The organism is Delftia sp. GW456-R20, assembly GCF_001622915.1.
Lineage (GTDB): Bacteria > Pseudomonadota > Gammaproteobacteria > Burkholderiales > Burkholderiaceae_C > Comamonas > Comamonas acidovorans.
The window spans coordinates 1-57,164 of sequence record NZ_LWCN01000005.1; the positions used below are offsets into that span (position 1 = coordinate 1).

The following is a 57,164-nucleotide window of genomic DNA, read 5'->3' on the forward strand; positions in this document are numbered from 1 at the left end:
CTGGACCAGCTGCGCGAAGCGGGCCTGGTGATCTCGGCGCTGACGCAGCGCGAGCAGCTGACCGAGATCGTCGAGCTGCCCAAGGAAGTTCACCCCTGGTACATCGGCGTGCAGTTCCACCCCGAGTTCAAGTCCACGCCGTGGAGCGGCCACCCGCTGTTCAATGCCTTCGTGAAGGCTGCGATCGAACGCCAGAAGGCGCCGCGCAAGCCCTGACCCCCGCAACGCCGCCCACCATTTCCCAAGGAATCCCCACCATGAAACTCTGCGGCTTCGATGTCGGCCTCGACCGGCGCTTCTTTCTCATTGCAGGACCCTGCGTCGTCGAGTCCGAACAGCTGCAGATGGACGTGGCGGGGCATCTCAAGGAAATCACGGCGGCCCTGGGCATCCACTTCATCTTCAAGAGCAGCTACGACAAGGCCAACCGCAGCTCGGGCGCCAGCTTTCGCGGCCCGGGCATGGACAAGGGCCTGGAGATCCTCGCCAAGGTGAAGAAGGACCTGCAGGTCCCCATCCTGACCGACGTGCACACCGAGTCCGAAATCCCGGCCGTGTCCCAGGTCGTGGACGTGCTGCAGACGCCGGCCTTCCTGTGCCGCCAGACCGACTTCATCCGCGCCGTCGCCCAGTCGGGCCGGCCGGTGAACATCAAGAAGGGCCAGTTCCTGGCCCCGCATGACATGAAGAATGTCATTGACAAGGCCCGTGCGGCTGCAAGGGAAGCCGGCCTGCCCGAGGACAGCTTCATGGCCTGCGAGCGCGGCGCCAGCTTCGGCTACAACAACCTGGTCTCGGACATGCGCAGCCTGTCCATCATGCGCGAGACCGGCGCGCCCGTCGTCTTCGACGCCACGCACAGCGTGCAGCTGCCCGGCGGCAACGGCACCAGCAGCGGCGGCATGCGCGAGATGGTGCCCGTGCTCTCGCGCGCGGCCGTGGCGGTGGGCGTGGCGGGCCTGTTCATGGAAACCCATCCCAACCCTCCCTGCGCCCTCAGCGACGGCCCCAACGCCGTGCCGCTCAAGCACATGAAGGCCCTGCTCGAAACCCTGGTCGCGCTCGACGACGTGACCAAGAAGAACGGCTTCCTCGAAAACGACTTTGGAGTCTGACCCATGGCCAGCGGCTACATCATTGCGTCCGTCACCGTCACCAAGCCCGAGCAGTACGAGGAATACCGCAAGTGGAGCACCGAGGCCATGCGCGTGCATGGCGCCGAAGTCTGCGTGCGCGGCGGCAAGGTCGAAGTGCTCGAAGGCGACTGGAACCCCGGCCGCACAGTGATCCTCAAGTTCCCCAGCTTCGAGGCGGCCCGGGCGTTCTACGACACCCCCGAATACCTGCGTGCCCGCGAGGCGCGTGAAGGCGCATCCATCATGCGCATGGTCTGCGTGGAAGGCGTCTGACGGCCAGCCACCCCGGCTCGTCAAGAGCGCAGCGCATACAAAGCCATACAACCAATTTGTGCACAATAGCCGCCGCCCGATCGCAGATACTGCGCCGCGGAGCACGGCTGTGCCCGGCGGCACGGCAGCCTGCCACGCCACCGACCACCCATACCGCTTGCCCGGCAAGCACCAGGGCGCAACCTCACCGGAACCCGCCTGCACACCGATTTCAAAAACCGCAAAGGAAATGCCATGAGTGCAATCGTTGACATCGTAGGCCGCGAAGTGCTGGACAGCCGCGGCAACCCCACCGTCGAATGCGACGTGCTGCTGGAATCGGGCGTGATGGGCCGCGCCGCCGTGCCTTCGGGCGCGTCCACCGGCTCGCGCGAAGCCATCGAGCTGCGTGACGGCGACAAGAGCCGCTACCTGGGCAAGGGCGTGCTCAAGGCCGTCGAGCACATCAACACCGAGATCTCCGAAGCCGTTCTAGGCCTGGACGCCTCCGAGCAGGCCTTCCTGGACAAGACCCTGATCGACCTGGACGGCACGGACAACAAGGGCCGCCTGGGCGCCAACGCCATGCTGGCCGTCTCCATGGCCGTGGCCCGTGCCGCTGCCGAAGAGGCCGGCCTGCCCCTGTACCGCTACCTGGGCGGCATGGGCGGCATGCAGCTGCCCGTGCCGATGATGAACGTCATCAACGGCGGCGCGCACGCCAACAACAGCCTGGACCTGCAGGAATTCATGATCATCCCCGTGGGCGCGCCGTCGTTCCGCGAAGCCGTGCGCTGGGGTGCCGAAGTCTTCCACGCGCTCAAGAAGATCATCCACGACAAGGGCATGAGCACGGCCGTGGGCGACGAAGGCGGTTTTGCGCCTTCCGTGGAAAACCACGAAGCCGCCATCCAGCTGATCCTGCAGGCCATCGAAAACGCAGGCTACAAGGCCGGCGAACAGATCGCCCTGGGCCTGGACTGCGCCGCCAGCGAGTTCTACAAGGACGGCATGTACGTGCTGGCCGGTGAAGGCAACCTGACGCTGACCGCCACCCAGTGGACCGACATGCTGGCCGGCTGGTGCGACAAGTACCCCATCATCTCCATCGAGGACGGCATGGCCGAAGGCGACTGGGATGGCTGGAAGATCCTGACCGACCGCCTGGCCGCCAAGGTCCAGCTGGTGGGCGACGACCTGTTCGTTACCAACACCAAGATCCTGAAGGAAGGCATCGACAAGAAGATCGCCAACTCCATCCTGATCAAGATCAACCAGATCGGCACACTGACCGAAACCTTCGCCGCCATCGAAATGGCCAAGCGCGCAGGCTACACGGCCGTGATCTCGCACCGCTCGGGTGAAACCGAGGATTCGACGATTGCCGACATCTCGGTGGGCACCAATGCCGGCCAGATCAAGACCGGCTCGCTGAGCCGTTCGGACCGCATCGCCAAGTACAACCAGCTGCTGCGCATCGAGGAAGACCTGGGTGACATCGCCCACTACCCCGGCCGCGAGGCTTTCTACAACCTGCGCTGAAAAGCGTTAGGCTTGCAAGCCATCCGGCCTGCAAGCCTTTTTCCTTTCCGCAACATCTGCTGCCATGGTCAACCGCGTCGTCCCCCTTGTCCTGCTCGCCCTGCTCGCCGCCGTGCACGCGCAGTTGTGGCTGGGCCATGGCAGCGTGGCCTACGTCAAGGAACTGCAGCAGCAGATCCACGACCAGAACGTGGCCAATGCCCTGGAAAAGGCCGAGAACGACCGCCTGGCCTCCGAGGTCAACGACCTCAAGGACGGCCTGGCCATGGTCGAGGAAAAGGCCCGCAGCGAGCTGGGCATGGTCAAGCCCAACGAGATCTTCGTGCAGATCGTGCGGCGCTGAAGGTTGGGATTTTTTGCACCAAGGCCGGCTTCATGCCGGCCTTGTGCTTTTGCAACAAGGCGCCTGCGCCCGTTACCGGGCCCGCGCTCAAGCCGAGACAGGTACTTGGACACAGACCGCTTGCCCCCGGCCCCGGTGATTCTTCTGGGATCGCCGCCCGCGCTCGCGCTTTCCATGGCACATGCACTGCGCCAGGCCTGGCGGCACCACGGAGCATCTCCTGCTGACTGGCAATGCCTGGCGGCCGAGCCGGGGCAGTCTCTGCCGGAACATGGGACCGTCTACCTGCTGGGACTGGATTGGAGAGCCTCCGTCACCGAGCACGAAGGAGTGAGCAATGGCCCTGCCGCCCAGCTCCAGCATTGGCGCGACCAATTGCAAGGCCAGTCGCGCGACTACGTGGTGCTCTACGGCAATACCGCCCGGCAATGGCAACAGCTGGCCGAGTCGCTCAGGCTCAAGGCTCCGCAAATGGACTGGTCCTGGCTGCCCGCAAGCCCCGCGCAACGCAGCGCGCGCCTTCGCCCCTACGGCTGCGAGCAATGCAGCGACCCGGACTGCGAGCGGCGATTGTTCGACGCGCTGCGCAGCGGGCGAGACTGACTCCGAGCGTATTTACTGGACGTTCGTCGAGGTCGGCGGCTGCTTGCCGGCCTCGGTGAACAGCTGGGCGGCATCGATGGGATCAAATTCGTACTGCTTGCCGCAGAAGTCGCAGCCCACCTCGATATTGCCGCGCTCCTCCAGGATGCTGTCCACCTCTTCAATGCCCAGCGACACCAGCATGGCGCCCACGCGCTCACGGCTGCAGGTGCAGGCAAAGCGCGGGCGCTCTTCGTCCTGCTGGGGGACGAAGCGCATCAGCTTTTCTTCCCAGAACAGGCGCCGCAGGATGGTTTCCACATCCAGCGTGAGCAGTTCGTCGCGCGTCAGGCTGGCGGCCAGCGTGGCGATGCGGTTGTAGTCCTCGTTCAGGCCGATGGCGTCCTGGCCCGATTGCTCGCTTTCGGTGGCGGAGGCCAGGTTGGCCTCGCCCTTGACCGGCATGCGCTGGATCAGCAGGCCGGCAGCCAACTGGTCATTGGCGGCCAGCACCAGCACGGTGTCCAGCTGCTCGGACTGCAGCATGTAGTGCTGCAGTGCATCGGACACCTTGGAGAACCTGCGGCCTTGCGCATCCTGCAGCGGCACCACGCCCTGGTAGGGCTGCTGGCCCGGCTGGCGTCCCTTGGGGTCCAGCGTGATGGCGCAGCGGCCACCACCGTTCACATTGAGCAGTTGCTCCAGCGTGGCGCCTTCGGGCGCCTCCCCGATCAGGGTGGCGGTGGCGCGCAGGCCGAAGTCGGACTGCACCTCGGCCACGGCCAGCTTGACCGGGCCGTCGCCCATGACCTGGAAGACCAGGGCGCCGTTGAACTTGATGTTGGACTGCATGAGCACGCCGGCAGCCGCCATTTCGCCCAGCAGTTCGCGCACGGCAGCGGGGTAGGCACCGGTCTCGCCGTTGCCCGCGCGGCGTTGCAGGATTTCCTGCCAGGCGTCGGTGAGGCGGACGATGGAGCCGCGCACGGGCAGGCCTTCGAAGATGAATTTATGCAGTTCAGACACGCTGATGGATTCCGTAAAAAAGTGCCGGGCCTCGCTCAGCCCAGCTTGCGCAACCCGGTCTTGAACCGGCGCGCATTATCGACATAGTGTTGGGCGCTGCGGCGCAAGCCTTCGATCTGCTCGGGCGTCAATTGGCGCACGGCCTTGGCCGGGCTGCCGATGATCATCGAGCCATCGGGAAACTCCTTGCCCTCGGTGATGAGGGCACCTGCGCCGACCAGGCAGTTCCTGCCGATCTTCGCGCCGTTGAGCACCACGGCACCGATGCCGATCAGCGATTCGTCGCCGATGGTGCAGCCATGCAGCATGACCTGGTGGCCCACGGTCACATGGCGCCCCACGACCAGCGGCTTGCCCAGGTCGGCATGCAGCACGCTGGCGTCCTGGATGTTGCTTCCCTCGCCGATGGAAATGCTCTCGCAGTCGCCGCGCAGCACGGCGCCGAACCAGATGCTGGCGTCTTCGGCCAGCTGCACATTGCCCATCACCTCGGCGCTGTCGGCCACCCAGGCCGATGCTGCCACTTCAGGGGCCACTCCATCCAGTTCATAAATCGCCATGGGTCTTTGTCTCCGTCAATTATTGGTGATGGCAGGAAACCTAGAATTGTAGGGATGGAGTTACGTCACCGCGCCCTTGAGGTTTTGTGCCTCCCGGACCCCGAAGAAAAGGCCGCCGCCGCGTTGGACATGTATGCACGGCAGGCGCTTTATTCAATAGCAGCGCAGGCACCGGCCCTGTCCGATCCAGCACCGGACCTGCCCGGCCGCCCGCTGCGGCCCGAGCTGCGCCACCACACTGCCGTTGCAAGGCGCTCGCCGGCCACGCCCGAAGGCCGGGCCGTGCTGATCCACGCCATTGCCCACATCGAGTTCAACGCCATCAATCTGGCGCTGGATGCCGTCTGGCGCTTTGACGGCATGCCGCAGCAGTACTACCTGGACTGGCTGCAGGTGGCCGCCGAGGAGGCCAAGCACTTTCGCCTGCTGCGCGAGCATCTGCGCGCGCACCTGGGCCACGACTATGGCGATTTCCCGGCCCACCAGGGCCTGTGGACCATGTGCGAGAAGACCGCGCATGACGTGGTGGCCCGCATGGCCCTGGTGCCACGCACGCTGGAGGCACGGGGCCTGGACGCCACGCCCCAGATCCAGAACAAGCTGCGCAACACGCGCGCGCCCGATGCGCTGGCGGCCGTGGACATCCTCGACATCATCCTGCGCGAGGAAGTGGGCCACGTGGCCATAGGCAACCACTGGTACCGCTGGCTGTGCGAGCGTGAAGGCCTGGAGCCGGAGGCGCACTACCAGCACCTGACGCAGCGCTACGAGGCACCGCGCCTGCGCCCGCCCTTCAACGAGCGCGCGCGCCGCGCCGCTGGCTTCACCGATACCGAACTGGCCTGGCTGCAGCAGGTCTGAAGAAAGACTGCCGCAGCCGCGCGGACAGGCCCGTCCCGTCCGCATGGCCGCACAATGGTTTACAAACTAGGATGGGTCCGACTCCGCAATCGGACTTGTCCCAGCAGACACTGCCTGTCGGCATATTTATTCAGAACATTCCTACAATCAGATCTGCTGCTTACCGTGCCTCTTCGACCGAACACTCCATGACCGAATTGCCTGTCCATCTCTTCAACGATGCCCCTGCGGCCAGCCCCGCGTCCACAGACCGGGGAATGATCGCGCGCCAGGCCATCGTCAACGGGGTGCAGCAGATCATCGGCTATGAGCTTTTCAACCGTTCGCGCGCCTACCCGGACCATACGGCGGCCTCGGACGTGTCCCTGGTATTCACGGCCCTGTCGCATGCCGGCGAAGAGGACCTGGTCGGCACCAAGTTGATGTTCGTCAACTGCACGCATGAAAGCCTGGCCGGCGGGCATCTGGAGCTGCTCAACCCCGACAAGGTGGTGCTGGAGATCCCGCCGCTGGGCCTGGCCGCACAGCAAGAGGTGCAGGCCCGCCTGCCCATCCTCAGCAATCTGCGCGCGCGCGGCTTCAACCTGGCCTTCAATCACACGGTGCTGGAGTCCGCCTATGCGGCCTGGCTGCCCCTGGCCGACTACATCAAGTTCGACCTGTCCGTGCTGGCCCCTGACCAGTTGGCCGTGCTGGTCAACTTCGCTGGCCGCCACACGCGCGCCGAGCTGATCGCCGAGAAGGTGGAAAGCGCACAGCAGTACGAGCAGGTGGGCCGCCTGGGCATTCAGCTGTTCCAGGGCTTCTGGTTTGCGCGGCCCACGGTGGTGCGTACCAAGCTGCTGTCGCCCTCGCAGCAAAGCATCGTCCAGCTGCTGAATCTGGTGCGCCAGCAGGCCAGCACCGATGCCATCGAGGATGTGCTCAAGAAGGATGCGGGCCTGGCCTTCAACCTGATGCGCCTGATCAATTCCGTGGGTTTTGGCGTGCAACGCGAGATCACCTCCTTCCGCCAGGCCGTGATGCTCATGGGCCTCAAGAAGCTGTTCCGCTGGGCGGCCATGCTGCTGACCGCATCGCGCAACGGCGGCCCGCCGCCGGCCATCGGTCAGACCGCCGTGATCCGCGGGCGGCTGATGGAGCTGTTGGCCCAGGAATCGCTGAGCGAGGAAGACTCCGACCAGGCCTTCGTCGTCGGCATCTTCTCGCTGCTGGGCAGCATGCTGGACCTGCCCCAGGACGTGGCCATGAGCCTGATCCCCGTGCCCGATGCCGTCTCCGCCGCCGTGCTGCGCCACGAAGGCGTGCTGGGCGAGCTGCTGATCCTGGCCCAGGCCTGCGAAGCCAGCGACGACGCAGCCTTCAACCGCAGCGCAGACGCACTGCGCCTGAGCAGCCAACAGATCAACTGGGCCCATCTGCAGGCCCTGGCCTGGACCGATCAACTGGCAGACAGCTCGCTATAGTCATGAGCTATCGCACGCAACTCAACGCCGCCGCTCCTTCATCTTTCTCAGCTTCCAAATGACTACCAACGACAACTCCTCCGCTCCGCCACCACCCCTGCCAGAAGGAGTGGAGGACGGACAGGTGGCCGTCATTGCGCGCCAGGCCATCGTCAACGAGGCGCGCGATGTCTTCGGCTATGAACTCTTCGATCGCTCCACAGCCCAGCATGCGCACACGGCGGCCTCCGATGCCGCCCTGCTGTTCAACGCACTGTCGTATGCGGGAGCCGAGGCGCTGGTGGGCAAGAAGACGGTCTTCATCAACTGCACGCATGACAGCCTGGCCGGCGGCCACCTGGAACTGATCCACCCCGACAAGGTGGTACTGGAAGTGACCACGCTGGGCGAGAACGCCACCACAGCCGATATCGAAGAGCGCCTGCCCACCTTCCAGGCCCTGCGCCAGCGCGGCTTCCGCCTGGCCTTCAACCAGCACCTGCTGCGCCGCGCCTATGCCAGCTGGCTGCCTGCGGCCGCATTCATCAAGCTGGACATGCAGACCTTTGCACTGGCCGATGCCGAGACCCTGGTGAATTTCGCGCGCGCCCATACCAATGCCCAGATCGTGGCCGAAAAGGTCGAGACCTCCGAGCAGTTCGAGCGCATGCGCGACCTGGGCGTGCGGCTGTTCCAGGGCTTCTGGTTCGCCCAGCCGCAACTCGTGCAGGCACGCACCATCCGCCCCACGCAGGCCACCATCATCCAGCTGATCAACCTGGTGCGTCAGCAGGCCAGCACGGACGAGATCGAGGCCCTGCTCAAGAAGGACCCCACGCTGTCCTTCAACCTGCTGCGCTTCATCAACTCCTCGGGATTCGGCCTGTCCTGCGAGATCACCTCGTTCCGCCATGCGGTGATGATCCTGGGCCTCAAGAAGCTGTTCCGCTGGGCCGCGCTGCTGCTGACCACCTCGCGCGCGGGCGGCACGCCACCGGCCGTGGGCCAGACCGCCGTGGTGCGCGGACGCCTGATGGAGCTGCTGACGGCCGAGCTGCTCTCGCCCGAGGAATGCGACAACGCCTTCGTGGTGGGCGTGTTCTCGCTGCTGGACGTGATGCTGGGCCAGCCCATGGAAAAGGCGCTGGAATCCATCGCCCTGCCCCAGCCCGTGATCGATGCGCTGGTGCACAACAAGGGCGTGTTCGCGCCCTTCCTGGAGCTGACGCGCGCCTGCGAAAGCGGCGACGACGAAGGCTTTGCGCGCGCCGCCAACGCCTTGCAGCTGTCCAACCACCAGGTCAACTGGGCGCATTTGCAGGCCCTGGCCTGGGCCGACAACCTCACGGCGGACGACGCCACGGTCTGAACGGGTCAGCCACCATGGCAAAGGGCTTGCGGCCGGGAAGCCGCAAGCCCTTTTTGCATGCCGCGCGCCGCAGCGGTATCAGTTCAGCTTGATGCCTGCAGCCTGGATGATGCGCGCGTTGGACTGGGACTCGGCCTCGATCTGGCGCGCGAAATCCTCGGCCTTGCCGCCCGTGGCCACGTTGTCGGTGGCCTCCAGCTTGGCACGCATGTCGGGCTGGGTCAGCACCTGGTTGATCTCGGCATTGAGCCTTTGCAGCACGGGCGCGGGCGTTCCTGCGGGCGCGAAGATGCCGAACACCGAGGTCATGTTGGCGCTCTTGTAGCCCAGCTCGGCCAGCGTGGGCACGCCGGGCAGCGACTCCAGGCGCTGGGGAGCACCCACGGCCAGGGCCTTGAACTTGCCCGCCTTGATGTGCTGCAGCACGGCCGGCCCGGCGTTGGTGGAGAGCACCTCGAACTGGGCGCTCAGGCCATCATTGAGCTGCTGGCCGCCGCCCTTGTAGGGGATGTGCGTGATCTTGGCCTGCGAGGCATACATGATCTGCTCGAGCATGATGTGGCCCAGCGATGCCAGGCCTGCCGTGGCCCAACGGACTTCGCCGGGCTGGGCCTTTGCCTGCGCCACCAGTGCCTTGAAATCGGTCGCCGTGGAGCGGGCCGTGCCCAGCAGCAGCACGGGCGAATACATCACGCTGGTCACGGGCACGAGATCGCGCTGCGGATCGAACAGCGGCTTGCCCAGGTGCGGGCTCAGCGTCAGCGGGCTGATGGAGGAAAAGCCCAGCGTATAGCCATCAGGTGCGGCCTTGGCCACCAGGTCCAGGCCGATGGCGCCGCCGGCGCCGGCCTTGTTGTCCACCACCACGGGCTGGCCCAGGCGGGCGGCCAGCTTCTCGCCCAGGGCGCGCGCCACCACGTCGCTGACGCCACCGGCCGGATAGGAAACCACCACGCGGATGGGCCGGTTGGGCCAGGCGGCATCGGCGGCCGACGCGGACATCGGCAAGGCCGCAGCAGCGACCGTCGCCGCCAGCATGGAAGTCACCAGCACATGCCGGCGCAGGAAATCAGTCATCGAAAACTCCGCAGAAACACATCGAACACGGCGGTGATTGTTCTGCAAAGCGCATATCCCCGGGACAGGCTTTGCCACTTCGACGATTTCAACGGCAGAAACGCCCAAACCGGCGAACCCTCCACACCCAATCAACCACGCGGATGGTGCAAAGCGTGCAATGCCTTGAGCCGCTCGCGCGCCACATGGGTGTAGATGGTGGTGGTGGAGATGTCGGCATGGCCCAGCAGCATCTGCACCACGCGCAGGTCTGCGCCATGGTTGAGCAGGTGGGTGGCGAAGGCATGGCGCAGCGTGTGCGGCGACAGCGGTGCCGTCACGCCCGCAACCTGCGCGCAGCGCTTGACGATGACCCAGAACATCACGCGGCTCATGGCTGCTCCGCGCTGGGTCACGAAGACCGCATCGCTGCGCTGCCCGCCCAGGATGGCACCGCGCGCCGTGGCCAGGTAGCGCTCCAGCCACCAGTGCGCCTCCTGGCCGAAGGGCACCAGCCTTTCCTTTTGCCCCTTGCCCGTCACGCGCAACACGCCCGAGCGCAGATCGATGCCATGCAAGGGCAGATCCACCAGCTCGCTCACGCGCAGGCCGCTGGCATACATCAGCTCCAGCATGGCGCGGTCACGCAGGCCCAGTAGCGTATCGACATCGGGCGCCCTGAGCAGTGCCTCCACCTGCGCCTGCGTCAGCGTATGCGGCACGCGCGGCGGCTGCCGGGCCGCCAGCATGCGTGCCGTGGGATCGGCGGCAATGCGCTGCTCGCGCAGCGCCCAGTGGTAGTAGCGGCGCAGCACCGTCAGCCGCCGGTTGGAAGAACTGGCCTTGGTCTGCTCCACCCGCACCGCGAAATAGCCCTGCAGCTCCAGCTCGCCCGCCGCATCCAGCGCCAGCGGCGGCTGCTGGTGCGCCAGCCACCGCCCCCAGGCCGTCAGATCCCGGCGATAGGCCGCCAGCGTATTGCGCGACAGCCCGTCCTCCAGCAGCAGCGCATCCATGAACAGGTCCAGCGCATCCAGGCTGGCCGGCAGCGGCGCCGGCCAGGATGCAGGATCGGCAGCAGATTCGGCTTCGGCAGCCGATGGGGAAGCGATGGAAGCAACAGGAACTTGGGACATCCCATCAAGCCTACAACGAAAAAACCCGAGGTCCGCAAGGAGCCTCGGGTTCCGAGCCAACCGCTCAAGGCGGTGCTTACTCCAGCGTGAGTTTCTGCTGAGCAACCACCTTCTTGTACGTCTCGTACTCGTCCTTGATCTGCTTGGCGAACTCTTCAGGCGAGTTGCCGATGACCAGGGAGCCCGTGTCCTCGATGCGCTTGCGCACGGCCGGATCCTGCAGCACCTTGCGCACGGCGGCGTTGATCTTGTCCACCACGTCCTTGGGCATGTTCTTGGGGCCCAGGATGCCGTAGTAGGCCATCCGGTTCACCGGCTCCAGGCCCACTTCCTTGAAGGTGGGCACATTGGGCAGCACGGCCAGGCGCTGGGGCGCGGCCACCACGATGGGCACCAGGCGGTTGTCCTTGATGAAGGGCAGGGCCGAGGGCAGGTTGTCCAGCACCATGGGCACCTGGCCCGCCACCACGTCGTTGAGCGCCGGGCCCGCACCGCGGTAGGGGATGTGGGTGACGAAGGTGTTGGTCAGGCTCTTGTACAGCTCCATCAGCATGTGCTGGATGCCGCCCGTGCCCGAGGAGGCATAGGAGTACTTGCCCTGGGACTTCTTGAGTTCGGCCTCGAAGCTCTTGTAGTCCTTGGCGGGGAACTTGGGGTTCACCGCAATCACGTTGGGCGTGGCCGCCACGTTGATGATGGGCGTGAAGTCCGTCAGCGTGTTGTACGAGATCTTGGGGTTGATCGCGGGGTTGGTCGCCGTGGTCGAGACCGTGGCGATGCCCAGGCTGTAGCCATCGGGCTGCGAGCGCGCGGTTTCCATGGCGCCGATGACGCCGCCGCCACCGCCGCGGTTGTCCACCACCACGGGCTGGCCCAGTTCCTTGGTCAGGGGTTCGGCGATCACGCGGGCGATGATGTCGGTCGTGCCACCGGGGGCGAAGGGCACCACCAGCTTGATCGGCTTGGTGGGATAGGCCTGGGCCAGGGCTCCGGTGCTTGCGAGGACCAGGGTCAGGCCCATCCAGCTGCGACGATTCATACAAGATCTCCTTTTGGGGGTCGTGTTGACGAAGAAGGTTTCATGGACATCCGCAAGGCCGTGCCTGCGGATGGATGGTCTGCGAAATGAAGGCTCGCAAACGCTGCCACGGAACAGCCATGGTGGGGCCTGGAGCCCGCTGCGCGCTTGACGGTCGTCAGGACCTGCGCTTTCGGATCGGCTGTGTGGACCCCAGCGATGCTAAGGCCCGGGGCGCGGTTGTCACAGTTTGTCGCAGCACTGATTTCCCGGTGTTTACCCCTAGCCTCGCGCCATGGTTTCTCGGCAGACGCGGCGACTGCGGGGTTGCGCTTATGCTCTGCCCCCGTGAACTACGCCGTGCTGCTCTTCCCCGATTTTTCGCTCATCGTGCTTGGCTACGTGCTGTGCCGCTTCACACAGCTCAACCGCACGGTCTGGCAGGCAGTGGAGGCGCTGGTGTACTACCTGCTGTTCCCCGTGCTGCTGTTCCACTCCATCGTCAAGAGCCCGGTGGACTGGGGTGCCACCTCCCACTTGCTGGCCGCTGGCGTGTGCGCGGCCCTGGTCGGCATTGCCCTGGCCTACAGCCTGCCCTGGTGGCCGGGCCTGCGCGGCCGGATCGACACACGCGAGCATGCCGGCGCCGTGCAGGTGGCGTTTCGCTTCAACTCCTTCATCGGCCTGGCGCTGGCCAGCCGGCTGGCGGGGCCTGAGGGCCTGCTGTTCATCTCGGTGCTGATCGGCGTGAGCGTGCCGCTGTGCAATATCGCGGCCGTCTGGCCCATGGCTCGCGGCAGCAACCAGCACTTCCTGGGCCAGCTGGTGCGCAATCCGCTGATCGTGGGCACGCTGTCGGGCCTGGTGTTCAGCGCGCTGGGGCTGAAGCTGCCCACGCTGATCGAGCCGTCGATCTCCCGCATAGGCGCAGCCTCCATCGCGCTGGGCCTGATGTCGGCTGGCGCCGGCATGCAGTTCGGCGCGCTGGCCGTCGGCAAGCTGCTGGCCGTGTGCCTGCTGGCCGTGCGGCATCTGGTGCAGCCGCTGATCGCCTATGCCATGGTGCGGGCGTTTGGCCTGAGCGGTGCGCAGGCGCTGATCCTCATGGCCTTCTCGGCCCTGCCCACCGCATCGTCGTGCTATGTGCTGGCCGCGCGCATGGGCTACAACGGCTCGTATGTGGCGGGGCTGGTCACGCTGTCCACGCTGCTGGGCGTGCTCAGCCTGCCGTTTGCGCTGAGCCTGCTGCAGTACTGATGCCGCGGTGCCGCGGCGCCCCTACAGCACGGCACGCATGTCGTCCGTGAAGGCGGCCGTGATGTCGTCCTGGCGTGCGCGCTTCTTGGCCACCATGGTGATGTCCACGTCATAGCTGAAGAGGGATTCGTCCAGCGCATGCAGCAGGCCGGCAGCCACATAGGGCGCCGCGTAGTGCTCTGGCAGGTAGCCCAGGTGGGCGCCTGACAGGATGAGGATGGCGGCCGCCTCCATGTTGTCCGCCTCTGACGTGACATGGCGCGGGCGCCCCGTCAGCGGTGCCTGCGGCAGTGGATAGGTGCGCCAGGTCCAGTCGGCCTCGCCCGCCTCCTGCGCGCCGATGCGGCCCGCGCGTGCGGCAAAGGGATGGCTGGCACTGCAATAGGCCACCTGCCTTTCGCTGAACAGCAGCGTGTACTCCAGCGCCGGCGCACGGTGCAGGAAATAGCCCACCGCGACCTGCAGCTCGTCGCGCAGCAGCATCTCTTCCAGCTCGCGCGGCCCGCGCACCAGCACCGACAGGCGTACGGCCTCGTCGCGCTGGCGAAAGCGCTGTATGGCCCGCCCCATCAGCGCGTTGTATTCCATGGGTGCATTGCCGATCAGGCCGATGGCCAGGCTGCCCACCAGTTGCCGGTGCATGTTGCGCGCCTGCGCACTGAAGCCTTCCAGTCCCTGCAGGGCCGTGCGAGCCATATCGACGAAGCGCCGGCCCTTGGCCGTCAGGCGAAAGCCGCCGCGCCCGCGTTCGCACAAACTGAAACCCAGCCGCGTCTCCAGTGTGGACAGCTGACTGCTGAGCGTGGACTGCCCTACGCCAAGGCTGGCCTGCGCCGCCGACACGCCGCCCGCGTCAACGATGGCCAGAAACACGCGCAGCAGCCGCAGGTCCAGATCTGAAACGGTATGGAGCATGGGGTTTTCACTCGGAAAAGATCGATTCTTATCGATGTTTGTAAATGGAACTTGAAATGGATGCAATCCGGGCTGCTGTCTAGCATCCACGGCTGTTGCAGCACATCTGGATTGTCCAAAGAGGGACTGCAATACAGAACAAGAGGGGCGGGCCATGGAATTCACTTCCATGGATACCGCTGTTTCAAGAGGCCCCTGCCAACAGGGCCGCAACAAAAGGGAGACAAACCATGTTGCTCGATATCTCGGTCGTGGTGATCTACGCGGCGGCCATGCTGCTGCTGGGCTGGTACGGCATGCGCCGCGCGAAGACGCAGGAGGACTTTCTCGTGGCCGGCCGCAACCTCGGGCCGGGCCTGTACATGGGCACCATGGCCGCCACGGTGATAGGCGGCGCCAGCACCGTGGGCACGGTGCGCCTGGGCTATGTGTACGGCATCTCCGGATTCTGGCTGTGCGCGGCGCTGGGCGCGGGCCTGCTGGTGCTCAACCTGTTCCTGGCCAAGCCCCTTCTCAGGCTGCGCATCTGCACCGTGACCCAGGTGCTGGAGCGGCGCTACAGCGCCCGTACCAAGCAGGCCAGCGCCCTGGTGATGCTGGCCTACTCGCTGATGCTGGCGGCCACGTCGGTGATCGCCATCGGCACCGTGATGCAGGTGCTGTTCGACCTGCCGCTGTGGATCTCCATCCTGGTGGGCGGGGGCGTCGTGGTCATCTACTCGGCCGTGGGCGGCATGTGGTCGCTGACGCTGACGGACATCGTGCAGTTCGTGATCAAGACCGCGGGCCTGATGCTGATCCTGCTGCCCATCTGCCTGTACCGCGTGGGCGGCTGGGACCAGCTGGTTGCACGGCTGCCTGCGTCCAGCTTCGATGTCACACACATCGGCTGGGACACCATCGCCACCTACTTCGTCATCTATTTCTTCGGAATCATGATCGGCCAGGACGTGTGGCAGCGCGTGTTCACGGCCCGCAGCGAACGGGTGGCCGCCGTGGCCGGCAGCCTCGCCGGCGTGTACTGCGTGGTCTACGGACTGGTCGGCGCCCTGGTGGGCATGACAGCGCGCGTGCTGCTGCCGGACCTGGACAACGCCAACAATGCCTTTGCCGCCATCGTGCAGGCCAGCCTGCCGGACGGCATCCGCGGCCTGGTGATCGCTGCCGCACTGGCAGCCATGATGTCCACCGCCAGCGCCGCCATGCTGGCCGGCTCCACCGTGCTGGCCGAGGACCTCGTGCCCCTGCTGCGGGGCGGCCGGCCGCTGTTCGATGTGCGCTGGCACCGGCTGCTGACGCTGCTGGTGGGGCTGGCCGTGCTCGGCATCGCCCTGGTGGTTGACGATGTGCTCAATGCCCTGACCACCGCCTACAACCTGCTCGTGGGCGGCATGCTGGTGCCGCTGATCGGCGCCATCTACTGGCGCCGGGCCACCACGGCGGGCGCCATCGCCAGCATGCTGCTGGGCTGCACCACGGCCGTCGCCTTCATGGTCAGGGACGGCCTGGCCGCCAACACGCCCATCTATGCCAGCCTGGCCGTGAGCACGGCCAGCTTCATCCTCATCAGCCTGGCGCAGCGCACGCAGCAGCGTTCGCTGTCGGGCATTCAATCCTGAACCCGGCACTGAATCGGAGACGACATGACGCTTTTCACACCAGACAGGCTGCAGGCGCTGCGCGCACGCTTCGGCGGCGCCAACGAGTCCGTGATACACGACCCGCATTTCCGCGCCGTGGCCGCCCACATCATCGACGCCAGCGGCACGCGCAACGCACCCTACGCAGGCATGCCCACGCTGCTGGACGCGCCCATGCGCCCCATGGACTGGAGCCGCCCGGATTTCGGCGACCTCCAGGCCGCGCTGATCGGCGTGCCCATGGACCTGGGCATCAGCAACCGCAGCGGCTGCCGCTTCGGCCCCCGGGCCCTGCGTTCCATTGAACGCGTGGGCCCCTACAACCATGTGCTTCGATCCGCTCCCACACGCGAGCTGCGCGTGGCGGACATCGGCGACGTGCCGCTGTCCAGCCGCTACAGCCTGGAGCAGTCGCACCGCGACATAGAGTCGGCCTTCGCGAAGATCCATTCGGCCGGCGTGATTCCGCTGGCCGCTGGTGGAGACCATTCCATCACCCTGCCCATATTGCGCGCACTGGGCCGCGAGCGGCCACTGGCCCTGGTGCATTTCGACGCCCACTGCGACACCGGGGGCCCCTTCGACGGCAGCCGCTTTCACCACGGCGGCCCGTTTCGTCAGGCCGTGCTGGACGGCGTGCTCGACCCCACGCGGACCATTCAGATCGGCATACGCGGCGCGGCCGAATATCTCTGGGAGTTTTCCTATGAGTCGGGCATGACCGTGATCCACGCAGAGGACCTTCCCGCGCTGGGCGTGGACGGCGTCATTGCCCGCGCAAGCGAGGTGGTGGGCGATGCGCCCGTCTACGTCTCCTTCGACATCGACTGCCTGGACCCGGCCTTTGCGCCCGGCACGGGCACGCCCGAGGTCGGTGGACTCACCGTGCGCGAGGCACAGGCCATGGTGCGCGGCCTCGCCGGCATCCACATCGTGGGCGGCGATGTGGTGGAGGTGTCGCCAGCCTACGACGCCACCACCAACACCGCCCATGCGGGCGCGCAGATGATGTTCGAAATCCTCGGCCTGATCTGCGCACGCCACTCCGGGAGTGGCGCCACCCAGCCTGCCTAGGCCCCCTGCCCGCCCTCCGCATCCCGTAGCAGCCCCAGCGGCGTGCTGCCGTAGCGTGCCCTGAACCGCCGGGAAAAATGCGCGGGTGAGCTGAAACCGCAGTGCTGCGAGATCTCCGCGATGCCCAGCGTTCCCGGCTCCGTGCCACGCAGCAGCGCATGGGCGCGTTCCAGGCGATAGGCCATGAGCTCGGCGCTGAGGCTGGTGCCTTCGCGCGACAGCTGGGATTGCAGCGAGCGCACGGACAGCCCCAGCCTGGACGCCACGCGCTCGGGCCCCAGCGCCGGGTCCGGGTACTGGCGGGCAATGAGCTGGCGCACCCTGCGCAACAGCACGTGCATGGGCGCGCCGGGTCGGGCCGTCGCCATGTCGGCGCTGGCCTGCAGCACGGTCTTCACGGTGTTGATGACCAAGTCGGACAGCCTGGCGGATTCGGCCTCGGGCAAGGGGTCCTGCCACGCGGCCAGCAATTGCATCTGCTGGACCAGCAGTTGAAGCGATGCACAGTCGGGCAGGCTGCGTGCCAGCAGTTGCGAAGCCAGGCCGCCACGCGAATCGATCAGTGCCAGCGGCACGGCCAGCACCACCAGGTCCACGGCCTCTTTCTGCCAGATGCGGTAGCCGCGCCGCTCGTCCAGCAGGAACAGCTGGCCGGGTTGCGCCTGCAGCCTCCTGCCCGCAACCGCCATGCCCGGCTCCCCGGATGACGCCGAGGCATCCGGTACGTCCGGCACGTCCGACAGGTCAGGTACGTCAGGTGCATCCGGTGCGAATACCTGGGCTCCACCTTTGGCATAGAGCACGCACAGCAGGCAGGGCGGGCCTGCGCGCTGGCCATCGTCATGCAGGCGCTCCATGCCATGTTCGGCCGCCATCTGGATGCGGTTGAGCACCACCGCGCCCACGCCGCGCGATGTCAGCACGGCCTCGAAGCGCTCGGGCTGAGCGACCAAGGGCGTGTGCGGCATCTGCGCCTCGCGGCTGGCATCGCTCCAGAACTGCGCTCGCGAAAGCGGCGCGATATGCACCGTGGACCAGCGGTTGTACGTCATACATTCCTCGCCCTGCGCTCGGCGCGCAGCCTCCTTTTGTGATGGGTTGCACGGAGAGTCGGCCGCACCCGAGTGTTGGGGCCAGGCAAGAGGCGGCAGGTCCACGCGACAGCATGAACCCAGGATTTTCGGGATTGCGGCCCGATCAGGCCATTGGATGATTCTGAAAATTCACCGGGGTGAATTCCTAGGCCTGTGCGCCGCACCAGCCCGGATCAGCGCGTATCAGCGCGCGATGGCAGGCAGCCGCTCGCTCCACAGCGTGGACTGGTTGCGGCCGTTGCGCTTGGAGTAGTACAGCGCGGCGTCGGCACGCTCCAGGCAGCCCTGGGCCGAGGCATCGCTGCGCTGCAGCTCGTACACGCCCAGGCTGATGGTGATGCGCAGGTCGCCGGCCAGGCCCGCATCGATGGCGCGCGCGGCAACGGTTTCGCGCAGGCTTTCGGCGCGGCGCAGGCCCACCTCGGCATCGGTGTCGGACAGCAGCACGGCAAACTCCTCGCCGCCCAGCCGGCCCACCATGTCTTCCTTGCGCATTTCCTGCGCCACCGAGGCCAGCAGCTCCTTGAGCACGATATCGCCCACCGCATGGCCGTAGCCGTCGTTCACCTGCTTGAAGTGGTCTATGTCCAGCATGATCAGCGTGGAGTGCGCCACCAGTCCGCTGCGCAGATGGTCCAGCTCCATCGCCAGCCGCTCCATGAAGGCGCGGCGGTTGGGAATGCCGGTCAGCGCGTCGGTCAGCGCCAGGGTCTCCAGCTGGGATTCGCGCTGCTGCCGCTCCGTCGCATCGTGGAAGACCCAGCAGTGGCCGATGGAGCGGTCACCGTCGCGCAGCTGCATGCCCTCGATCTCCACATAGTGGTCGTCGGGCAGCGCATGCAGGGACCGGCCAGCCACGGCCCCCGCGCTGAGCACGCCAGCCACCGAAGGCGGCAGCAGCTGGATCAGCGCCGGCATGCCCAGCCCCACCAGGGCGGCAGGCGCCATGTCCAGCCGCAGCGCGGCCGCCAGCATGCGGTTGGCGGCCAGCACCTGGCGGCCCTGGGCGTCGGTGACCAGAATGCCTGCGGGAAAGCGGTCGATGATGGCCTCCAGCCGGTGCTGGGTCTCGGCCAACGCGGTCTCGGCGCGCCGGCGCGCGTCGGTATCGATCATGGTCCAGATGACGCGGCCGTCGTCCTCGTCGGGGTCCAGCAGCGAGCCCTGCATGTCGAACCAGTGGCCCGAGCCCGAAGGCATGCGCAAAATCCATTCCGTGCGCACCGTGCCGCGTGCGTTCAGCTGTGCGTAGAGCTGGCCGAAGCGCTCGAAGCTCTCGTCGCTGACATGCAGGGAGCGAAAGTTCACGCCGCCGGGCAGCCGGTCTGTCTCGATCTCGAAGGTCTGCACCGCGCGCTCGTTGGCATAGAGGATTTCGCGCTGGGGACCGGCCATGACGATCAGGGCGCTTCCCCGGTCCAGCAAGGCCTTGATGAGCCGGGACTGCTCCACGCGCTGCTGTATGTCGGTGTGCGTGCCCAGCATGCGCACGGGCTTGCCGTCGGCATCGCGCTGGGTGATTTCGCCGCGCGACTCCACCCACAGCCAGCTGTCGGCCGAGCTGCGCAGCCGCATCTCCACGCGGAAGTCGGCACCGGCCTCGGCATGGCGCTGCAGCCGCGCCAGCATCCGCGCCCTGTCCGAGGGATGGACCATGGCGCAGAAGGCGTCATAGTTCATGGGGAACTGCGCGGCCTCGAAGCCCAGCATCTGGTAGCAGCGGGCATCCCATTCCACATGGCCGCTGCGGCAGTCCCACTGCCACAGGCCGTCGCGCACGGCGCCCACGGTCAGGCGCAGGCGTTCCTCGCTGTGGCGTATGGATTCCTGCATGGCCTGGTCCTGCGTCACATCGTGCACATAGCCATGCCACAGCAGGGAGCCGTCTTCCTCCTGCTGCGGCCGGGCGTGACCATGCAGCCAGCGCAGCTCGCCTGCAGGGCCGTAGACGCGGTACTTGTGCTCCCAGACACCCTTGCTGCCCACGCTGGCCTGCACCGAGGCCGCCAGGGCCGGCAAATCCTCGGGGTGGACCCGCTTGAGCAGTTCATGGTCGGCAAACCTGGCGGCATCGGCCTTGGCGCCATGCAGTTCGAAGAATCCGGGGCTGGTGAAAGGGAACCGGAACTGTCCATCCGCGCCTATGCGGAACTGGAACAGCCCGCCCGGCACCTCCTGCGCCAGCCGCGCGAAGCGCCGCTCACCCTGCAGCCGCATGCGCTCGCTGAGCTGGCGCTGGCGCGCCAGCCACAGCGTCAGCAGCATGCCCAGCAGCAGCACGGCCGTGCCTATGCCGTTGCGCAGCAGGCCGCGCTCCAGCGATGCCTCCAGCGACTCGAAGATGGCTTTCTTGTCCAGCCCTGCACTGACGATCAGCGGATAGCCCTCCACCCGGCTCCAGGCATACATGCGCTGCACGCCATCGACGGACGATTCGGCCTCGTAGGTGCCGCGCTCCAGGGCCGGTGCGAACAGCGCCACGCGCACATCGGAGACCGAGCGGCCCATCACCTGCTCCTGCCCCTGCGAGCGCGCCAGGTAGGCGCCATCGGAGCGCAGCAGCAGGATGACGTCGTTGGCGCCATCGAAGATGGACTGGAAATAGCGCGAGATGTATTCGGGCGACAGCGACAGCACCAGCACGCCCGAGAACTGCCCCTGGCGGTACAGCGCGCGGCTCAGCTGTATGGTCCATTTGTGCGAGACACGCCCCTGCACGGGGCGGCCGATGAACATGCCCATGTTCTCGCGGTTGGCATGCACCTGGAAATGCTCGCGGTCCCGAATGGAGACCTTGGCAGCCCGCGTCTGCGCCTCCTGCTGGAGGTTGGAGTACACGATGTCCCCTTTCTCGTCGGCCACGGCGATCTGCAGGAAGGTGCCGGCCGGGTAGGCGTCGAACGTGGTCTGCACGGCACGCCGGAACCCGTCGACATCGCCATCGGCAAAGTCGGATTCCAGGCCGCGCATGGTGTAGTCCAGGCCGGACAGCAGGGTCTGCACCTGCACCGACACCGCATGCGACATTTGCCCCACCCGCAGCCAGGACTGGGACTCGGTAAAGCTGCGCTGCGTGCGGTGGCTGTCCACCAGCACCGTCCAGTACGCCACCGTGGCCAGCAGCACGCAGCACAGGCCCACCCAGACGGCCACAGTGGTCTGGGTCAGCGGTTCTGCGTTCAGCAGGCGGGACAGGCTGCGGGGAGGCTTTGCGCGCATATCAAACATCATGTTGAGTCACACAGGCCCCGCGCCTTCAAGGGCAGTGGCCCGCAACAGGCCGCCGGGGGGCACTCCGACAGAGCGCAACAATTGTTTCACACACAAGCGCCCTGGTCTTATCAGCTCAATCCGATCTTTGCGACAGCGCCCAGGCTACGTGCTCGCGCACCAGGGCGTCCGGATGTTCGGCGCGGCTGGCCAGCGCCTGCTGCAATGCCGCGTTGCCGGTTTCACGCCAGGCATTGCCCAGCGCCACGGCCACATTGCGCAGCCAGCGCGCATGGCCTATGCGCCGGATGGGACTGCCTTCGGTCAGGCGCAGAAAGGTCGGCTCGTCCCAGGCAAAGAAGTGCACCAGCTGCCCGCCGGACAGGGCCTCGCGCGCATCGAAGTCGGGCAGGCGGCTGGGCTGGGCGAACTTGTTCCAGGGGCAGGCCAGCTGGCAGTCGTCGCAGCCATAGATGCGGTTGGCCATCAGCGGCCGCAGCTCCTCGGGAATGGCGCCCGCGTGCTCGATGGTCAGATAGGAGATGCAGCGCCGCGCATCCACCCGGTGCGGCGCCACGATGGCACCCGTGGGGCAGGCCGTGATGCAGGCCGCGCAGCTGCCGCAGTGCGCGGTCACCGGCGCCGTGGGCTCCAGCGCAAGGTCCACATAGATCTCGCCCAGGAAGAACATGGAGCCCGCTTCGCGATTGAGCACCAGCGTGTGCTTGCCGCGCCAGCCCTGGCCGCTGCGCCGGGCCAGCTCCGCCTCCAGCACGGGAGCGGAATCGGTGAAGGCGCGGTGTCCGAAGGGGCCGACTTCCTGTGCAATGCGCTCGGCCAGCTTCTGCAGCCGGTTGCGCAGCACCTTGTGATAGTCGCGCCCCCGGGCATAGACGGAGACAATGCCCTCGTCGGGCCGCTGCAGCCGCGCCCACTCCACCGCTTGCCAGGCGCCCGGCGCATCGGCAGGCGTGTCGCGCGGCAGGTAGTCCATGCGCGCCGTGATCACGCTGACCGTGCCCGGCACCAGCTCGGCAGGCCGGGCGCGGCGCAGGCCGTGGGCCTGCATATAGTCCATCTCGCCATGGAACCCTTGGGCCAGCCACTGCATCAAACCCGGCTCCGCAGAAGACAAATCCACGCCGGCCACGCCAATTTGGGAAAATCCCAGCTCGCGGGCCCAGCCTTGCATCAAAGGAACCAATTGACTGCTGCACAACATACTCCCTCGATTGTAGAAAGCGCCCAGCCGCAGGATGCGGAAACTGCGGGCCGTCGCTGGATATGGGGCAGCGAGGAAGACACGCAGCGGTTTGCGCAGCAGCTTGCAGACCATCCCGCGCTGCGCAACGCCTACGTCACGCTGCACGGCGACCTGGGCGCAGGCAAGACCACGCTGGTGCGGCACTGGCTGCGCGCACTGGGCGTGCAGGGCCGCATCAAAAGCCCCACCTATGCCGTGGTGGAGCCGCATGAGGCGCCGGACCTGGCCATCTGGCACTTCGACTTCTACCGCTTCGATGATCCGCGCGAATGGGAGGACGCAGGATTTCGCGATATTTTCGCCAGCCCCGGTCTCAAGCTGGCAGAATGGCCCGAAAAGGCCGCAGCGCTTACGCCTGCGGCAGATATAGCTATTCATATCGAAGCAATCGACGAGACGCAGCGCCAGGTGACCTTGCTCGCCGGCACGCCCGTCGGACGCGCCGTGATCCAAGCACTCAAGGCATGAGCGACGCCAACTCCTCCTCCTATCCGTCCGGCCTGTCGCGCCGCAATCTTTTGCAGGCGGGCTCCATCGTGCTGCTGCTGGGCCGCCAGCACATCGCGCACGGCGCCACCATCGTGGCCGTGCGTGTCTGGCCCGCGCCCGAATACACGCGCGTGACCATAGAGTCCGACCGGCCGCTGGCTGCCAAGCAGTTCTTCGTGGACCAGCCCCCGCGGCTGGCCGTGGACATCGAGGGCATCGACCTCAATCCCGCGCTGCGTGAACTGGTGGCCAAGGTCCGCTCCGACGATCCCAACATCGCCTCCATCCGCGTGGGCCAGAACTCGCCCAGCGTGGTGCGCCTGGTCATCGATCTCAAGCAGCCCGCCAAGCCCCAGGTCTTCACGCTGCAGCCCGTGGCGGCCTACAAGCACAGGCTGGTGTTCGACCTGTACCCCGCCAAGGCCGTGGACCCGCTGGAGGCGCTGATCAGCGAGCGCCTGCGCGATGCCTCCGGCGACGATACCGCTGTCGCATCGGCACCGCCGCCGCCTCCACCACCGCTGCCCCGGCCCTCAGGCTCCACGGCGCCAGCCCCCGACCCGTTGGGCGACCTGATCGCCCAGCACAGCAGCGGCTCCGGCGGCAAGACGCCTGCACCGCCCGCCGTGGTGGCACAGGCACCTTCCCCTGCGGCTCCGGCCCCGGCGCCTCGCCCTCCCGCGCCTGCGCCCGTTCCGGCCCCTGCCCCGATCGCCGCGCCCAACATCGCCACCTCGCGCCAGACCGACCGCATCATCATCGTGGCGCTGGACCCCGGCCACGGCGGCGAGGACCCCGGCGCCACCGGCCCCAGCGGCACGCGCGAAAAGGACGTGGTGCTCAAGATCGCCCACCTGCTGCGCGACCGCATCAACGACACCCGCATCGGCGGCAGCCCCATGCGCGCCTTCATGACGCGCGACGCCGACTTCTTCGTGCCCCTGGCCACGCGCGTGGAAAAGGCCCGGCGCGTGCAGGCCGACCTGTTCATCAGCATCCACGCCGACGCCTTCACCACGCCGGCCGCGCGTGGTGCCAGCGTCTTTGCGCTCAGCGACAAGGGCGCCTCCAGCACGGCCGCGCGCTGGCTGGCCAACAAGGAAAACCAGTCCGACATCGTCGGTGGCCTGAACATGGGCTCGCAGGACCAGCATGTGCAGCGCATGCTGCTGGACATGAGCACCACGGCCCAGATCAAGGACAGCCTCAAGCTCGGCGGCGCCCTGCTCGGCGAGATCGGCAACATGGCCAAGCTGCACAAGCCGCGCGTGGAGCAGGCCGGATTTGCCGTGCTCAAGGCGCCCGACATTCCCAGCGTGCTGGTGGAAACCGCCTTCATCAGCAACCCCGAGGAAGAGGCCCGGCTGCGCAGCAGCGCCTACCAGGTGCAACTGGCCGACGCGCTGATGCGCGGCATCCGCAACTACTTCGCGCACAACCCGCCTCTGGCACGCAGCCGCTCCGTCTGACAGAGCCAAAAGGCACGAGCGCATGGCACGGGCGCAGGCCGCGGGCGATGCCGCCCGCAGCCGCTGTCGGACGCCAAAGACGCGACACTTCCGAGCCGCCCGGCGGCAGCTCGGGCAGATCTCCTACCGCCGCCGCAAGCTCTGAATGAGAGCATGCAAACATGTTCCACACAGTGCTTGCGCCACACGCCACTCACGGCGACAAGGCAGGCCATCACAGGAGATGAACATGAAGACACGCCTTTATTCCATTGCCGCCGCAGCAGCTATTGCCCTGTTCTCTGCCGGCTGTTCCACCAATCCCAGCAGTGCACAGATCGGTACCGGCGTAGGCGCCGTGGCCGGTGGTGTCGTGGGGGATGCCCTGTTCGGCAGCACGCTGGGCACCGTGGGCGGTGCAGCCGCCGGTGCACTGATCGGTAACGAGGTGGGCAAGCGCAACGACCGCCGCTGATCCCCACTCCCGCTCCATGAAAAAACCCCTTGCGCCATGAAGGTGCAAGGGGTTTTTTCTATGCGCTGAAAGCTCAGGCAGCCGTCTTGGGCGCGCGCCCCGCGCGCCAGGCGCCAAAGATGGCGATCAGGCCCGGCACCAGGATCAGGCCCCAGATGATCTTCTCCAGGTTCTCGCGCACCCAGGGCAGGTTGCCGAAGAAATAGCCGGCTGCGCTGATGCCGAACACCCAGACAATCGCCCCGCCCACATTGAAGGCAGTGAACTTGCCCCGGTTCATCGCGGCCACCCCGGCCACGAAGGGCGCAAAGGTGCGGATGAACGGCATGAAGCGGGCTAGCACGATGGTGATGCCGCCATAGCGCTCGTAGAACGCGTGGGCCTGGTCGAAGGCGCGGCGGTTGAACCAGCGCGAGTCCTCCCACTGGAACACCTTGGGCCCTATGTAGCGGCCGATGGTGTAGTTGCACTGGTCGCCCAGCACGGCCGCCACCAGCAGCACGGTGCAGGCGATCGAATAGTCCATGAGGCCCACGCCGCACAGCGCGCCGACGATGAACAACAGCGAGTCGCCAGGCAGAAAGGGCATGACCACCACGCCCGTCTCCACGAAGACGATGAGAAACAGCAGCGCATACACCCAGGGTCCATAGGCCACGACAAAGGCCTCCAGATGCTTGTCGATGTGCAGGATGAAGTCGATCAGGAACTGAATGATTTCCAAAAGAGAGTCCTCCGCGGCGGGCGCCGCACCGGCCCGTACTGTACTTCGCCGGCATGCCCCCACGGCCGAGCCGGAGCCGGTCAGGCCATCGCACACACCGGCGCTTGCAGGAATCTACAAATGCTTGAAATCAAGCTTGTTTTGTTACACAACTTGATAAAACTCTACGAAAAACTCATGAGTGCGTCAGCTTTTTGCAGGCAAAGTGCTTCCATGCCGTCGGCAATGCCGGCCCGGCCTCACCACCATCGCCAAGACACAAGGAAGCAAGCCATGAACAAGACCCTTCGCACTTTCGCGCACAAGTCCGAACGCCAGTCCGGCTCCACGATGGGCCGCACCCTGGCCATCGCCGCCCTGCTGACCGGCGCGCTCGCGATGGGCGGCTGCGCCCACCGCCCCAACAATGCGCAACTGGGCACGGGCGTGGGCGCCGTGGCCGGTGGCGTGCTGGGCAGCGCGCTGTTCGGCACCACGCTGGGCACCGTGGGCGGCGCCGCGGCCGGTGCGCTGGTCGGCAACCAGATGGGCAGCAACAGCGACCGCGCAGGCCGCCGCCGCTGACCCTGCAGCCACCCTCATTCAAAGAGTGCCCCCGGCTCCGGCCTTTGTTGCCGGGGACGCCTCTTGGAGCCGCTTTCGCGGCTCCTTTTTTTTGCGGGCGCCGGCGCCGCACACCCCATTCCCACAGCCCGCAAGCGGTGGATGCGAGCCCCTAGAATTGCCGCGTGAACGCATCCATCCCATCCTCCGACACCCTCCCCCGCCGCCCCATCCGCGACCTGCCCGACGAGCTGATCAGCCAGATCGCGGCCGGCGAAGTCGTCGAGCGCCCTGCCTCGGTGGTGCGCGAACTCGTGGACAACGCACTGGATGCGGGCGCCCGCCAGATCAACGTGCGGCTGCTGGCCGGCGGCGTGCGGCTGATCTCGGTGGAGGACGACGGCGGCGGCATCCCGCGCGACGAGTTGCCCGTGGCATTGCGCCGCCATGCCACCAGCAAGATCACCGACCTGCACGACCTGGAGACCGTGGCCACCATGGGCTTTCGCGGCGAGGCGCTGGCGGCCATCTGCTCGGTGTCCGAGGCATCCATCCTCTCGCGCCCTGCGGGCCAGGACTCGGCCTATCTGCTCGATGCGCGCAGCGGCGAGCTGCGCCCCGCCGCCCGCAACCAGGGCACGACGGTCGAGGTCAAGGAGCTGTTCTTCTCCACACCGGCCCGCCGCAAATTCCTCAAGAGCGACGCCACGGAGCTGGCCCACTGCATCGAGTCCGTGCGCCGCCATGCGCTGGCCCGGCCCGACGTGGGCTTTGCCATCTGGCACGAAGGCAAGCTGGTCGAGCAGTGGCGTGCCGCCGGCAGCATGTCGGATGAAGCCCTTGCGCGCCGCCTGGGCGATGTGCTGGGCGACGCCTTCGTGCAGAACTCCGTGACGGTGGAGCACTGGTCGGGCGCCGTCCACGTCACGGGCCGCGCGGGCATTCCCGATGCGGCGCGCTCCCGGCCCGACCACCAGTTCTGCTACGTCAATGGCCGCTTCGTGCGCGACAAGGTGCTGACCCACGCCTCGCGCAGCGCCTACGAGGATGTGCTGCACGGCCACAAGCAGCCCGTCTATGCGCTGTATGTGGAGATCGACCCTGCGCGCGTGGACGTGAACGTGCACCCCACCAAGATCGAGGTGCGCTTTCGCGACAGCCGCGAGGTGCACCAGGCCGTGCGCCACGCCATAGAGAACGCGCTGGCCGCCCCGCGCGCGGCCGCCGCCGCAGCCGCTGCCGCCGAGGAAGCCGCCCGCACCCCGGAGCTGGCCCCTGCCGCACCGGCCACCGCGCCCAAGGTGGCGGCTCCCGCCTGGCCCCAGGCGCGCATGAGCTTTGGCGATGAACAGGGCGGCCACAAGGTCAGCAACATAGCGGGCCTGTGGGCACCCATGCGCGAAGCCGCGCCGGCCCCCGTGGCGCTTCCCGCACAGACGGCCATGCAGACTGCCGGTGCTGCCGAAGACCCGGTGGACAGGCCCGGCGTGCAATGGCCTGCCGGCGATGTGCCCGCCAGCTATGCACCCGCTGCACAGCCCCAGCCAGTCACCGTCACCGAGCCTTCACCTGCGAACTTCACGCCCCCGGCAGCGGACACCCCTGCCGCTGCCGAAGAAACCATCTGGCCCCTGGGCCGCGCCGTCGCCCAGATCCACGGCGTGTACATCCTGGCCGAGAACGCCCAGGGCATGGTCGTGGTGGACATGCATGCGGCGCACGAGCGCATCGTCTACGAGCAGCTCAAGAATGCCGTCAACGCGGCAGAGCAGATCCCCAGCCAGCCGCTGCTGATTCCCGCCACCTTCGCCGCCACACCCGAGGAAGTGGCCACGGCCGAGGCCCATGGCGACACGCTGCAGGCGCTGGGCATGGAGGTTTCCCCCTTCTCGCCCAAGACGCTGGCCGTGCGTGCCGTGCCCGCCACCCTGGCTCAGGGCGATGCCGTGGAGCTGGCGCGCAGCGTGCTGGCCGAGCTGGCCCAGCACGACGCCAGCACCGTGGTGCAGCGCGCGCGCAATGAGATCCTGGCCACCATGGCCTGCCACGGCGCCGTGCGCGCCAACCGCCGCCTGACGCTGGACGAGATGAACGCCCTGCTGCGCCAGATGGAAGTCACCGAGCGCTCCGACCAATGCAACCACGGCCGCCCCACCTGGCGGCAGATGAGCATGAAGGAGCTGGACGCGCTGTTCCTGCGCGGTCGCTGAACCTGCGCGGCTGCCGCCAGCGCCGTCAGCACCGTCAACGCCGTCAGTCGCGCATGTTCGCGAAGGCCGCCAGCTGCTCGTATTTGCGGTCTTCCTCGGCGATCAGGCGCGCCAGGTCCTCGCGGCCGGAGGCGGGCACCATGCCTGCATCTTCCAGGCGCTTGCGCACGGCGGGCTCGGCCAGCGCCTCCTGCAGGGCCGCCGTGATGCGCTGCGCGGTGGCGGCGGGCAGTCCGCGCGGCGCCATCAGCGCAAACCAGCCCACCAATTCATAACCGCGCAGCGGCGCCATTTCGGCCATGGCTGGAACCTGGGGCAAGGCGGACAGGCGCTGCGCGCTGGTGACCGCCAGCGGCACGATGCGCCCGCTCTGCAAAAACGGTTGCGCCGCCGTGGGCGAGAGCATGGCCAGGTCCAGGCTGCCGCCCGCCAGGTCGCTGGTCAACGGCGCCACGCCGCGGTAGGGCACATGGGTGATGGAAACACCCGCGCGCTGCTTGAACAGCTCTCCCGCGAAATACAGGGTCGACCCCACGCCCGAGCTGCCGTAGCTGAGCTTGCCGGGCCGGCGCTTCGCCAGCTCCAGCAAGTCGGCCATGCTCTTCACGCCCAGGCCCGGGCGTGCGGCCAGGATCAGCGGGCCGGTGGCCACCAGGCCCAGCGGCGTGAAATCGCGGCGGCCGTCGTAGCGCTGCGCGGGGTTGACGATGCGCGTGGCCACCAGCTCGTTGCTGGCCCCCACCAGCAGCGTATAGCCATCGGCCGGTGCCGAGGCCACGCGCTGGGCCGCAATGGCGCCGGCCGCCCCACCCACGTTGTCCACCACCACCGTGCCGCGCAGCCGCGCGGCCAGCGCATCGCCCACCACGCGGGCGACCAGGTCCACCGAACCACCGGCCGGGTATCCGACGACCAGCTTCAAGGGCTTGGCAGGAAAGCCGACCTGTGCAGCAGCCGGCAGGGCCAGCCCCAGCGCGGCGGCGCCCAGGAGGGTGCGGCGGCTCAGGACCTGGCGGGCCTCGGAGGAAAGAGGAAATGCAGTGCGCATGGTGGCATTCGCAGGTGAAGTCGTGAAAGGAATCCGGTGCGGGCGCGGCGCCTCAGGCGGCGGACAGAAAACGCCGAGCCAGCTTCACCCAGTAGGTGGCGGCCAGCGGCAGGATGCGGTCGTTGAAGTCGTAGCCGGGGTTGTGGACCATGCAGCCGCCCGTGCCATGCATGTCGCCCACGCCGTTGCCCACGATCAGGTAGCTGCCCGGGCATTGTTCGAGCATGAAGGAGAAGTCCTCGCTGCCCGTCAGCGGCTGCAGGTCGGGGATCAGCGCCTGCTCGCCCAGCCAGTCGCGCGCCACCTCGCGGGCGAAGGCCGTGCTGGCCGCATCGTTGACCAGGGCCGGATAGCGCCAGCGGTAGTCCACCACGGCCTCGGCCCCCAGCGTGGCGGCCTGGGCATGGGCCAGCGCGGTGATGCGTTCGCGCAGCAGGGCACGCACCTCGGGCCGGTAGGCGCGCACGGACAGGCGCAGCTCCACCTCGCCAGGGATCACGTTGGGCGCATCGCCGCCATGGATGGCGCCCACGCTGACCACGGCCATGTCACGCGGATCGACATTGCGCGAGACCACGGTCTGCAGCGCCAGCACCAGGTGGGCCGCCGCCACCACCGGGTCGGCCGACAGATGGGGGGCCGAGCCATGGCCGCCCTTGCCGCGCACGGTGATGATCACCGTGTCCGACGAAGCCATGAACGAGCCCTCGCGAAAGCCGAACTGTCCCTCGGCAAAGCCCGGCATGTTGTGCAGCGCAAAGATGGCATCGCAGGGGAAAAGATCGAACAGGCCATCCTCCACCATCTTGCGCCCCCCGCCCAGGCCCTCCTCGGCCGGCTGGAAGATCAGGTGCAGCGTGCCGTCGAAGCCGCGCGCCTGGGCCAGCTCGCGCGCGGCGGCCAGCAGGATGGCGGTATGGCCGTCATGCCCGCAGGCATGCATGCGTCCCGCGTGGCGGCTGGCATAGGGCAGACCGGTCTGCTCGTGGATGGGCAGCGCGTCCATGTCGGCACGCAGGCCCAGCCGGCGCGTGCCCGTACCGCAGCGCAGCGTGCCGACCACGCCCGTGCCTCCCAGGCCCCGGTGCACTTCATAGCCCCAGGAGGCCAGGCGCTCGGCCACCAAGTCGCTGGTGGCGAACTCCTCGAAGGCCAGCTCGGGATGGGCATGCAGGTGATGGCGCAGGGCCACCATCTCGGCCTGCGTGGCGCGTATGCCGGCAAGCACCGGATCGGCGGCTTCGGCCATGGTGGAAACGGGCGGGTCAATGTTCATGCCCGCAGTCTAGGAAGCGTGGGCAGCGGGTGGAAGACCACCAGCGCCTGCCCTGCCAGGCATTGCCTGTCATCCCCTGAACACCTGCACGCGCCAATCACGGGCATGGCACACATGGCACGAAACCTGCAAGATCGGCCCATGCATTCCCAGCCCCACCCCGATGCCGGCCCCGCAATGAAGCTGCACCAGATGCGCTACCTCGTCGCCGTGGCCGGCTGCGGCAGCGTGCGCGCCGCGTCACGCGCGCTGGGCATCACGCAGTCGGCCATCACCCAGGCCCTGCGCGAGTTGGAGGAAGGCCACCGCCTTGCGCTGTTCGAGCGCCAGAGCAGCGGCATCGTCCTCACGCCGGCCGGGCGCACGCTGCTGCGCCACGCCCAGCTGATCACCGGGCAGATGGCCCAGGCCGAGGATGAAATGGCCCGCCTGCGCGACACCTGCGCCGTGGCGCGCCTGTGCGTGGGCGTGACGCCCTGGGTGGGCCAGAGCCTGCTGCCCCATGTGCTGCGCGCCTTCCGCGCCGAACTGCCCCAGGTGCGGCTGGAGCTGTTCGAGGGCCTGTCGGCCGTGGCCCATCCGCGCCTGCGCGAAGGCACGCTGGACCTGCTGATCGGCCGCGTGCCTTCGGGCCCCTCGGGCGGCGACCTGCATGGCACGCCGCTGTTCCGCTACGACGCCACCGTCGTGGCCCGCACCGGCCACCCGCTGGCAGGCGCCCGTTCGCTGGCCGAGCTGATGGACTGCGACTGGCTGCTCAACTACACGCCGCCTGAAGAAGACGACCTGGTGCGGCGCCTGTTCCTGCGCCACGGCCTGCCCGTCCCCGTGGGCCACATCCACCTGGTGCATTCGGCATCGCTGCTGCTGCACCTGATCGCGCACAGCGACATGCTCTCGTTGTGCCCCTGGCCGCTGATCGAATCGGGCGTGCCCCAGGGCACCCTGGTGCCGCTGTCCCTGCGCGAGCAGTTCGAGCCCCACACCGTGGGCGTGGTCCAGCGCGGCCACGGCCCCCTGCCCTGGGTGGCCGAGCGCTTCGTGCACCACCTCATGGAGCAGGTCCACGCCTGCCGCCACAGCCCGGACCCGGTGCTGCAGCGCGTGTTCCGCTCCATCGACGTGCTGGCCTGAGGGTGCCTCAGCGCAGCGCGGCCTGGGCCACCGGCACGTCAGCCGGCACATCCCAGCCCCCGCCCAGCGCCCGGATCAGGCCCACGGCGGCCTGGTACTGCGCGGACTTCACCTGCAGCGCCTGGCGGCGGTTGCGCAGTTCGCTGCGGCGCGCATCCAGCAGGTCCAGCTGGCTGACGTAGCCATTGCGGTAGCGCGTGTCCGACAGGCTGGTGGCACGCTTGGCGGCCACCACGGCCTGGCCCTGCACGGTGGACTGCTCCTGCAGGATGCGGATGGATGACAGCTGGTCCTCCACCTCCTGGAAGGCCACCAGCGCCTGCTGGCGGTAGGCGGCCAGCGCGGCATCGAGCTGCGCGCCTGCGGCCTGCACGCCGGCCTCGCGCCGGCCGCCGTCGAACAGCGGCAGCGACAGCAGGGCGCCCACGCCCCAGGAGCGCATGGACCACTTGAACAGGTCACCGACCTCGGGCGAGGCGTGGCCGGCCGCGCCGGTCAGCGAGATGCTGGGGAACCAGGCTGTCTTGGCCACGCCCACGCGCGACTGGGCGGCGAACACGGCGCGCTGCGCGGCCGAGATGTCGGGCCGGCGCATCAGCACCGTGGCCGGCACGCCGGCTGGAATAGAAGGCAGAGCCGTGGTCCAGGCGCCTTCGCCCAGGCCGAAGCGCGAGGCCGAGTCACCCACCAGCACGGCCAGCGCATGCTCGACCTGGGCGCGCTGGCGGTCCAGTGCCAGCGCGTCCGATTCGGTGGCCGACAGCTCGGCCTGGATGCGGGCCACGTCCAGCTCGGCAATGTCGCCGGCCTGCAGCCTTCGCTCCGACAGGCGCAGCGTGTCGCGGTAGGCCTCCACGGTCTCGCGCATCAGGGCGCGCTCGGCGTCCAGCGCGCGCAGTTGCAGATAGGTCTGTGCGACCTCGGCCTGCACGGCCAGCCGCGTGCTTTGCAGCAGGGCCTCGCGGCCCTCGGCATCCAGCCGCGATGCGTCGGCCGCCTGGGAAATGCGGCCGAACAGATCGACCTCATACGACAGGTTCAGTCCCGCATTGACCAGGGTGGCCGGCCGCGTGCCCGAGGCCTTGTCCAGCCCCGCGCCGCGCGTGGCCCCTGCGCCCAGGCCCAGTTGGGGCAGGCGCTCCGCATTGGCGCTGCGCGCCAGGGCGCGGGCCTCGGCCAGGCGTGCGGCCGCGGCCTGGATGCTCTGGTTGTCCAGCGTGGCCTTGTCCACCAGCGCGTTCAGCGCCGGGTCGGCAAAGGCCAGCCACCATTGGCCGCGTGCCTGGGCTTCGGCGGGCAGGGCCTGGGTCCAGCCCGCCTGCGGTGCGGCGCCCTGCTCCTTGAAGGCGGGGGCGGCCGGCAGCTCGGGCAGGCTCTGGGACACGCTGGCGCAGCCGGCCAGGGCCAGCGCCGCCACCAGGGGCAGCAGACGCCTGGACAGTTTCGAAAGCGATGGGATCTTCATGATCGGTTCCTGTTCTTGTGGTGTGGGCTCATTCATGCTCGCCACGCGCAGCAGAGGGCATGGGCAGCGCGCCGCCACCCGAGGCATGGCCGTGGGCGGGTGCATGTGCAGGGGCCTCTTCCTCCATCTCGGGCCCATGCTGCTTGAGCGGCCGGTTGCCTGCCAGGCGGCGCATCAGCACGTAGAACACGGGCGTCAGGAACAGGCCGAAGGCCGTCACCCCGATCATTCCCGAGAACACGGCCACGCCCATGGCGCGGCGCATTTCCGAGCCGGCGCCCGTGGACAGCACCAGGGGCAGCACGCCCATGACGAAGGCCAGCGATGTCATCAGGATGGGGCGCAGGCGCAGCCGGCTGGCCTCGATGGCGGCTTGTATGGGCGTGCGGCCCTCGAACTCCAGCTCCCGCGCGAACTCCACGATAAGGATGGCGTTCTTCGCACTCAACCCCACCAGCACGATGAGCCCGATCTGCGTGAAGACATTGCTGTCCCCACCCGACAGCCAGACGCCGGTCATGGCCGCCAGCAGGCCCATGGGAACGATCAGGATGATGGCAATCGGCAGGGTCAGGCTCTCGTACTGCGCGGCCAGCACCAGGAAGACCAGCAGCAGGGCCAGCGGGAACACGATCACCGCCGAATTGCCGGCCAGGATTTCCTGGTAGGTCAGGTCGGTCCATTCGAAGTCGATGCCCTTGGGCAGGGTCTCGGCCGCGATGCGCTTGATGGCGTCCTGCGCCTGGCCCGAAGAGAAGCCCGGTGCGGCACCGCCGTTGATGTCGGCCGTGAGGTAGCCGTTGTAGCGCATGGCGCGCTCGGGGCCGAAGCTGGAGTCCACCTTCATCAGCGCCGACAGCGGAATCATCTCGCCCGAGCTGGAGCGCACTTTGAGCATGCCCACGTCCTCGGCACGCGCGCGGTAGGGCGCGTCGGCCTGCACGCGGACGCTGTAGGTGCGGCCGAACTTGTTGAAGTCGTTCGCATACAGGCTGCCCAGGTAGATCTGCATGGTGTCGAAGATGTCCGTCACCGGCACGCCGAGCTGGCGCGCCTTGGTGCGGTCGATGTCGGCATACAGCTGGGGCACGTTGACCTGCCAGCTGGTGAACATGCCGGTCAGCTCGGGCGTCTGGTAGGCCTTGGCCATGAAGGCCTTCACGGCCGCATCCATCTGGTCATAGCCCAGGGAGGCGCGGTCTTCCAGCTGCAGCTTGAAGCCGCCCGTCGTGCCCAAGCCCGCCACGGGTGGCGGCGGGAACATGACGATGAAGGCGTCCTGGATGCCTGCGAAGGCCTGGTTGAGCTGGCCGGCCACGGCGCCGCCGCTCTGGTCGGCGCGCTTGCGCTCGTCGAAGGGCTTGAGCGTGGCGAAGACGATGCCCGAGTTGGAGCTGTTGGTGAAGCCGTTGATGGACAGGCCCGGGAAGGCGATCGTGTCCTCCACGTTGGGGTTGTCCTTCATGATCTCGCCCATGCGGCGGATCACCTCGTCCGTGCGGTCCAGCGTGGCGCCGTCAGGCAACTGGGCAAAGCCGATCAGGTACTGCTTGTCCTGCGCGGGCACGAAGCCCGAAGGCACGGCCTTGAACAGGCCGAAGGTCACGGCGATCAGCGCCAGGTAGATGGCCAGCATCAGCGCCTTGCGCGAGATCACGCGGCCCACGCCGCCGCTGTAGGCCTCGGAGCCCCGGTGGAACATGCGGTTGAAGCCGCGGAACAGCCAGCCGAAGGCCCGGTCCATGCCGCGCGTCAGCGCGTCCTTGGGCGCATCGTGGCCGCGCAGCAGCAGGGCCGCCAGCGCGGGCGACAGCGTCAGCGAGTTGATGGCCGAGATCACCGTGGAGATGGCGATGGTCACCGCAAACTGCTTGTAGAACTGGCCCGTGAGGCCGCTGATGAAGGCCAGCGGCACGAACACCGCCACCAGCACCAGAGCGATGGCGATGATGGGCCCGGACACTTCGCGCATGGCGCGATAGGTGGCGTTGCGCGGCGTGAGACCGGCCTCGATGTTGCGCTCCACGTTCTCGACCACGACGATGGCGTCATCCACCACGATGCCGATGGCCAGCACCAGGCCGAACAGGCTCAGCGCGTTGATGGAAAAGCCCAGCAGATGCAGCACGGCAAAGGTGCCGATCACCGACACCGGCACGGCCAGCAGCGGGATGATGGAGGCGCGCCAGGTCTGCAGGAACAGGATCACCACCAGCACCACGAGCACGATGGCCTCCAGCAGCGTGTGCACCACCGATTCGATGGAGGCGCGCACGAACTGCGTGGGGTCGTAGGCGATGCGGTACTCCAGGCCCTCGGGCATGTTCTTGTTCAGGGCCTCCATGGTCTTGCGCACGTTGGCCGAGATTTCCAGCGCATTGGAGCCCGGCGCCTGGAACACGCCCATGCCCACGGCCGGGTCGTTGTTCAGCAGCGAGCGCAGCGAATAGTCGGCCGCGCCCATCTCCAGGCGGCCGATGTCGCGCAGGCGGGTCACGGCGCCGTCGGAGCCGCTCTTGACGATGATGTCGCCGAAGTCCTCCTCGCTTTGCAAGCGGCCCTGGGCGTTGATGGACAGTTGCATGTCCACGCCCGGCAGCCCCGGCGAGGCGCCGACCACGCCGGCCGCAGCCTGCACGTTCTGGCCGCGGATGGCAGCCACCACATCGCTGGCCGACAGGCCGCGCTGCGCCACCTTCTGCGGGTCCAGCCACACGCGCATGGCGTAGTCGCCACCGCCGAAGATCTGGATCTGACCCACGCCCTCGATGCGCGCCAGCGGGTCCTTCACGTTCAGCACCGCGTAGTTGCGCAGGTAGTTGATGTCATAGCGCTGGTTGGGCGAGACCAGGTGCACCACCATGGTCAGGTCGGGTGCGCTCTTGACCGTGGTGATGCCCAGGCGGCGCACTTCCTCGGGCAGGCGCGGCTCGGCCTGCGAGACGCGGTTTTGCACCATCTGCTGCGCCTTGTCGGGGTCGGTGCCCAGGCGGAAGGTGACGGTCAGCGTCATCACGCCGTCGCTGGTGGCCTGGCTGCCCATGTAGAGCATGCCTTCGACGCCGTTGATCTGCTCTTCCAGCGGCGTGGCCACGGTCTCGGCGATCACCTTGGGATTGGCGCCCGGGTACTGGGCGCGCACCACCACGGACGGCGGCGCGACCTCGGGGTATTCCGAGATCGGCAGCCCGCCCATGGCGATCAGGCCGGCGATCAGCATCAGCAGCGAAAGCACGCCTGCGAAGATCGGCCGGTCAATGAAGAATTTGGATAGGTTCATGGTGTTTGGCTCCGCCACGGCAAAGCGCGGCCCATGCCGCCTGCGGTCAGGCGGCATTTCAGAGGCAGGAAAGGTGTGCGGCTAGATCAGGACTTGGTTGCGTCAGCCACTTGTTCGGCTGCCTGCCGGGTGCCCGGCTGGCGCGCATCGGCCCGCGCATCCATGGACACCTCCTTGGGCGCGACCAGGGCGCCGGGGCGGATGTGCTGCAGGCCGTTGACGACCACGCGCTCGCCGGGCTGCAGGCCCTGGGTCACGTTGCGCAGGCCGTTGACCGAGGCGCCCAGGGCCACCTCGCGGTAGACGGCCTTGTTGTCGCCGCCCACCACCATCACGTACTTCTTGCTCTGGTCCGTGCCGATGGCGCGCTCGCTGACCAGCAGCATGCTGCTGTCGCGCGCCTGGCCCATGCGGATGCGGGCGAACTGGCCGGGCATGAGGGCGCCGTCCTTGTTGTCGAAGGCGGCGCGCACGCGCACCGTGCCGCTTCGGGCATCGACCTGGTTGTCGATCAGCTGCAGCCGGCCCTCGAAGGGCGTGCTGCCGGCCGTGGCCGTGCCCATCTGCACGGGAATGCTGTCGATCCTGGCGCGGTTGCCCGCGCCGCCGCCCAGTTCCTTGAGCGCGCGCGTGATGACCTGCTCATCGGCATCGAAGCTCGCATAGATGGGGCTGACCGAGACCAGCGTGGTCAGCACCGGCGCGCCCGGGCCTGCGGCCACCAGGTTGCCCACGGTGATCTCGCGCTTGCCGATGCGGCCCGACACGGGGGCGCGCACCTGGGTGTAGCCCAGGTTCAGCCGCGCCGATTGCAGGGACGCCTGGGCCGCGCGCAGATTGGCCTCGGCCTCGCTGCCTGCGTTGATGCGCTCGTCCAGCTCGCGCTGGGCAATCGCCCGCTCGTCCCACAGGCGGCGTGCGCGCTCCTGCTCGCTGCGCGCATAGGACTGGCGTGCCTGGGCCGAGGCCACCTGCGCTTCGGCACGCTCGACCTCGGCCGCATACGGTGCGGGGTCGATGGTGATCAGCAGATCGCCCTGCTTGACCAGCGCGCCCTCGCGAAAGTGCACGGCCTGCACGGCGCCAGCCACGCGGGAGCGGATGTCCACGCGCTCCACGGCTTCAAGGCGGCCCGAGAACTCGTCCCAGGCGGTGACCTCGCTTTCGGCGACCGTGGCCACCGACACGGGCGTGGCGGCGGGCTGGGCGCTGGCGGGCACGTCATCGGCCTTGGCATCGAAGCCATGCAGGCCGAACAGGCCGGCGCTGACGGCGAGGATGGCCGCAGCGGCGGCAGGCAATCTCCAGCCCTTGCGCTGGACGGAGACGGAGGAAGAGGATGAGGTGGATTCGGTGGACATGGTGTTTTTTTGCGAAATTCAGGGAACACGATGCCCGCCCGGCGCCTGAACGCGCCGGGAAGGCGGAAGGGGAAAACGGGGCAGCAGGTGTCGCCGGCTGCGGCGGCGCGGGGCCTAGCCCGGTGCTGCGGGCTTGTTCATGGTGGCCTCGAAGAAGTCATGCACATGCTGGGACACGGCGGCGCTGCAGGCCGTACAGGCCTCGGCCTCGGACAGGGCCTGCGGCCAGTTCGACGCGCTGGGCAGCACATGGCTGCTGGCCGTCACCCCGGCCGCGCGCAGGCGGGCCGCATAGGCCTGGGCCTCGTCGCGCAGCGGGTCGTCACCACCCACCAGCACCAGGGCCGGCGGCAGCTGGGCCAGGCGCAGCGAGCTGCCGGGCACGGCATAGGGATGCATGGCGTCCTTGGGGCAGCTCAGGTACTCGCGCCAGCCCGTGGCCCAGCGGCATTCGCCGGCCTCGGGCGTGGCCTCGCGCTGCGAGGCGGTGCCGGTGCAGGGATCGAGCATGGGCGACACCAGGATCTGGCCCGCCAGCGGCGGATGGCCCCGGTCGCGCGAGATCACGGCCACGGCGGCGGCCAGGTTGCCGCCGGCTTCTTCACCCGCGAGGAACAGCGGCGCGCCCTTGCCCGCCATCTTCACGCGGTGCTTGTACAGCCACTGCAGCACGGCGTAGCCCACCTCGATGGGCTGGGGAAACGGATGCTCGGGCGCCAGCGGGTAGGCCAGCGACACCACGACGGCGCCCGCCTCGGCCAGCAGCCGGCCGATGTAGCGCCCGTTGTCCAGCGTGCCGCAGACAAAGGTGCCGCCATGGAAATGCAGCACCAGCGGCGAGACCGTGCCGGGCCTGCGCTGGCCATAGGCGCGCGCAGCCACGGTGCCGTGCTCGGGCAGCTCGATGGAGAATTCTGTTTCGGCAATCTGCGCCCCGGCGGCGGGGCCGTTCGGAAGCGACGGGGAAGTGGACATGGCGCGAACCTGCGGCAATGGTCGATGGTTGGAATATAGGCGGCGCCGGCCATGTCTGAAATAGCAACGCAGCCATCGCTCTGTTTCCGTTTCACGAACAATCGCCCGATACCGCGCATGTGAGAATTCCGCCGAGCCGGCATTCCCTTGCCGGGCGCTGCAGGAGCAACTTTCCATGGACCAGATCCAGGCCATGCGTGTCTTCGTTCGCGTGGTGGAAGCCGGCAACTTCACCCGCGCCGCCGATTCGCTCGACCTGCCCAAGGGCACGGTCACCAAACAGATACAGGCGCTGGAGGCGCGCGTGCGCGTCAAGCTGCTCAACCGCACGACGCGGCGCGTCACCGTCACGCCCGATGGCGCGGCCTACTACGAACGCGCGGCACGCCTGCTCAACGATTTCGACGATCTCGAAGCCAGCATGGTCAACACCCAGACCGCGCCCAGCGGGCGGCTGCGGCTGGACGTGGGCAGCTCCATGGCCCGGCTGATCATCATTCCGGCGCTGACCGAATTCTGCGAACGCTACCCCGACATACAGATCGACCTGGGCGTGGGCGACCGCCTGGTGGACCTGATCAGCGACAACGTGGACTGCGTGATCCGCGGGGGCGAGCTCAGCGACCAATCCCTGGTGGCGCGGCGCATCGGCTCGATGAACTGGGTCACCGTGGCCTCGCCTGCCTACCTGGCACGCCACGGCGTGCCCCAGCACCCTTCCGAGCTGGATACGAAGCACCAGATCGTCGCCTTCTTCGCGGGCCATACGCGGCGCATGTACCCGCTGGAATTCCAGCGGGGCGATGAATCCATCGAGGTGGCAGGCAACTACCGCATTGCGGCCAACGACAGCAATGCCTACACGGCCGCCGTGCTGGCGGGCTTTGGCATCGCGCAGCTGGTCACGGCCTTTGCCCAGCCGCTGATCGACAGCGGCGAACTGGTCGAGGTCCTGCCCGAATGGACACAGCCGCCGCTGCCCATTCACGTGGTCTATCCGCCCAACCGCCACCTCAGCGCCAAGGTGCGGGCCTTCGTGGACTGGGCCGCCGACCTGTTCGCGCGCCATCCCCAGCTGCAGCGCAGCTGAAAGGCCGTCGATGGGATGGCCGGGCGGGCCCAAGCCCCGCCCGGCTGCAAGGCCTTCCTAGCCACTCTTCATGTCAGCTGGCATGGCGCCAGCCATTCCCATTCGCCATGACCATGCACGCCACCGGATACGGCTGATCCAGGCCGCGGCCTGCCCGCTCACTGCGGCACGCAGGCCCTGCCCATGCACCAAATACCGTCGGCACCTCTCTGGAAATGCACCGAAAAACGGCATTCAGGCACCAAGCACGGGCACCGTTCACCAAAACGATGCATGACGGCATAACTTTTTGGCATAATTTTGGTTTGCACTCACCCCTTCCCGCAGCCGTTTTTTAGTCAGAGGTTTTTCCATGAAGTACGAGTCCGTCGGCCAATTCCTTGAAGAAGTGGCGCAACGCAACCCCGGCCAGCCCGAATTCCTGCAAGCCGTCACCGAAGTGATGGAAAGCCTCTGGCCCTTCATCGAGAAGAACCCCAAGTACGCCGAACTCGGCCTGCTGGAGCGTCTGGTCGAGCCCGAGCGCGTGGTCATGTTCCGCGTGAGCTGGACCGACGACAAGGGCCATGTGCAGGTCAACCGCGGCTTCCGCATCCAGCACAGCATGGCCATCGGCCCCTACAAGGGCGGCCTGCGTTTCCACCCCTCGGTCACGCTGTCGGTGCTCAAGTTCCTGGCCTTCGAGCAGACCTTCAAGAACGCGCTGACCACGCTGCCCATGGGCGGCGGCAAGGGCGGCTCGGACTTCGATCCCAAGGGCAAGAGCCCCGCTGAAGTCATGCGCTTTTGCCAGGCCTTCGTCACCGAGCTGTTCCGCCACGTGGGCCCGGACACCGACGTGCCGGCAGGCGACATCGGCGTGGGCGGCCGCGAAGTGGGCTTCATGGCCGGCATGTACAAGAAGCTGTCCAACAGCGCCGCCAGCGTGTTCACGGGCAAGGGCCTGTCCTTCGGCGGCTCGCTGATCCGCCCCGAAGCCACCGGCTACGGCACCGTCTACTTCGCCCAGGAAATGCTGGCCACGCGCGGCCAGTCCTTCGCAGGCAAGACCGTCTCCGTCTCGGGTTCGGGCAACGTGGCCCAGTACGCCGTGGAGAAGGCCCTGCAACTGGGCGCCAAGGTGGTGTCGGTCTCCGACTCCTCGGGCACCGTGTATGACCAGGACGGCTTCACCACCGAGAAGCTGGCCATCCTCATGGACGTGAAGAACCACCGCTACGGCCGCGTGGACGAGTACGCCAAGCTGGTGGGCGCCGAGTTCCTGCGCGGCAAGACGCCGTGGCACCTGAAGGTGGACGTGGCCCTGCCCTGCGCCACGCAGAACGAACTGACCGAGGAAGACGCCAAGGTGCTGATCGCCAACGGCGTGGTCTGCGTGGCCGAAGGCGCCAACATGCCCTCGACCATCGAAGCCGCCAAGGCCTTCGAGAAGGCCGGCGTGCTGTACGCACCGGGCAAGGCCAGCAACGCCGGTGGCGTGGCCACCTCGGGCCTGGAGATGAGCCAGAACGCGGCCCGCCTGTCCTGGCCCGCCGAGGAAGTCGATGCCCGCCTGCTGCAGATCATGCAAGGCATCCACGCCGCCTGCCTGAAGTACGGCAAGCGCGAGGACGGCACGGTCAGCTACATCGACGGCGCCAACATCGCCGGCTTCGTCAAGGTGGCCGACGCCATGCTGGCCCAGGGCGTGATCTGAGCATCAACGCTCCCCATCCCTGACGAAAGCCCATGCAGCCTGCTGCATGGGCTTTTTTCATGGCTGGGCCGCACCACAGAAAGCGCGACGGCCTTCGCTATTGAAAGCCAATTCTCAGAATTGCTCAGATTCGCCGGCCAACGGGAGAGGACACTCAGCGCGCCCTGTCTCCACCCCCGTTCCCCATGCTCCCTGGACCCATCACCAAAGCGCTGCTCGTCGGCGCCGCTGCCCTGTCGCTGGGCAATGCCTTCGCCTATGAATCCCTCGGCTTCAAACCCAATCTGGATGTCAACGGCAACTGCAGATCCACGACTGACACGACGCCTTCATCGCCCTACTATTTTTTCTCCGCACAGATGGTCGGCGGCACCACCCGCTGCGGCACCGACAGCAACGGCTGGATGAGCTTTCGAATCAGCGGCTCGGCCTATCCCTTTGCATCCTGGTCGGTGTCGGCTCTCACCGGAAAGATCAATTTCCAATCATTCGTGATGCGCAACAGCACGGCCAATCCGTTGCAACTGACCATCACATCGGGCGCCGTGACGTACACCAAGACGGCACCGGTGGGCATCTCCACCATTGCGCTGGACGAGCCCATCACCAACAGCAGCACCGTGAAAATCACTTTCTCGGCCGCCGACATTGTGGGTGCGGCTCTGCAGTCCGTTTCCGTCGAGCCCTTCATTCCCCTGAGCATCAGCCCCTCGACCTTGCCCAGCCCCCAGGTCGGCAGCCTGTACTCCCGGACGCTGACGGCAACCGGCGGCCTGGGCGCACCCTACACGTTTGCACTGCAAAGCGGAGCACTGCCTGCAGGCCTTGAGCTCGACCCCGCCACAGGCACGATCAGCGGCACGCCCACGGCCGCAGGCAGCACCTCGTTCACGGTCCGGGTCACCGACAGCAAAGCCAATACGCTGGACCGCAGCTACACGCTCAATCCCATCAAGATCCCCGAGCCCCAGGCAGCCACCGTGACCGCGACGCCGACAGTCGTTGCCGTGGGCGAAACCACCACCCTGGCCCTGAGCGGCGGCATAGGCAATGCCGCCCCCGCCTTCCAGCTCCTGAGCGGGCCATGTACGGTCAGCGGCAACCAGTTGACCGGCACGGCCACGGGCACCTGCGTCGTGCGGGGGACCAAGGCCAGCAGCGATCCCTTGAACTACGCAGCCGCAACCGGCACCGTCTCCGTGACTGTTCTCGGCCTCACACAGCACGCCGATGGAACGAGCAGGACACAGTTCACGCAAGGCCAGCCCAATGGCACCTGCACCTTCCGCCATGTCGCATTCACCAGCGCCCTGCCCGGCCCCTTGCCCGCCGGCTTCACGGCCGTGCCCGACATGCCCAGGCCCGTGCTGGAGTTTGAGACCCGGGACTGCACCGTCGGCGACACGCTGACCATGCAGGTGACGCATGCAGACGTGCCCGCAGGTGCCGTTCTGCTGAAATGGAAGCCGCTGGCAACGCCTGCCCAGTGGGTGAAGATTTCCAGCTTCAATGGTGGCACTGCCAGCTACACCGTCACGGACGGCGGCGATGGCGACGATGACGGAGCCCAGGACGGCGCCATCCTCGACCCCGTGGTCGTGGCCATGCCTGCGGCAGCCGCCACCACCACCGCAGTGCCCACCCTGTCACAGTGGTGCCTGATTGCCATGTCGGCCCTGCTGGCCCTGTTCGGCATGACCCGGATGCGGCGCCGCCAGGTCTGACGCGCGCGCTCCATTGCGGGCCGTGCCAGGCGATCAGAAGCCGGCCCGGCCTGCCCACGGGCCGAAGGCAACGTGTTTGCGCACGCTGCCTTTTTTGCTGCCTGCTACCTGTTCCTACTACCTGTCGCGCACCGCATCGGCCAGCGCCGCCCAGGCCTTGAGCGTCAGCGCATGCGTGAAGGCCGCGCCCGCCACCGGGTGCGATGACAGCTTGACCACCACCATCTGCGCGGCCGGGTTCACGTGGATGAACTGGCCGTGTATGCCGGCGGCCTCGTAGGCGCCGTCGGCGTTGTGCAGCACCCACCACTGGTTGCGGTAGCTGTAGCCGGGCCGCGCGGCCTGGATGCCGCGGAACTTGAACTGCTCGCGGTCGCCGCCGCGCGCAATGTCGTCCAGCACCGCCTTGTCGAAGATCTTGTGGCCGTTGAAGCTGCCGCCCAGGCGCAGCATCTCGCCCACGCGCGCCAGGTCACGCGCCGTGGCGTTCAGGCCCGCGCCCTGCAGCGGCGTGCCGGTGCTGTCCACCATCACATAGGCGTCTTCCTGCATGCCCAGCTTCTGCCAGATGTTCTCGCTCATGAGATCGCTCCAGCGCCGGCCCGTGACGCGCGAGACGATCCAGCCCAGCACCTCGGAGTGCACGGTGCGGTAGACAAAGCCCTCGCCATGCGTGCCTTCCTTGGGCAGCGTTTTGAGGAAGTCGTAGACATTGGTCGGCCCCGCGTAGCCGGGCGGACGCGGCAGCATGCCCGAGGCCCAGGAGTAGCCGAAGATCTCGGTCTTGGGGTCGGTGTAGTCCTCGCGAAAGCGCACGGCGCCCGTCATGTCCATGACCTGGCGCACCGTCATGTCGCCCCAGGCCGAGCCTTCCAGCTCGGGCACGTACTTCGTCACCAGCGCCTGGGGGTCGATGCGCCCCTCGTGGGCCAGTTGCGCGGCCATCAGGCCGGTGAACGACTTGGTGACCGAGAACAGCAGGTGCGGCGAGCTGGCCTGCATCTGGTTCTGGTAGCGCTCGAAGACCACCCGCCCCTTGTGCAGCACCACGATGGCGTCGGTATAGGTGCGGTCCAGCCACTGGTCCACGGTGACGGGCTGGCCCTTGTCGTCGTCAAAGCGCAGGCCACCCAGGGCCATGGACGCTTCGGGCAGGGCCGAGGGCGCCGCCGCGCCGCGCCGGATGTTCTGCGTGGGCTGGATTTCGCGCAGGTGCTGCACCACCCAGCGCAGTTGCGGATAGCGGTAGCCGTTGGACACGTCCACTCGCTTGTCGGCGGCCGGAGGAAAGCCCTGCATCAGCCTCAGTTGCTCCAGGCGCACGCTGTCGGGCGGCGGCAGCGCGGGCGCTGCGGGGGCCTGTGCCTGGGCCGCCACCCAGCCGGGCTGTAGCGCCAGCAGGGCCAGCAGGGCCAGCAGGGCCATGGCATGCCGGGAACGCCGAAAGAGCGGACTGACCATCGTTGTCTCCTTGGTTTTGGAAACGGCCAGTCTTGCAGAAAGCCCTCGGCCGGTCACGGGTGTTCGCCCGCCCGCAGGCCGCAAGGCTGTCGTCTGCGCGACGAAGGTTTCAGCGGCGCATCAGGGCGGAATCGCACCAGCGCTGGGCGACCTGGGGCGAGGTCATGCAGACCGTGTCGTGCGTCACCGTGGTCACGGCGCGCTCCAGCAGCTGGATGTCGGCCTCGTGCTGGCGCGCCACATGCGGGTCCTCGAAGAAGATCACGCGCTGGCAGCGGCGGTCCAGCACCAGGTCGGCGATCTGCGCATCGCCGCCCAGCGGGCCGCTGTTGTAGCGGTCCACCCAGGGCCGGTCCTCGGGCCAGCCACGGCTCCAGGCCATTTCGTTGAGGCGCTGGCCCGTGGTGCCCGTGCCCACGCGCCGGCCAAAGCGCGACAGCAGCTCGAAGTTGCGCGCCGCGAAATCCAGCATGGTGGGCTTGAGCGCATCGTGGGCGATCAGCGCCAGCGTCTGCTGCGCATAGTCATGGAAGCGCTGTGCGCCCGCATCCCTGGGAAGGCCGGCATGGATGCGCTCCATCTCGATCCAGTCGCGCGCCGAGGCCACGGTGGACAGGAACGGCTTGCCGTGGATCACGCATTGGCGCTTGAGCGCCACGGCCTCGGGGAAGATGGAGGACGGATCGACGGGGTCGGTCAGATAAATGGCGCCGTCAATCGTGCGCTCGTCGCCTTCCACGCCCACCACCTCAGCCACCAGCTTCATCAGCCCGCCTTCGCGGCCATAGGGATAGCGGCGCAGGCCCCGGTAGGACGCCAGCATGCCGGCGGCCTGGATGGCGTCGAAGGTACGGCCCACGGCATGCAGGCCCAGCTGCAGCTCGCGGATGCCGGACTCGCAGGCGCGCAGCCAGCCGAACAGTGCGGCATCCTCGGTTTGGTGGTGGATTCGGTTGGCGGCCAGGCCCAGGCGTATCGGCATACAGGTTCACTCATCAACAGTGGGGAGAGGTCCGCATCGCCTTGTCGGCCCGCGAACCAGCGGCAAGAATAGCGCCAATCCATGACAGCGCCGGCCCGCAGGGCAGCGGCGCTGAACTTTTGGCCGGCCCGTGCATCCATTGTTGCGTCATGCCCTCAATGCTTCCCTTTCTGTGGCCCCGAAGGCGCCTGCACCGGATCACGGCGGCGCTGGGCGTGGCCGCGCTGCTGGCGGCCAGCGGCTGCTCCGTGCTGGACACCAAGCAGCGCGAATGGATCTTCCAGCCCAGCGACCGCAGCTGGCCCGGCGCCAACACGGCCGGCATGGAAGATGTCTGGATCGACATGCCAGCGCAGGACGGCGCCCGCCTGCATGCGCTGTGGCTGTCCCAGCCGGCCACGGCCGGCAACGCCCCCGTGCTGCTGTACCTGCATGGCGCGCGCTGGAACGTTGCCGGCTCCTCGCCGCGCATCCGGCGGCTGCACGAACTGGGCTTTTCGGTGCTGGCCATCGACTACCGGGGCTTTGGCAAGAGCAGCGCCGGCCTGCCGTCCGAGGAATCGGCCGCCGAGGACGCACGCGCAGGCTGGGACTGGCTGGGCCGGCACGCTCCGGGCCGGCCGCGCTTCATCTTCGGCCATTCGCTGGGCGGCGCCATCGCCATCGACCTGGCGCGCAGCGTCCAGGATGAGGCCGGCGTCATGGTCGAGGCCACCTTCACCAGCATTCCCGACGTGGTCCGCAGCTTCCGCTGGGGCTGGCTGCCCGTGGGGCCGCTGATCACGCAGCGCTTTGCCTCCATCGACAAGGTGGCCGGCATAGGCTCGCCGCTGCTGGTCGTGCACGGCAGCGCCGACCCGCTGATCCCCGCCACGCTGGGCCGCCAGCTTTTTGACGCTGCCAGCGAGCCCAAGCGCTTCGTGCTCATCGAAGGCGGCAACCACCACAACACCCAGTCGCGCGCCATGGAGCAATACCGGCAGGCGCTGGACGAGCTGTTCGGGCTGCGCCTGCTCGCACAGGCGCCCACAGCGCCAGCAAGCCCGCGCTGAGCGGCGCAGCCTGCGCCGCCTTCCGCGCTACGGGCAGCTTGCCGCGTTCTGCGAGATCACGGCGCGCAACTGCCGCGTGGTGGTGCTGTCATCCGGGCCCAGCGTGTTGCGCGTGTAGCGGCAGCCATAGGTGGGCGCGGCCACCGTGGCGGCCGTCTGCACATCGTCACCGCCCGGCTTGGCGCCGCCCTGCTCCCACTGCACCATGGCATCGAAGGCTTCCACCTGCTCGGCCACGGTGAAGTCGCAGTGCGATGCGCCGCGGATGGCGCGCTGCACCAGCCACTGGCTCCGGCCCTTGTCGGCCACGCGGCGCTGGTAGATCTGCTCCATGCTGAAGGGCACATACAGATCGCCCAGCGTATGCAGGGTCACCACGGGAATGTTGATATCGCCGGAAGTCACGGGAATCCAGCGCAGGCCGTCGCGGCGCGGCCGGTTGGCATCGGGCGCGGCCGTGCGCTTTTGCGCGGCGGCATTGAGCGCGGCCGAGGCCGCGGCATCCCCGTCGATGCGGTAGGTGAAGCGGTTGGTGTCGGCCACGTTGCGGTTCAGGATGCCGTTGACCGAGCCATCGCTGCCGAACACGCCCCAGACCGGCGCGAACGAGCCGCCCACGGCCACGCCCAGATCGAACAGCGGGCGCGGGCCACCCGTGAGGTTCTGGATGACCGACAGATAGGCGCGCCCCGTCGCGGTGGGAGCCGACGGAAAGGTGGTGAACAGGGCCGAGGTCACCTGGCCCTGGATGGCGGCCCACTCGGTGACGGGGCGCTGGGCCACGCCGGCCATGGCCTGCGCGGTGACCTGGGCCGCGGCGAAGTAGTCGAACAGTTCGGTATCTCCCGTCACGCCGCACATGGGCACGGCGCCCTGGTAGCGCACCTTGTTCCTCGCGGTGGCCTGGGCCTCGGCCTCGATGGCCGCCGCCGTGACATGGCCGCCCATGGAATGGCCGGTGATGTACAGGCGCTGCGGCTGCGCCAGCGGCCGGCCGTGGGATGCGGCCAGGCGGTTGAAGGCCAGCGCCAGCGCATTCGTGTCCTCAACGCCGGCGCGCACGTCGTAGTAGTTCTTGCTGTAGCTGGACGCCGCCCAGGCATAGCCGTTCTGGATCAGGTACCGGCGTATGGACGGATTGGTGACGTTGAGCGCACTGCCCTCGCCCGCATAGCCGTGGGCATACATCACCAGGCGGCCATTCCAGTTGGCCGGCACCTCGATGCGGTAGGCCGCGCCTTCCAGCACACCGGCCCAGCGGCTGGTGCTGGCGTTGTCGACCACATCGCCCGAAGCGGCGGCCAGCGCGTCGAAGCTGGTGGCCGAAGGATTGGCCGGCGCAAAGCTGCGGCTGTCCTGTGCCCGCGTCTCCTCGGGCGCATCACCGTCCCCCCCGCCGCAGGCCGCAAGGCCCGTGGCCGCCAGCAGACCGAGATACTTCCAACGATTCCAACGCAGGGCTCGCATAAGACTGTCTCCTTGGGATGAAGGTGTTGAGGGAAACGCGCGCAAAAAATCAGGTTCAAGCGGGATTGCCGACGCAGCCTATGCCAGACAACTGGCCCGCCATGCGGGTAGGAACCCGCAAGCAGGGGCTGCCGGCTGTCACCCAGATGACTGTCGCCTTGCGCTAACATCCGCGCTTGCGGTGCAGGCCGCACCCGGACCTGCGGGAAGGGTTGAACCCACCTGTATGCGCCTCCCGGCGTTTTTCTCTTGCCACATGCCTTTGTGCGCCAAGCTGCAGGTCATTGGCCTTCGTGCACGGAGGTATCCCTGTGAAACGCATCCCCGCCCGGCCCGACATGGGCCATCTCAAGAAACAGGCCAAGCAACTGCTGGCCGCCTATCGCGCAGGCTCGGCCCAGGCCATGGAGCAATTGCGCTCCCACCTGCCAGCGGCCAAAGGCCTTGCCGATGAGGCACTGGCCGCCAAGGACCTGCGGCTGCACGACGCCCAGTCCGCCGTGGCGCGCGAGCACGGTTTCGCTTCATGGAGCGAGCTGTCAGGCTACGTCCAGGCATGCCAGCGCCTGGCGGCGGACCCCGAGAAATCCCGGCTGCACTGGCTGGCCCTGGTCTATGCCGGCGATGTGGCGGGCGGCACGCACCGCGCGCAGCCCGCGCTGGCCCGGCGCCTGCTGGACGAGCGGCCGGAACTGGCGGGCAGTGATGGCAGTGATCCCTGGGTGGCCTGCGCCACCGGCAATCTGGCCGTGCTGCGCGAGGCCGGGCGCAACGACCCCGGCTGGCTGCGCCGTGCAGGCGGGCCGTTGGCGCTGCCGCCGCTGATGGCCGTCACCCATTCCTGCCTGCTGCGCCTGCCCGAATTCACCGAGCACCTGCACGCATGCGCGCGCTGGCTGCTGGACGCAGGCGCCGACCCGCTGCAGACCATAGGCAACCGCTGGCCACCCGCCTCGCTGCAGTCCCCCTCCGATACCGAGCGGCTGTCGGCCCTCTATGGCGCAGCAGGCCAGAACCATGATGCGCAACTGACGCAGATGCTGCTGCAGGCCGGCGCCGACCCCAACGACGGCGAATCGCTCTACCACTCGCTGGAAGGCACGCCCGCCAGCCGCGAGTGCACGCGGCTGCTGCTGCAAGCCGGCGCACGCGTGGAAGGCAGCAATGCCCTGTTCCGCGTGCTGGACCTGGACGATGTGCAGGCCCTGCGCCTGCTGCTGGACCACGGCGCCGATCCGAACGAGGACAACGGCCAGGGCGAATGGGGCCGCCCGCTGCTGTGGGCCATCCGCCGGCGCCGCTCGCCCGCCCATGTGAAGGCGCTGCTGGATGCCGGCGCCGATCCGTCGGTCCGCACGCCGCAGGGCCTGAGTGCCGCTGCACTGGCGCGGCGCTTTGGCCTGGCCGACGTGGCCGCCCTGCTGGAACAGGCGGCGGGCAGCGAGCCCACCACGCCGCAGGAGCAACTCCTGGCCGCCTGCGCCGTGGGCGACGCAGCACAGGCCCGCCGTCTTGCCGCAGCCCACCCCGGGCTGCTCCAGGGCCTGGCACCCGAACAACTGCGCATGCTGCCCGAACTGGCGGCCCTGGGCTGCATGGACGCCGTGCGCTGCATGGTGGAACTGGGCTGGCCCATCGCCGCGCGCGGCGGCGACTGGGATGCCTCCGCACTGAACCAGGCCGTGTTCCGTGGCGATGCCGCCATGGCGCGCTTCCTGCTGGAGCACGGCGCACAGTGGACCGAACGCCACGCCTATGGCGACAACTGCGCAGGCACCCTGTGCTGGGCATCGCTGAACCAGCCCGAATCCACCGAGCCCGGCGGCGGCGACTGGCTGGGCTGCGCCCAGGCCCTCATCGACCACGGCATGCCCCTGGCCAGGCCCGACCCCGAGGCGCCCGGCTGCGTGCTCATCGACGGAAGCCGGCAGCGGTATCCGGAGGAGATCGCGGATCTGCTGCTGGGTGTGGCTGCCGGCTGAAGGCCCTCAGTCCCGGCTGGCCTGCCAGCGCCGCAGAACGAAACCCGCCCACAGCGCCGTGAACACGGCCGCGCCAAAGACCCAGCCCGACAGCGCGCCCGCCATGCTGCCCGACAGCAGCGTGCCGATGGTGCAGCCCAGCCCCGTCATGGCGCCCCAGCCCAGCAAGGCGCCACCGGCCAGGCCGCGAGCCGCATCGCGCCAGGTGGGGCGGCGCGGCGTCCACTGGCGGCTGGCCACGGCAGCGCCCCAGGCACCGGCCACCAGGCCCAGCAGCAGCACGGCATGGGGGGTAAGCAGGCTGTTGAGTACGGCCGTGGCACATCCGCCCAGGGTGTCCAGGCCGTGCAGGCGCTCGGGCACCCAGCCGCCCGCCTGGGCCCAGCCGCGCACGGTGCTGCCCAGCGTGGTGGTCACGCCCAGCGGCCGCATGCGCACGATGGCGGCGGCCGCGATCAGGCCCACGGCCAGGCCGCCCAGCGCGGCGTTCCAGCGGCCTTGCCACAGCGACAGCCACAGCTGGCGCAGGCCCGGTGGCTGCGCCGGTTCTGCCGCAGGCCGGGGCTGTGCGCGGCCCGAGCGCCCATGAATGCGCCAGACCCAGGCCGCCAGCAGGCCCAGCACGGCCAGTTGCAGCGCCAGCGCGCCGCCATAGCCCAGATGCGCCGGCAGCCAGATGACGGGCGCATCGGCAATGGCCAGGCTGTACAGCGGGTTCCAGCTGCGAAACCCCAGCACGAAGCCCAGGCCCGTGCCGACCAGGGCAAAGGGCGCCACGGGCGAGCCCTCGCCCAGCCGGTACCAGTGGGCGCTGATGCACGAGCCCGAGACCGACATGCCCGCGCCAAAGGCCAGGCCCGCAAGGACCAGCACCCAGCTCACGGGACCTATGTGCATGTCGGGCGGCAACTGGCCCGGCTGGGGCACGGCCACCCAGCTGCCCAGCACCACGGTCATGCCCGCCGATCCCACGGCCAGCGCCAGCAGGATGGAGAGCACGCCGCGCGGGTCGCCGAACTCGAACCAGTCGCGCGCATGGCAGTAAAAGCAAAAGCGCGAGCGCTGCAGCACCAGCCCCAGCAGCAGGCCCAGCGCCAGCGCAAAGACCAGGGTACGCCCGCCGCCTTGCAGCTGCAGCTGCGCCGCCACAGGCCAGGCTGCGGCCAGCACGGCGGCCAAGGGCAGCCATCTGGTCCAGTCCCTTGCCCTGTGCCTGCCATTCACGTTCTGCGTGTGCTCACCGGTCACGCTTGTCATTCCTGCCCCCTTTGTTGCCATCCACGCATAAAAAAAGGGGCCCGCAGCCTGCGGGCCCCAAAGGAGCCGAGCTTTTGCCAAAGCCACTCGTCACCACCCCTGATCCGTCAAACCAAGAGCACCGACACCCCTCGCCCGGCCCCCGCCTTCAAGACAGGTTGATCGACTGCAGGATCATTTCGCGGCCCAGACCGTGCCGGCTGGGTTGTTGATCGGCACACCCACGGAGTTGCCGTATTCGGTCCACGAGCCGTCGTAGTTGCGCACCTGATAGCCCAGGATCTTGGACAGCGCAAACCAGGTGTGGCTGGAGCGCTCGCCAATGCGGCAGTAGGTGATGACGGGCTTGCTGCCGTCGATGCCCACGCCCGCATAGAGCTTCTTGAGTTCTTCGGCGGACTTGAAGCTGCCGTCCTCGCGCACGGCCTGCCCCCAGGGCACGTTGACGGCGCCGGGGATGTGGCCTGCGCGGATGGCCAGCTCCGGCACGCCGGCCGGGGCGAAGACCTTGCCCTGGTATTCGTCGGCCGAGCGGATGTCGACGAGCTTGGCGTCGCTGCGCCCTTCGGCCGAGGCCAGCGCATCGGTCAGGCGCGCGCGCAGCGCGGTGTTGACCTTGCCCACGCGGTAGGTGGTGGCCGCATATTCGGGGGCGCGGTTGTTGAGGGGGCGGTTCTCGGCCTCCCACTTCTTGCGGCCGCCGTCCAGCAGCTTGACGTTCTGCACGCCATAGATGTCGAAGACCCAGGCCCCCCAGGCTGCGAACCAGTTGTTGGTATCGCCGTACAGCACGACCGTGTTGCCTTCCTTCACGCCGGCCTGGGACAGCAGCTTCTCGAACTGCTCCTTGCCCACGATGTCGCGGCGCACCTTGTCATTGAGGTCGTTGTGCCAAGAGAAGTTGACGGCGCCCGGCACATGGGAGCGTTCGTACAGGCCGGGGTTGACGCTGACCTCGACGATGCGCACATCGGCGCGGTTGAGGTTGGCCGCCAGCCATTCGGTGCTGACCAGCGGGCCTTCGGGCACAGGCGCATTGGCATGGGCCGCACCACCGACCAGGGCCACGCCCCACAGCAGGGTGCACGCCCCCTGGCGCAGCGCGGCGGGAAGGGAGGAGAAAGCGGTCAGCGTTGCCATTGCGGTCCTTTGTTCACAGTTGCGTTGATCGGGTTGATTCCTCTGCAATGCAATGTAGGCAGGGCCCGGCCGGTTCCCAACTGCGCAATCCGCAGATGGATATGCACCGCCCGAACATGGACAGCGGTACCCCTTGTTCTCTGCTACCCTCGGTCGCCTATGTCAGCGCCCCTGTCTCCCGCCGCCGCGCAAGCGCAGCCGGCCATGTCCCCCGTCCTGGTCGTCGTCCTGCTCGGCCTGCTGCTGGGACTGCAGCCGCTGGCCACCGACCTGTACCTGCCGGCCCTGCCGTCGATACAGGCGGCCTTCTCCACTCAGGTGTCCCAGGTGCAGCTCACGCTGACGGCGTTCCTGCTGGCCTTCGGCTGCTCGCAACTGGCCTGGGGGCCGCTGTCCGACCGCTTCGGGCGCCGGCCCATCCTGCTGGCGGGCATGTCCATCTACGTGCTGGCCGCGCTGGGCAGCGCCAGTGCCGAGACCATGGAGTCGCTGATCGCCTGGCGCGCGCTGCAGGGGGCATCGCTGGGCGCGGGCGTGATGTGCGCACGCGCCATGGTGCGCGACCTGTTCGCGCCGCACCTGGGCGCCCAGGTCATGTCCAAGGCGCTGACCGGGCTGGGCGTGATCGCCTTCCTGAGCCCCGTCAGCGGCAGCCTGCTGGTGGATTCGCTGGGCTGGCGCTCGACCATGCTGGCCCAGGCCGTGATGGGTGCGCTGGCCCTGCTGCTGGTGGCCCTGCGCTTCACGGAGACACTGGCCCGCACCAATCCCACGGCGCTGCAGCCGCTGGCCCTGGCGCGCAACTGGATCACTATCGTGCGCCACCCGGGATTCCAGTCCTACCAGTTGCTGACCTGCTGCACCTATGCGGCCCTGTTCACCAATCTGGCCGCATCTTCCTTCACCTATATCCATGTGCTGGGCGTGAGCCGCACGGGCTACGGCCTGCTGATGGGCAGCAATGCGCTGTGCTACATCGCGGGCACCTTCCTGTGCCGCTGGCTGCTGCAGCGCATGGATGTGCGGCGCGCCGTGCAGATTGCCGGGCTGGCCAGCCTGCTGTCGGCCACGGCCATCGGCATTGCGGCGCTGGCCGATGCGCGCAGCCTCTGGGCCTATGCCCTGCCCTTCTATATCTTCCAGATCGCCCATGGCGTGCACATGCCCTGCGGCCAGAGCAATGCCATCGCGCCCTTCCCGCAGTCGGCAGGCACGGCCTCGGCGCTGAACGGCTTCACCATGATGCTCATCGCCTTTGCCATGGGACACTGGCTGGGCCTGCACCTGGACGGCCAGTCCACCCGGCCCATGGCCTTCGGCATCTGGTTCTGGGGCGTGTGCACGGCCCTGGTCGCCTGGGGGCTGGTGCGCCGCCATGGCCGGGCCGATGGCCACCGCTGATTCCACTTTCCTGCGTTCCCGTTTCTCGAATGTCCACCGCTTCCCCGCTCCCCTGCCTGGCCATCGCCGGCCCCACCGCTTCCGGCAAGACCGCTGCCGCCCTGGCCCTGGCCAGGCTGCTGGCCGAACGCGGCCAGGCCGCAGAAATCATCAGCGTGGACTCGGCCCTGGTCTATCGCGGCATGGACATCGGCACGGCCAAGCCCACGCCCGAAGAACTGGCTGCCTGCCCCCATCACCTGATCGATATCCGCGACCCGCTGCAGTCCTACAGCGCGGCCGAATTCGTGCAGGACACGCAGCGCCTGGTGGCCGAGATCCGCGCGCGCGGCGCCCTGCCGCTGCTGGTGGGCGGCACCATGCTGTATTTCAAGGCCCTGCAGGATGGCATTGACGACATGCCGGCCGCCGACCCCGCCGTGCGCGAGCGGCTGGACGCCCAGGCCGCACAGATCGGCTGGCCCGCCATGCATGCGCTGCTGGCCCAGGTCGATCCCGCCACGGCCGCACGCCTGGCGCCGGCCGACAGCCAGCGCATACAGCGCGCGCTGGAGGTCTGGCATGTGTCGGGCAAGCCGCTGTCCAGCTTTCATACGCGCAGTGGCAAGAGTGCCGAACAGGGCCTGATCAGCCCCGGCGGCTTCTTCTCGCTGGAGCCGCAGGACCGCGCCTGGCTGCATGCGCGCATCGCCCAGCGCTTCGACGCCATGCTGGATGCTGGCTTCATCGACGAGGTGCAGCAACTGCGCGCGCGCGGCGACCTGCACCTGGACCTGCCCTCCATCCGCTGCGTGGGCTACCGCCAGGCCTGGGAATCGCTGGACGGCCTGTACTCCATGAACTCGCTGCGCGAACGCGGCATTGCCGCCACGCGCCAGCTGGCCAAGCGCCAGATCACCTGGCTGCGCAGCATGCCCGCCCGCCATGCCATCGCCTGCGATGCGCCCGATGCCCAGCAGCAACTGCTGCAGGCAGCGATGGCCGTGGTGGCTGCAGCAAACCAGGCCCGCAACGGCTGAACAGGAAACCGCCTTCATGACTGCCGCGCCCCAGGACAACACGCTGCTGACTCAGCCGCCGCTGCTTCAGGTCCAGGGCCTGGCGCGGCGCTACCGCAACGACGGCGGCACGGAAACCGCCGTCTTCGAGAACGTGGACTGCAGCGTGGCGCGCGGCGAGTTCGTGGCCATCGTGGGTGACTCGGGCGTGGGCAAGTCCACCTTTCTCAACTGCCTGGCCGGGCTCGATGAGTGGCAGCAGGGCCGCGTGCTGCACGAAGGCCAGGACCTGTCGGCCCTGGATGAAACCGGCCGCGCGCTGTGGCGGCGCAGCCATGTGGGCTTCGTGTTCCAGGCCTTCCATGTGCTGCCCCATCTGGATGTCTGGCACAACGTGGCCCTGCCGCTGATGCTGCTGCAGCGGCTGGATGCGGCGGGCCGCCAGCGCGTGCAGCAACTGCTGCAGGCCGTCGGGCTGCAGGGGCTGGAGCAGCGCCTGCCCTGGCAGCTCAGCGGCGGCCAGCTGCAGCGCGTGGCCATTGCACGTGCCCTGGTCCACGGCCCGGCCCTGCTGCTGGCCGACGAGCCCACCGGCAACCTGGACCCCGGCACGGCCGCACAGGTCATGGAACTTCTGCTGCAGCAGACCCGGGAACACCAGGCCGCCCTGGTGCTGGTCACGCACTCCATCGAGGCCGCGCGCCGTGCCGACCGCGTGCTGCGCCTGACCGCACAGGGCATGCAGCCCGCCTAGCGCCAGAGACCATCCGCCCATGCTCGCCCTGCTTCGCACCTTTTCCTGGCAGGAGCTGCGCCAGCATCCCTGGCGCACGGCCACCGCCCTGGTGGCCATCATGCTGGGCGTGGCGCTGGGCTTTGCCGTGCATGTGATCAACCAGTCCGCGCTCGATGAGTTCTCGCGCGCCGTGCGCACGGTCAGCGGCCAGCCGGACCTGGAGCTGCGTGCCATGCAGGGCGGCCTGCCCGAATCGCTGTATGGCCGCGTTGCGCAGCAGCCCCAGGTCAGCCTGGCCGCACCCTGGATCGAAGCCACGGCCCTGGCAGGCACCGCCACGCCGGTGCAGTTGCGCGTGCTGGGCGGCGATGCGCTGCGGCTGGCGCCCGTGGCGCCTGCGCTCATGCCCCGGCTGTTCGATGGCGGCGGGCGGCTGGACCTGTTCGCGCCCGATGCGGTCTTCCTCAATGCAACGGCACTCGAAGCCCTGGGCCTGACGCCGGAGCAGGCGCGGCACACGCCCCTGTCATGGCAACTGGGCGGGCGCGCGCAGACCCTGCGCATCGCGGGCACGGTGGCCGCATCCGGCCCGCCGCTGGCCATGATGGACATCGGCGCACTGCAGGACAGCCTGCAGCGCTGGGGCCAGGTGGACCGCATCGATGTGCTGCTGGCCGAAGGCGCCACGCGCGAGTCCCTGCTGGCCGAGCTGCGCCGCCTGCCCGACTGGCCCGCCCAGGCCCTGGCCAGCCGCCCCGGCGACGACCAGCAGCGCATAGCCGAGATGTCGCGCGCCTACCGCGTCAACCTGACGGTGCTGGCCCTGGTGGCGCTGTTCACGGGGGCGTTCCTGGTGTTCTCGGTGCTGGCGCTCAGCGTGGCCCAGCGCGCGCCGCAGTTCGCCCTGCTGGCCGTGCTGGGATTGACGCCGCGCCAGCGCCTGGGCCTGGTGCTGCTGGAATCGCTGCTG

48 protein-coding genes (1 of these 48 running past the window's edge) are annotated in these 57,164 nt (G+C 68.1%); 27 read left to right on the forward strand and 21 right to left on the reverse strand.

The genetic code is table 11. The features are described 5' to 3' along the window. The 6 genes from A4F85_RS23990 to A4F85_RS24015 all read left to right on the forward strand — a co-directional run. On the forward strand, positions 1 to 216 hold a 216-nt coding region (locus tag A4F85_RS23990; protein WP_442856620.1), incomplete at its 5' end, for a glutamine amidotransferase-related protein. A 41-nt stretch (positions 217 to 257) separates the two neighbouring features. Further along, positions 258 to 1,115 (forward strand): 3-deoxy-8-phosphooctulonate synthase, encoded by an 858-nt coding sequence (gene kdsA / locus A4F85_RS23995; RefSeq protein WP_013801105.1) that lies wholly within the window; start codon positions 258 to 260, stop codon positions 1,113 to 1,115. A 3-nt stretch (positions 1,116 to 1,118) separates the two neighbouring features. Then, positions 1,119 to 1,409: a DUF1330 domain-containing protein gene (locus tag A4F85_RS24000; RefSeq protein WP_012206906.1), complete on the forward strand. Its 291-nt coding sequence runs from the start codon at positions 1,119 to 1,121 to the stop codon at positions 1,407 to 1,409. Between the two features lie 234 nt (positions 1,410 to 1,643). Then, entirely contained in the window at positions 1,644 to 2,930 is a 1,287-nt protein-coding gene (gene eno / locus A4F85_RS24005; protein ID WP_012206907.1) for a phosphopyruvate hydratase, read from the forward strand. A 64-nt stretch (positions 2,931 to 2,994) separates the two neighbouring features. Continuing rightward, a complete protein-coding gene (ftsB, locus tag A4F85_RS24010) occupies positions 2,995 to 3,273 on the forward strand; it encodes a cell division protein FtsB (RefSeq protein WP_012206908.1) in 279 nt (92 codons plus the stop codon). Between the two features lie 174 nt (positions 3,274 to 3,447). Then, positions 3,448 to 3,876 carry a hypothetical protein gene (locus A4F85_RS24015; RefSeq protein ID WP_063328075.1) on the forward strand — a complete coding sequence of 143 codons (429 nt, stop codon included), beginning with the start codon at positions 3,448 to 3,450 and terminating at the stop codon, positions 3,874 to 3,876. Between the two features lie 12 nt (positions 3,877 to 3,888). Here the strand turns inward: A4F85_RS24015 and hslO are convergent, their stop codons facing one another. Then, positions 3,889 to 4,881 carry an Hsp33 family molecular chaperone HslO gene (gene hslO / locus A4F85_RS24020; protein ID WP_012206910.1) on the reverse strand — a complete coding sequence of 331 codons (993 nt, stop codon included), beginning with the start codon at positions 4,879 to 4,881 and terminating at the stop codon, positions 3,889 to 3,891. Positions 4,882 to 4,916: 35 nt separating this feature from the next. Further along, the gene (locus A4F85_RS24025; RefSeq protein WP_012206911.1) at positions 4,917 to 5,441 is read right to left on the reverse strand and encodes a gamma carbonic anhydrase family protein; all 525 of its coding nucleotides are present in this window, start codon (positions 5,439 to 5,441) and stop codon (positions 4,917 to 4,919) included. A gap of 54 nt (positions 5,442 to 5,495) precedes the next feature. On the opposite strand from A4F85_RS24025, the gene A4F85_RS24030 reads away from it, so the two are divergent. From A4F85_RS24030 to A4F85_RS24040, 3 genes are all read left to right on the forward strand, one after another. Then, entirely contained in the window at positions 5,496 to 6,302 is an 807-nt protein-coding gene (locus A4F85_RS24030) for a ferritin-like domain-containing protein (protein ID WP_063328076.1), read from the forward strand. A gap of 188 nt (positions 6,303 to 6,490) precedes the next feature. Continuing rightward, the gene (locus tag A4F85_RS24035; RefSeq protein WP_013801100.1) at positions 6,491 to 7,768 is read left to right on the forward strand and encodes an EAL and HDOD domain-containing protein; all 1,278 of its coding nucleotides are present in this window, start codon (positions 6,491 to 6,493) and stop codon (positions 7,766 to 7,768) included. A gap of 58 nt (positions 7,769 to 7,826) precedes the next feature. Next, on the forward strand, positions 7,827 to 9,116 hold the full coding sequence (locus A4F85_RS24040; RefSeq protein WP_012206914.1) for an EAL and HDOD domain-containing protein: 1,290 nt from the start codon (positions 7,827 to 7,829) through the stop codon (positions 9,114 to 9,116). Positions 9,117 to 9,194: 78 nt separating this feature from the next. On the opposite strand, the gene A4F85_RS24045 is transcribed toward A4F85_RS24040, so the two are convergent. The 3 genes from A4F85_RS24045 to A4F85_RS24055 all read right to left on the reverse strand — a co-directional run bounded on the left by A4F85_RS24045 (position 9,195) and on the right by A4F85_RS24055 (position 12,347). Further along, on the reverse strand, positions 9,195 to 10,193 hold the full coding sequence (locus tag A4F85_RS24045; protein WP_063328077.1) for a Bug family tripartite tricarboxylate transporter substrate binding protein: 999 nt from the start codon (positions 10,191 to 10,193) through the stop codon (positions 9,195 to 9,197). A gap of 131 nt (positions 10,194 to 10,324) precedes the next feature. Next, on the reverse strand, positions 10,325 to 11,308 hold the full coding sequence (xerD, locus tag A4F85_RS24050; protein ID WP_063328078.1) for a site-specific tyrosine recombinase XerD: 984 nt from the start codon (positions 11,306 to 11,308) through the stop codon (positions 10,325 to 10,327). Positions 11,309 to 11,384: 76 nt separating this feature from the next. Continuing rightward, positions 11,385 to 12,347 carry a tripartite tricarboxylate transporter substrate binding protein BugE gene (locus tag A4F85_RS24055; protein ID WP_012206917.1) on the reverse strand — a complete coding sequence of 321 codons (963 nt, stop codon included), beginning with the start codon at positions 12,345 to 12,347 and terminating at the stop codon, positions 11,385 to 11,387. A gap of 327 nt (positions 12,348 to 12,674) precedes the next feature. Here A4F85_RS24055 and A4F85_RS24060 point away from each other — a divergent pair, with 327 nt between their 5' ends. Then, positions 12,675 to 13,583, forward strand: a complete 909-nt coding sequence (locus A4F85_RS24060) for an AEC family transporter (protein ID WP_063328079.1) — start codon at positions 12,675 to 12,677, stop codon at positions 13,581 to 13,583. 21 nt (positions 13,584 to 13,604) lie between these two features. On the opposite strand, the gene A4F85_RS24065 is transcribed toward A4F85_RS24060, so the two are convergent. After that, complete coding sequence (locus A4F85_RS24065) at positions 13,605 to 14,498, reverse strand: LysR family transcriptional regulator (protein WP_012206919.1); 894 nt, start codon at positions 14,496 to 14,498, stop codon at positions 13,605 to 13,607. A gap of 230 nt (positions 14,499 to 14,728) precedes the next feature. Here A4F85_RS24065 and A4F85_RS24070 point away from each other — a divergent pair, with 230 nt between their 5' ends. Next, positions 14,729 to 16,117, forward strand: coding sequence for a sodium:solute symporter (locus A4F85_RS24070; RefSeq protein ID WP_063328080.1), 1,389 nt, complete (start codon positions 14,729 to 14,731; stop codon positions 16,115 to 16,117). Positions 16,118 to 16,141: 24 nt separating this feature from the next. Further along, the gene (speB, locus tag A4F85_RS24075; RefSeq protein WP_063328081.1) at positions 16,142 to 17,212 is read left to right on the forward strand and encodes an agmatinase; all 1,071 of its coding nucleotides are present in this window, start codon (positions 16,142 to 16,144) and stop codon (positions 17,210 to 17,212) included. On the opposite strand, the gene A4F85_RS24080 is transcribed toward speB, so the two are convergent. The 3 genes from A4F85_RS24080 to queG all read right to left on the reverse strand — a co-directional run bounded on the left by A4F85_RS24080 (position 17,209) and on the right by queG (position 22,708). Beyond that, entirely contained in the window at positions 17,209 to 18,264 is a 1,056-nt protein-coding gene (locus tag A4F85_RS24080; RefSeq protein WP_197485526.1) for a helix-turn-helix transcriptional regulator, read from the reverse strand. The genes speB and A4F85_RS24080 overlap by 4 nt on opposite strands. 225 nt (positions 18,265 to 18,489) lie before the next feature. Further along, positions 18,490 to 21,537 (reverse strand): diguanylate cyclase, encoded by a 3,048-nt coding sequence (locus tag A4F85_RS24085; protein ID WP_063328082.1) that lies wholly within the window; start codon positions 21,535 to 21,537, stop codon positions 18,490 to 18,492. A 115-nt stretch (positions 21,538 to 21,652) separates the two neighbouring features. Then, entirely contained in the window at positions 21,653 to 22,708 is a 1,056-nt protein-coding gene (gene queG, locus A4F85_RS24090) for a tRNA epoxyqueuosine(34) reductase QueG (RefSeq protein ID WP_012206924.1), read from the reverse strand. A gap of 12 nt (positions 22,709 to 22,720) precedes the next feature. Between queG and tsaE the strand changes: the two genes are divergently transcribed. From tsaE to A4F85_RS24105, 3 genes are all read left to right on the forward strand, one after another. Then, positions 22,721 to 23,248, forward strand: a complete 528-nt coding sequence (tsaE, locus tag A4F85_RS24095) for a tRNA (adenosine(37)-N6)-threonylcarbamoyltransferase complex ATPase subunit type 1 TsaE (protein WP_034396474.1) — start codon at positions 22,721 to 22,723, stop codon at positions 23,246 to 23,248. Beyond that, complete coding sequence (locus A4F85_RS24100; RefSeq protein ID WP_043819191.1) at positions 23,245 to 24,738, forward strand: N-acetylmuramoyl-L-alanine amidase; 1,494 nt, start codon at positions 23,245 to 23,247, stop codon at positions 24,736 to 24,738. The genes tsaE and A4F85_RS24100 overlap by 4 nt, the downstream gene beginning before the upstream one ends. A gap of 229 nt (positions 24,739 to 24,967) precedes the next feature. Continuing rightward, on the forward strand, positions 24,968 to 25,192 hold the full coding sequence (locus tag A4F85_RS24105; protein WP_012206927.1) for a glycine zipper domain-containing protein: 225 nt from the start codon (positions 24,968 to 24,970) through the stop codon (positions 25,190 to 25,192). A 73-nt stretch (positions 25,193 to 25,265) separates the two neighbouring features. Here A4F85_RS24105 and A4F85_RS24110 read toward each other — a convergent pair whose 3' ends face one another. Then, positions 25,266 to 25,916: a DedA family protein gene (locus tag A4F85_RS24110; RefSeq protein WP_043782650.1), complete on the reverse strand. Its 651-nt coding sequence runs from the start codon at positions 25,914 to 25,916 to the stop codon at positions 25,266 to 25,268. A gap of 273 nt (positions 25,917 to 26,189) precedes the next feature. On the opposite strand from A4F85_RS24110, the gene A4F85_RS24115 reads away from it, so the two are divergent. Next, complete coding sequence (locus tag A4F85_RS24115; protein WP_013801089.1) at positions 26,190 to 26,480, forward strand: glycine zipper 2TM domain-containing protein; 291 nt, start codon at positions 26,190 to 26,192, stop codon at positions 26,478 to 26,480. Positions 26,481 to 26,644: 164 nt separating this feature from the next. Further along, on the forward strand, positions 26,645 to 28,669 hold the full coding sequence (gene mutL / locus A4F85_RS24120) for a DNA mismatch repair endonuclease MutL (RefSeq protein ID WP_063328083.1): 2,025 nt from the start codon (positions 26,645 to 26,647) through the stop codon (positions 28,667 to 28,669). A gap of 43 nt (positions 28,670 to 28,712) precedes the next feature. Here the strand turns inward: mutL and A4F85_RS24125 are convergent, their stop codons facing one another. Then, complete coding sequence (locus A4F85_RS24125; RefSeq protein WP_063328084.1) at positions 28,713 to 29,717, reverse strand: Bug family tripartite tricarboxylate transporter substrate binding protein; 1,005 nt, start codon at positions 29,715 to 29,717, stop codon at positions 28,713 to 28,715. A gap of 52 nt (positions 29,718 to 29,769) precedes the next feature. After that, complete coding sequence (locus A4F85_RS24130; protein WP_063328085.1) at positions 29,770 to 30,993, reverse strand: M20 aminoacylase family protein; 1,224 nt, start codon at positions 30,991 to 30,993, stop codon at positions 29,770 to 29,772. A gap of 114 nt (positions 30,994 to 31,107) precedes the next feature. Here A4F85_RS24130 and A4F85_RS24135 point away from each other — a divergent pair, with 114 nt between their 5' ends. Next, positions 31,108 to 32,127: a LysR family transcriptional regulator gene (locus tag A4F85_RS24135; RefSeq protein ID WP_063328582.1), complete on the forward strand. Its 1,020-nt coding sequence runs from the start codon at positions 31,108 to 31,110 to the stop codon at positions 32,125 to 32,127. 7 nt (positions 32,128 to 32,134) lie between these two features. Here A4F85_RS24135 and A4F85_RS24140 read toward each other — a convergent pair whose 3' ends face one another. The 4 genes from A4F85_RS24140 to A4F85_RS24155 form a co-directional block, all read right to left on the reverse strand. Next, complete coding sequence (locus tag A4F85_RS24140; protein ID WP_063328086.1) at positions 32,135 to 33,592, reverse strand: efflux transporter outer membrane subunit; 1,458 nt, start codon at positions 33,590 to 33,592, stop codon at positions 32,135 to 32,137. A gap of 28 nt (positions 33,593 to 33,620) precedes the next feature. After that, entirely contained in the window at positions 33,621 to 36,872 is a 3,252-nt protein-coding gene (locus tag A4F85_RS24145) for an efflux RND transporter permease subunit (RefSeq protein ID WP_013801083.1), read from the reverse strand. Between the two features lie 86 nt (positions 36,873 to 36,958). Then, positions 36,959 to 38,233, reverse strand: coding sequence for an efflux RND transporter periplasmic adaptor subunit (locus A4F85_RS24150; protein WP_063328087.1), 1,275 nt, complete (start codon positions 38,231 to 38,233; stop codon positions 36,959 to 36,961). Between the two features lie 114 nt (positions 38,234 to 38,347). Beyond that, a complete protein-coding gene (locus A4F85_RS24155; protein ID WP_043819199.1) occupies positions 38,348 to 39,208 on the reverse strand; it encodes an alpha/beta hydrolase in 861 nt (286 codons plus the stop codon). A gap of 175 nt (positions 39,209 to 39,383) precedes the next feature. On the opposite strand from A4F85_RS24155, the gene A4F85_RS24160 reads away from it, so the two are divergent. The 3 genes from A4F85_RS24160 to A4F85_RS24170 all read left to right on the forward strand — a co-directional run bounded on the left by A4F85_RS24160 (position 39,384) and on the right by A4F85_RS24170 (position 43,718). Continuing rightward, positions 39,384 to 40,298, forward strand: coding sequence for a LysR family transcriptional regulator (locus A4F85_RS24160; protein WP_043819201.1), 915 nt, complete (start codon positions 39,384 to 39,386; stop codon positions 40,296 to 40,298). Positions 40,299 to 40,650: 352 nt separating this feature from the next. Next, on the forward strand, positions 40,651 to 41,994 hold the full coding sequence (gene gdhA, locus A4F85_RS24165) for an NADP-specific glutamate dehydrogenase (RefSeq protein WP_013801081.1): 1,344 nt from the start codon (positions 40,651 to 40,653) through the stop codon (positions 41,992 to 41,994). 185 nt (positions 41,995 to 42,179) lie between these two features. Continuing rightward, the gene (locus A4F85_RS24170) at positions 42,180 to 43,718 is read left to right on the forward strand and encodes an IPTL-CTERM sorting domain-containing protein (protein ID WP_063328088.1); all 1,539 of its coding nucleotides are present in this window, start codon (positions 42,180 to 42,182) and stop codon (positions 43,716 to 43,718) included. 117 nt (positions 43,719 to 43,835) lie between these two features. On the opposite strand, the gene A4F85_RS24175 is transcribed toward A4F85_RS24170, so the two are convergent. Further along, positions 43,836 to 45,179 (reverse strand): serine hydrolase domain-containing protein, encoded by a 1,344-nt coding sequence (locus A4F85_RS24175; protein ID WP_063328089.1) that lies wholly within the window; start codon positions 45,177 to 45,179, stop codon positions 43,836 to 43,838. Between the two features lie 109 nt (positions 45,180 to 45,288). Beyond that, on the reverse strand, positions 45,289 to 46,161 hold the full coding sequence (locus A4F85_RS24180) for a methylglyoxal synthase (protein WP_043819204.1): 873 nt from the start codon (positions 46,159 to 46,161) through the stop codon (positions 45,289 to 45,291). Between the two features lie 149 nt (positions 46,162 to 46,310). Between A4F85_RS24180 and A4F85_RS24185 the strand changes: the two genes are divergently transcribed. Beyond that, a complete protein-coding gene (locus tag A4F85_RS24185; protein ID WP_063328090.1) occupies positions 46,311 to 47,213 on the forward strand; it encodes an alpha/beta hydrolase in 903 nt (300 codons plus the stop codon). A 27-nt stretch (positions 47,214 to 47,240) separates the two neighbouring features. On the opposite strand, the gene A4F85_RS24190 is transcribed toward A4F85_RS24185, so the two are convergent. Then, complete coding sequence (locus A4F85_RS24190) at positions 47,241 to 48,680, reverse strand: alpha/beta hydrolase (RefSeq protein WP_012206947.1); 1,440 nt, start codon at positions 48,678 to 48,680, stop codon at positions 47,241 to 47,243. 311 nt (positions 48,681 to 48,991) lie between these two features. On the opposite strand from A4F85_RS24190, the gene A4F85_RS24195 reads away from it, so the two are divergent. Then, the gene (locus A4F85_RS24195) at positions 48,992 to 50,662 is read left to right on the forward strand and encodes an ankyrin repeat domain-containing protein (RefSeq protein ID WP_063328091.1); all 1,671 of its coding nucleotides are present in this window, start codon (positions 48,992 to 48,994) and stop codon (positions 50,660 to 50,662) included. A gap of 6 nt (positions 50,663 to 50,668) precedes the next feature. Here A4F85_RS24195 and A4F85_RS24200 read toward each other — a convergent pair whose 3' ends face one another. Further along, positions 50,669 to 51,919 carry a YeeE/YedE family protein gene (locus tag A4F85_RS24200; RefSeq protein ID WP_043819208.1) on the reverse strand — a complete coding sequence of 417 codons (1,251 nt, stop codon included), beginning with the start codon at positions 51,917 to 51,919 and terminating at the stop codon, positions 50,669 to 50,671. Positions 51,920 to 52,093: 174 nt separating this feature from the next. After that, the gene (locus A4F85_RS24205) at positions 52,094 to 53,059 is read right to left on the reverse strand and encodes a sulfurtransferase (protein WP_034396528.1); all 966 of its coding nucleotides are present in this window, start codon (positions 53,057 to 53,059) and stop codon (positions 52,094 to 52,096) included. Between the two features lie 204 nt (positions 53,060 to 53,263). On the opposite strand from A4F85_RS24205, the gene A4F85_RS24210 reads away from it, so the two are divergent. The 4 genes in view from A4F85_RS24210 to A4F85_RS24225 are tightly spaced (at most 29 nt apart) and all read left to right on the forward strand, a layout consistent with a single transcriptional unit that may run on beyond the window. Further along, positions 53,264 to 54,460, forward strand: a complete 1,197-nt coding sequence (locus A4F85_RS24210; protein ID WP_043819297.1) for a multidrug effflux MFS transporter — start codon at positions 53,264 to 53,266, stop codon at positions 54,458 to 54,460. Between the two features lie 29 nt (positions 54,461 to 54,489). Further along, complete coding sequence (miaA, locus tag A4F85_RS24215; protein ID WP_063328092.1) at positions 54,490 to 55,479, forward strand: tRNA (adenosine(37)-N6)-dimethylallyltransferase MiaA; 990 nt, start codon at positions 54,490 to 54,492, stop codon at positions 55,477 to 55,479. Between the two features lie 16 nt (positions 55,480 to 55,495). Then, on the forward strand, positions 55,496 to 56,212 hold the full coding sequence (locus A4F85_RS24220; protein ID WP_047326644.1) for an ABC transporter ATP-binding protein: 717 nt from the start codon (positions 55,496 to 55,498) through the stop codon (positions 56,210 to 56,212). Between the two features lie 19 nt (positions 56,213 to 56,231). Next, on the forward strand, positions 56,232 to 57,164 hold the 5' portion of the coding sequence (locus A4F85_RS24225) for an FtsX-like permease family protein (protein WP_063328093.1). Its footprint extends 1,635 nt past the window's final position; the window shows 933 of its 2,568 coding nt (coding positions 1-933); its start codon is at positions 56,232 to 56,234; its stop codon lies beyond the right edge, outside the window.

Bases quoted from the DNA above. Each gene is read 5' to 3' on its own strand.
- kdsA (WP_013801105.1), top strand. From the start codon at position 258: ATGAAACTCTGCGGCTTCGATGTCGGCCTCGACCGGCGCTTCTTTCTC.
- A4F85_RS24000 (WP_012206906.1), top strand. From the start codon at position 1,119: ATGGCCAGCGGCTACATCATTGCGTCCGTCACCGTCACCAAGCCCGAG.
- eno (WP_012206907.1), top strand. From the start codon at position 1,644: ATGAGTGCAATCGTTGACATCGTAGGCCGCGAAGTGCTGGACAGCCGC.
- ftsB (WP_012206908.1), top strand. From the start codon at position 2,995: ATGGTCAACCGCGTCGTCCCCCTTGTCCTGCTCGCCCTGCTCGCCGCC.
- A4F85_RS24015 (WP_063328075.1), top strand. From the start codon at position 3,448: ATGGCACATGCACTGCGCCAGGCCTGGCGGCACCACGGAGCATCTCCT.
- A4F85_RS24025 (WP_012206911.1), bottom strand. From the start codon at position 5,441: ATGGCGATTTATGAACTGGATGGAGTGGCCCCTGAAGTGGCAGCATCG.
- A4F85_RS24030 (WP_063328076.1), top strand. From the start codon at position 5,496: ATGGAGTTACGTCACCGCGCCCTTGAGGTTTTGTGCCTCCCGGACCCC.
- A4F85_RS24035 (WP_013801100.1), top strand. From the start codon at position 6,491: ATGACCGAATTGCCTGTCCATCTCTTCAACGATGCCCCTGCGGCCAGC.
- A4F85_RS24040 (WP_012206914.1), top strand. From the start codon at position 7,827: ATGACTACCAACGACAACTCCTCCGCTCCGCCACCACCCCTGCCAGAA.
- A4F85_RS24045 (WP_063328077.1), bottom strand. From the start codon at position 10,193: ATGACTGATTTCCTGCGCCGGCATGTGCTGGTGACTTCCATGCTGGCG.
- xerD (WP_063328078.1), bottom strand. From the start codon at position 11,308: ATGTCCCAAGTTCCTGTTGCTTCCATCGCTTCCCCATCGGCTGCCGAA.
- A4F85_RS24055 (WP_012206917.1), bottom strand. From the start codon at position 12,347: ATGAATCGTCGCAGCTGGATGGGCCTGACCCTGGTCCTCGCAAGCACC.
- A4F85_RS24065 (WP_012206919.1), bottom strand. From the start codon at position 14,498: ATGCTCCATACCGTTTCAGATCTGGACCTGCGGCTGCTGCGCGTGTTT.
- A4F85_RS24070 (WP_063328080.1), top strand. From the start codon at position 14,729: ATGTTGCTCGATATCTCGGTCGTGGTGATCTACGCGGCGGCCATGCTG.
- speB (WP_063328081.1), top strand. From the start codon at position 16,142: ATGACGCTTTTCACACCAGACAGGCTGCAGGCGCTGCGCGCACGCTTC.
- A4F85_RS24080 (WP_197485526.1), bottom strand. From the start codon at position 18,264: ATGACGTACAACCGCTGGTCCACGGTGCATATCGCGCCGCTTTCGCGA.
- A4F85_RS24085 (WP_063328082.1), bottom strand. From the start codon at position 21,537: ATGATGTTTGATATGCGCGCAAAGCCTCCCCGCAGCCTGTCCCGCCTG.
- queG (WP_012206924.1), bottom strand. From the start codon at position 22,708: ATGCAAGGCTGGGCCCGCGAGCTGGGATTTTCCCAAATTGGCGTGGCC.
- A4F85_RS24100 (WP_043819191.1), top strand. From the start codon at position 23,245: ATGAGCGACGCCAACTCCTCCTCCTATCCGTCCGGCCTGTCGCGCCGC.
- A4F85_RS24105 (WP_012206927.1), top strand. From the start codon at position 24,968: ATGAAGACACGCCTTTATTCCATTGCCGCCGCAGCAGCTATTGCCCTG.
- A4F85_RS24115 (WP_013801089.1), top strand. From the start codon at position 26,190: ATGAACAAGACCCTTCGCACTTTCGCGCACAAGTCCGAACGCCAGTCC.
- A4F85_RS24125 (WP_063328084.1), bottom strand. From the start codon at position 29,717: ATGCGCACTGCATTTCCTCTTTCCTCCGAGGCCCGCCAGGTCCTGAGC.
- A4F85_RS24130 (WP_063328085.1), bottom strand. From the start codon at position 30,993: ATGAACATTGACCCGCCCGTTTCCACCATGGCCGAAGCCGCCGATCCG.
- A4F85_RS24135 (WP_063328582.1), top strand. From the start codon at position 31,108: ATGGCACGAAACCTGCAAGATCGGCCCATGCATTCCCAGCCCCACCCC.
- A4F85_RS24140 (WP_063328086.1), bottom strand. From the start codon at position 33,592: ATGAAGATCCCATCGCTTTCGAAACTGTCCAGGCGTCTGCTGCCCCTG.
- A4F85_RS24145 (WP_013801083.1), bottom strand. From the start codon at position 36,872: ATGAACCTATCCAAATTCTTCATTGACCGGCCGATCTTCGCAGGCGTG.
- A4F85_RS24150 (WP_063328087.1), bottom strand. From the start codon at position 38,233: ATGTCCACCGAATCCACCTCATCCTCTTCCTCCGTCTCCGTCCAGCGC.
- A4F85_RS24155 (WP_043819199.1), bottom strand. From the start codon at position 39,208: ATGTCCACTTCCCCGTCGCTTCCGAACGGCCCCGCCGCCGGGGCGCAG.
- A4F85_RS24160 (WP_043819201.1), top strand. From the start codon at position 39,384: ATGGACCAGATCCAGGCCATGCGTGTCTTCGTTCGCGTGGTGGAAGCC.
- gdhA (WP_013801081.1), top strand. From the start codon at position 40,651: ATGAAGTACGAGTCCGTCGGCCAATTCCTTGAAGAAGTGGCGCAACGC.
- A4F85_RS24170 (WP_063328088.1), top strand. From the start codon at position 42,180: ATGCTCCCTGGACCCATCACCAAAGCGCTGCTCGTCGGCGCCGCTGCC.
- A4F85_RS24175 (WP_063328089.1), bottom strand. From the start codon at position 45,179: ATGGTCAGTCCGCTCTTTCGGCGTTCCCGGCATGCCATGGCCCTGCTG.
- A4F85_RS24180 (WP_043819204.1), bottom strand. From the start codon at position 46,161: ATGCCGATACGCCTGGGCCTGGCCGCCAACCGAATCCACCACCAAACC.
- A4F85_RS24185 (WP_063328090.1), top strand. From the start codon at position 46,311: ATGCCCTCAATGCTTCCCTTTCTGTGGCCCCGAAGGCGCCTGCACCGG.
- A4F85_RS24190 (WP_012206947.1), bottom strand. From the start codon at position 48,680: ATGCGAGCCCTGCGTTGGAATCGTTGGAAGTATCTCGGTCTGCTGGCG.
- A4F85_RS24200 (WP_043819208.1), bottom strand. From the start codon at position 51,919: ATGACAAGCGTGACCGGTGAGCACACGCAGAACGTGAATGGCAGGCAC.
- A4F85_RS24205 (WP_034396528.1), bottom strand. From the start codon at position 53,059: ATGGCAACGCTGACCGCTTTCTCCTCCCTTCCCGCCGCGCTGCGCCAG.
- A4F85_RS24210 (WP_043819297.1), top strand. From the start codon at position 53,264: ATGTCCCCCGTCCTGGTCGTCGTCCTGCTCGGCCTGCTGCTGGGACTG.
- miaA (WP_063328092.1), top strand. From the start codon at position 54,490: ATGTCCACCGCTTCCCCGCTCCCCTGCCTGGCCATCGCCGGCCCCACC.
- A4F85_RS24220 (WP_047326644.1), top strand. From the start codon at position 55,496: ATGACTGCCGCGCCCCAGGACAACACGCTGCTGACTCAGCCGCCGCTG.